Source organism: Acinetobacter sp. DMC2 (assembly GCF_056314305.1).
This window is the reverse complement of the sequence record NZ_JBQUYP010000002.1, coordinates 152,430-207,427: the sequence shown is the minus strand read 5'-3', so window position 1 is coordinate 207,427 and position 54,998 is coordinate 152,430. Positions and strand designations below refer to the sequence as shown.

Sequence of the window (54,998 nt, the reverse complement as noted above, 5' to 3'; positions counted from 1 at the left end):
CCATAATGAGTCATAGAAAGCATCATGGCCCTGTTAGGGTGCAAAAAATGCTCTGGCCTGAAAGAACGGGTGTATGTCATGCCATTATTGTTCATCCTCCAGCCGGCATTGCAGGAGGAGATCATCTTACTTTTGAAATTGAAACCAAAGATCAAGCTCATGCGGTAGTAACTACTCCGGGCGCGGGAAAATGGTACAAAACCAATGGTAAGCAAGCTTTTCAGCATATTCATTTGCATGTGAAAGATCAGTCCATTTTAGAGTGGGTTCCACAAGAAACGATGCTGTTTGATGGGGCTTTAGCACATTCAGAAACTCATATTCATCTTGATAATGCTGCGAGTTTTATTGGTTGGGATATATTGGTACTTGGGCGGCAGGCACGTGCAGAGCGCTTTGTGCAGGGAAGCTACCACAACCAATTTAAGTTGTGGCGAGAGCAAAAATTATTGGTCGCAGACACACTGTTTTTTGAAGGCGAAGATCGCTGGCTTCGTTCATGTTTAGGTATGAATAATCAAGCCGTGATGGGAAGCTTTTGGGCTGTGCCACCAGAGAAATATCGGTCTTCATTTTATTTAGAACAACAGCTAGAGCTCATTCGTGAATTAATGATGCGTATGCAAGCGCCTGTAACTTTAACACTATTAGATGATGTGGTTTCGGCTCGTTTTTTAGGAAATGATGTCCGACATTGTCATGATTCTTTTGCGGCTATACGAGCAAAATTAAGACGTTATTGGTTTGATTTAGATGAAGAATTTCCAAGAATTTGGAAGACTTAAGTTACGTTAAATTGCGTATTTAAAAAACAGTTAAAACAAGTATGCTACTTTTGAGCACGTATTTTGCTTAAACAATATAAATGCCATTTAGGAAAGAGAAATGGAACTCAATCCAACAGAAAAAGATAAGTTACTCATTTTTACTGCAGGTTTAGTGGCTGAGCGTCGTAAAGCGCGTGGATTGAAACTGAATTATCCAGAAGCTATTGCTTTTATTTCAGCAGCTTTACTTGAAGGTGCACGAGACGGTATGACGGTCAGTGACTTGATGCATTACGGTACTACTTTATTAAAGCGCGAAGATGTGATGGAGGGTGTACCAGAAATGATTGCTGAGGTTCAGGTCGAGGCAACTTTTCCAGATGGCTCGAAATTAGTCACAGTCCATCAGCCAATCATATAAAAGGAACGCTTATGATCCCCGGTGAAATCATTACTCCAGATGCTGATATTGAACTGAATGTTGGGCGACAAACTTTAAAAGTTGTAGTTGCCAACATTGGTGATCGACCTATTCAGGTGGGTTCTCATTTTCATTTTTATGAAGCAAATGATGCATTACAGTTTGATCGCGAAATGGCGAAAGGCTTTCGATTAAATATCGCAGCAGGCACAGCAATACGTTTTGAACCGGGACAAAGTCGGGAAGTAGAACTTGTTGCTTTAGCGGGTAAGCGAGAAGTATATGGTTTTGCTGGCCGAGTCATGGGCAAGCTGGACTACACATAACAACGATAATGAAAGAGATGAGTAATAAGTTATGAAAATGTCACGTCGTGCATATGCTGAAATATTTGGTCCAACGGTTGGTGATCGTATTCGCTTGGCTGATACAGAGCTTTTTATTGAGGTTGAGCAAGATTTAACGACCTATGGTGAAGAAGTTAAATTTGGCGGTGGCAAAGTCATTCGTGATGGAATGGGGCAATCTCAACTTTTAGCTGATGAAGTTGCTGACACAGTCATTACTAATGCCTTGATTGTGGATTGGTGGGGAATTGTTAAAGCTGACGTGGGCTTAAAAAATGGCCGAATCTGGAAAATAGGAAAAGCTGGAAATCCAGATATTCAACCAGACATTACGATTCCTTTAGGGGCTGCAACAGAAGTGATTGCGGGTGAAGGACAAATTTTAACTGCAGGTGGTATTGATACTCACATTCACTGGATTTGCCCGCAGCAAGTTGAAACTGCGTTAATGTCAGGGACAACAACCATGGTCGGTGGCGGTACAGGGCCAGCAGCCGGAACTTCGGCAACGACAGTGACTCCGGGGCCTTGGCATATTGCGACCATGTTACAGGCAATTGATGATTTGCCTATGAATATTGGTCTATTAGGCAAAGGAAATTTGAGTTTACCTGACCCCATTCGAGAGCAAATTAAAGCTGGAGTAATTGGCTTAAAGCTGCATGAAGACTGGGGTTCAACACCTGCTGCTATTGATAACTGCTTGAGTGTGGCAGACGAGTTTGATGTGCAGGTAGCGATTCATACAGATACTTTAAATGAAAGTGGTTTTTTAGAAGAAACTTTAGCTGCATTTAAAAATCGTACGATTCATACATACCATACCGAAGGTGCAGGCGGTGGGCATGCACCTGACATTTTAAAAGCGATTGGGCAAAGTAACGTATTGCCATCTTCAACTAATCCAACGCGACCTTATACGATTAATACCATTGATGAGCATTTAGATATGCTCATGGTTTGCCATCATTTAGACCCAGCAATTGCTGAAGATATCGCTTTTGCAGAAAGTCGTATTCGCCGTGAAACTATTGCCGCTGAAGATATCCTGCAAGATTTAGGCGCGATTGCCATGATGTCTTCGGACTCTCAGGCGATGGGGCGTGTAGGTGAAGTGATTTTACGTACTTGGCAAACTGCCCATAAAATGAAAATTCAACGTGGTCCTTTAGAGGGTGACAACGAGTTCCATGATAATAATCGCGTTAAACGCTACATTGCCAAATATACAATTAACCCAGCAATTACACATGGTTTAAGTCATGAAATTGGTTCAATTGAAGTAGGGAAGCTTGCTGACTTAGTGTTATGGAAGCCCGCCTTTTTTGGTGTGAAACCATCCATGATTATTAAAGGCGGCATGATTGCAGCAGCACCGATGGGCGACATTAATGCCTCAATTCCGACACCTCAACCAGTGCATTACCGTCCAATGTTTGGTGCTTATCCACGTGGTGTACACAACACATGCATTACCTTTTTATCTCAAGCAGCGATTGATGCAAATGTTGCTGAAAAACTAAACCTTAAAAAGTTAATTAGTCCATGTAAAAACACCCGCGCCATTAGCAAAGCTGATATGAAACACAATACATATTGTCCTGTCATGCAGGTTCATCCTGAGACTTATGAGGTGAGGGCAGATGGTGAGTTATTAACCTGTGAACCTGCTGAAGTATTGCCAATGGGACAGCGTTATTTTTTGTTTTGATGATTTTATAGAGATGATTTGCCTCATTGCTGTATTTGTAGATATGAAATAAATAAGGAGAGAGAAGCTAAATGAAAATCTATACACAACGTCTTGAAGATATTTCTCCTGATCAGACATTTGAAACGGTTGAGCTGACTTTTGATACCCGCCAGAAATCACGATTTCGGGCAACTTTATCTAGCGGTATAGATATTGGTGCTGATTTGCCGCGTACCGGAATTTTGCGTAGTGGTTCATACATTGCAACGCAACAGGGCGATGTACTACGTGTCGATGCTAAGCCTGAGCGATTAATGCAAGTTATTGCTCAAACCGACTTTGATTTGCTTAAAGCAGCTTATCACCTTGGTAACCGACATGTGCCATTAATGTTGACGCCTACAGCTTTATATTTTGAACCTGATCATGTGCTTGCAGAAATGGTAGAAGGGTTGGGGCTTACAGTCTCAGAAACTGATCATCCGTTTGAACCTGAAAGTGGTGCCTATGCACAGCATAGTCATGACCACCGTTTAAGCCCAATCAAAGCTTTGCATCATGTCCATTCATAGTGCCGCGCAATTACTTCAATTACTGACACTGTCTTCTACGGCATTGCCAGTTGGAGCATATTGTTATTCACAAGGTGTGGAAACAGCCATTGATATTGGCTTAATACACGATGAAACCTCGGCAATTGCTTATTTCGAAGAAGTGCTGGAAATGCTGTTAGTACGGTTTGAGCTACCAGTATTAAAACGTCTTATGCAATATCATGATGACCAAGATCAGTTTCTGGTTTGGGCAAATTTATATAAGGCGAGTCGAGAAACTAAAGAGCTTTTAGCTGAGTCTCAACAGCTGGCATTTTCTTTAAATGCGTGGATTAGAGATGTTTTAAAAAAACCTGTTGAAGTTAAAAAGCAGTTTGGTTTTGTGCCTGTTTATGCACAACTCTGTGGGCGACTTGGGCTTGCCGACATTGACGTGCTCACAGCTTATACCTTTACCGTTTTAGAAAATCAGGTTCTGGCTGCGGTAAAAACTGTTCCTTTAGGGCAAATGGCCGGACAAAGAATTTTATGGCACTTACATGGTTTAGTGCCCCAAGCTGTGGAAAAAGCCTTGCAACTTGTTGATGAGCAATTGAGTAGCGCTTTACCTCGTTATGCAATGCTGAGTATGAAACATGAAACACAATATTCACGGTTATTCAGATCTTAAGTTTAGGAAAGAAGGATAAAAATCATGACAGAACGTAGTCCATTACGAGTTGGAATTGGCGGACCAGTAGGTTCGGGTAAAACTGCGCTTACACTTAATTTATGTTTAGCCTTGCGTAATAAATACAATATGGCTGTGGTGACAAATGATATTTACACCAAAGAAGATTCAAACTTCTTAACCCGTAATGAGGCGATGTCACCAGATCGTATTGTGGGGGTAGAAACTGGTGGTTGCCCGCATACAGCTATTCGTGAAGATGCTTCAATTAACTTGGCTGCAATTGATGATTTGTGTGAAAAATTCGAAGGATTAGAGCTCATTATCATTGAAAGTGGTGGTGATAATTTGGCAGCGACATTTAGCCCTGAACTTTCTGATTTAACTCTATATGTGATTGACGTGGCTGGTGGTGAAAAAATTCCTCGTAAAGGTGGGCCGGGTATTACCAAGTCAGATTTACTCATTATTAATAAAACTGACCTTGCGCCAATGGTAGGTGCAAATCTTGATGTGATGGATCAAGATGCAAAACGCATGCGCGGAGAAAAGCCATTCTTATTTTCAAACATGAAAACACAAGATGGTCTTGAAGAAATTATCCAATTTATTGAGAAACAAGGGCTATTTAAAGCCTAAGGAGAGATTATGGACTTCATTAAAAAATGGGGCATAGGGCTCCTTGCATTATTGCCAGCACTTACAATGGCACACCCAGGACATGACCATGAACATTCAGGATTCATGGCAGGCTTTATTCATCCCTTTACTGGGTTAGACCATTTAGTCATGGCTTTGGCTTTTGGTGTTCTACTCTGGTCGGCAGCTAAGCAATGGAAAATTGCAGGTGTCATGACTTTGAGTGTTACCCTTATTATTGGCTTTTTAATCGGTGCTCAAGGCTTAGTGCCTGTAAATGTTGCTGAATATGGAATTGTTGTTTCTTTAGTCGTTACAGCAATTGCCTTGTGGACAAAATCAAATCGGATTTTACCTATCGCTGCAGCATTACTTACAAGCTTTCATGGCATAGCGCATGGTGTTGAATTAGCACACTCAGGTCATGTGGTTGCATTAGTAATGGGTATGGTTTCAGCTATGGCTTTAATTTATTGTGGTGGATTAGCATTGGGTGCTGCGCTTACACGATATGTGCCATATGGCAAAAAAATTGTTGGCGCCTGTGCAGCAGTTGTTGCAGTAATTGGTTTAAGTTAATTAAAACCTTGCAAAAAAAGATAGCTTTAGGCTACCTTTTTGGATTTGCAAAATAAAATGTGTGTGCATAAGAATATTTATACTATTTTTACAGCTCTGATTATCTTTTATAGTGGATATGTTCAGGCCTATGATTTTTTTCAATCAGAAAGTGATTCTACTTTACTAAATACAGACCAGTTGTTGGATCAATCAGATTTAAACTTGGAACAAAGGCGGTTAGCCATTGAGCATGATGATGAAGTTAATAACTATAATGTGCTCAAAAATGAGTTTTATTCAAATGAGCGTTGGGTGATTTATAATTATACAGCCTATGATACAGGGCAACTTCAGAATAAAAACATTAATGGCTTAACGAATCATATTAATATTCAAGATTTATCCATTTCAGTTGGGTATGGATTTAATTATAGTGTTAATCCAAGACTGAAAATTGGTTATGAATATATTTCGAGTTTTCCTTATGATCGAGGTCAACTCATACGATTTTTTACGATCTATTTATTCTGAAAATACAAAATTAAAATAATCTAATTCAAATAAATAGATCAGGTAAATTAATTTTTGATAAAAAAACTACATGATTATATCTTCTGATAAAGCCCTGCGTGAACAGTTCCAGCTTTCGTTGTTTTAACTTGTTGCCATGTTGAAGGGAGGAGAAGTTGAGATAAATCTCGATCAGCTTCAACATAAATATACCCATTCTTTTTAATATGGGGTTCTGCCAAGTTCGAAAGTTCTTGCCATAAGTCTAGACTATAAGGTGGATCTAAAAACACAACATCAAACTGTTCTTTTAAACGGGGTAAAGCTTGCTGAGCAGTCGCATTGATTAAATGACAGTTTTTGGCTTTTAATAGCTTAACATTATCTTTTAAGAAACGTGCCTGAGTTTTGTCTGGTTCAATCATATAAACTGACGCAGCACCACGTGACAACGCTTCAAAACCTAATGCGCCAGAGCCTGTGCAAACATCGAGGACATGCGCATTTTGAATATCCCACATGAGCCAGTTAAATAGAGTTTCACGCACTCTGTCTGGCGTTGGGCGTAAGCCCTCAATGCTAGCGAAGGGAAGTACTCGTCTTTTCCATTCGCCACCAATAATGCGTAATTGATTCTTCATTATTCATCGACCTCATTGGTTGCAGGGCGAGCTGGTGTAACCTGTGGTGTTGAGGCTGCGGGTGCAGTTGAAGTAGCGGATGCTGGAGTAGAGCTCGCAACTTCGCCGCCGCTTGATAACTCACCTGGCTTAATTCCAGCGGTCATTAGTCCACCATTGACTTGATGGTTTGCTGGTCGAATTGGGTTTTTCTTACGAGTTAATAACCAGTAATCAAAAATAGGTCTTGCAAGTTGAGCAGCAGAACCACCATGACGACCATTTTCCCAAATTACGGCAATTGCAATTTCTGGCTTATCAGCAGGTGCGAATCCAACGAATAAACCATGGTCAAGTTGGCGTTCGCTCAGGGCTGCTTCATTGTAGCGTTTACCCTGTGCAATACTTTTAACCTGCGCAGTTCCTGTCTTTCCTGCAATTTGATAGAGAGGTGTACGAATGCCTCGACCAGTACCTGATTGAATTACATCAATCATGGCATCGCGCATTTGAATCCAGTCTTCATCTGTTCCGTTGAAGTTGATTTTGCCATCAGGTGCATTACGTACAGTAAATGGTTTTGCACCATGAGTTGCACGTAAAACATGAGGGGTGACATGAGAACCATGATTGGCTGTAATTGCAGTTGCCATAGCAAGTTGTAAAGGTGTAGCTGTAAATGCACCTTGACCAATACTCACAGAAATTGTTTCACCTTTCATCCACTTGGCTTTGCGAGTACGCATTTTCCATTCAGGATTTGGGTAAAGACCTTCACTTTCGCTTGGTAGGTCGACACCTGTTTTTTGACCGAACCCAAATTGACGCATCCATTGGTTCATTTGATCAATACCCATTTGATGGGCAAGAATATAAAAATAGGTGTCACATGACATAATGATGGCTTTATGCATGTTTACGATACCATGACCGGTTTTTTTCCAGTCGCGGAACTTATGTGAATCACCAGGTAAGTGGAAATAGCCTGGGTCAGAAATTGCTGTTGACCAGTTTACAATGCCGTAGTGTAAACCACCCATCGCTTCCATTGGTTTAATGGTAGAACCTGGAGGGTATGCACCTTGTACCGCACGGTTATAAAGCGGTTGATCTAAATTATCCCGTAAAGAACTATAATCTTTATGGTTAATACCCGTCACAAATAAATTAGGGTTGAAGCTGGGGCTAGATACTAAAGCCAGAATTTCACCCGTACGAGGGTCGATAGCAACAATGGCACCACGACGGCCTGCGAGCTGTTGAGATGCAACAACCTGTAAACCATAATCTAAAGATAAATAGAGGTCATTGCCACGAGTAGGATCTTTACGACCTAAATGGCGCAATATGTTACTGTGAGCATCTGCTTCAACAGATTCATAACCTGGTGTTCCGTGCAGCAAATCTTCATAGCTTTTCTCAACGCCAATCTTTCCAATTAAATTGGTCCCAGCATATAAATCTTTATCAATACTTTTTAATTCTTTATCGTTAATACGCCCTACATAACCAATCACATGAGCAAATAACTCACCGTGTGGATAGTAACGAGTCATTTGTGTTTCGATTCTTACGCCGGGAAATTTATATTTAGCTTCACTGAACTTGGCAATATTGGCTTCAGTTAGATTAAGTTTGATTGCGACACGTTCAGTTTTTCGAGCAGTTTTTATACGACTTTTGAAACGGTCAATATCTTCTTGTGTTAGATCTAAAATAGGTTGTAGCTGCTCAACAACACCATCCACATCTTCTACATCTGTTTTACTTAAAGTTGCTGTAAAAACAGGATAATTATCTGCTAATAATACGCCATTTCGATCATAGATATAACCACGAGCAGGTGGAAGTGGTTGCAAGCGAATTCGGTTTTTATCAGATGCTGTAGAAAATTCGTCATAGTGAAAAATTTGCAGATAAGCGTATCGGCTAATCAGCACTAATAAGCAAACGATAACAAGACCTACGGCAAAAAAGATTCGTCCTCGATAAATGCGCTTTTCTTGCTGGATATCTTTTAAAGGAAAGTGCTGCTTCATAAGGATCGACTTAGTGACATAGGGTAGAAAAATAGCTGCTTATTCTAACGCAAGAGCGCTTAAAATATTGCATAATTTTCAAAGTTTCCGTGCATTTCGATAAGATACGTTTTGACTTTGTAGACAACAAAATTGTAGATACTTGTATATAAGAAGCAAAATAATTCTGTTAAAGTCTCTCATTCAATAGAATAGGGTTGTTCTCACCATACGATTAGGGAAAATGGAGAAAATAATGAGAAAAATTTATCCCTTACTTGCAGTTCTGACGGTAAGTAGTTGGGCTCATGCTCAAGACTATTCGTTCCTTCCAGAAGCAAAATTAGCAGGACATACTGCATCTACGTGGAATGTGGGTGCTGGTTTTACACAAAAACTATTACATTTAAACGGCGAATGGGTAAACCCTTATGGTATTGCCTATGCCAAAGTTGGCGCATTTTTGAATGGTGACAAAACTGCTGGTGGCCAAGTCGGGTTTCGATATCCTTACTATCTTACCGGCACAGATAAAAATGGTTACTATATTGGTTTTTATGCTGGGCATCTCGATAGTAAAGAGGTCGATGGTGATTATAAATCCCGTTTAGGCGCTGGTGTCGATTTGGCCTATGTATTGTTGAATTCAGAAAGAATTAGTACTTTTAGCGTGGGTATTGGCGCGGCGGAAAAACTAACTGACCAGAATGGGGCAGTTGCTGCGGATACTAAACCACAAATTCAATTTTCTTATTCTCTAAGTTTTGGTTTATAAAACAAAGCAGTTTATCTTTAACTCGCCATAAGCAGAGCACAAATAAATACGAGAGTCTTACATGTTAGAGTACGTCAGCGGATTGTGGCAGACCTTTTTACACAGACCTGATTTTTGGGCCGTTTTGAGTATCATTCCAGTCACTGCCTTTGTTACATGGGCACACGTGTGGATGGCTTTAAAAATGGTGTTTTACCCAATTAAATTTTGGGGATTCCATTTAGGTCCATTACCCGTAGGTTGGCAAGGTATTGTGCCACGTAAAGCTGGACGTATCTCGGGTATTATTACCGACAATACATTATCTAAGTTAGGTTCATTGCGTGAATTTTTAGAGGCAATGGATCCTGAAGATATGGCACGTATTATTGGTGAGCAGGTTGGATTTGAACTTGAACATCTGATTGATGAAGTCATGATCGATCGTAATGCCGTACTTTGGGAAAATTTACCTTATTCAATTAAACGTCGTATTTATGCTCAGGCGCATAAACAATTACCAGGTGTATTAAGAGAATTAGTGACTGAGCTGACCATGAACGTCGAGTCACTGGTTAATATGCGTGAAATGGTGGTTAGCCAAATGGAAGGTGACCGCCGTTTAATGGTACGTATGTTCTTAAAAGTGGGGCAAAAAGAAATCAACTTTATTTGGCATATTAGTGCTTTAATTGGAATGTTCTTTGGTATTTTCCAAATGATTGTTTGGTTTGTCGTACCTTGGCACTGGACTGTACCGTTTTGGGCTTCAATTTGGGGCTTTTTAACGAACTGGATTGCGATCTGGATGGTATTTAATCCGATTGAACCACATTATATTCGTTACCCACAGATTTTTAGATTAACAAAAGATCGTAAGTTCCCTTGGATTGTACCCGTTCTTCGAATTGGGACTTATAATTTCCAAGGTGCTTTCATGAAGCGTCAAGAGGAAGTCTCTGACGTGTTTTCAAGCGTAGTAACAGAAGATTTAATTACGTTAAAATCGATTATGACCGAAATGATGTATGGGCCGCGTAAAGATAAGACCCGCCGCATTGTGAAGCGTCATATTAACGAAATTATGGAAACACCGTTAGTTCGTACATCTTTACAGCTTTCTTTAGGGCCAAGAGAGTACGCAAGATTAAAGACGGACTTGATTGATCGTTCAATTGAAATTACGATGGGACCCGTATGTGACCCAGCGCTGAACGCAAGCCGGGCACAGAAGATTTTTCAAATGTTTAAAGAGCGTATTCGCGAACTGACACCAAAAGAGTTTCAGAATTTATTGCGTCCTGCATTTCAGGAGGATGAGTGGATTCTTATTGTACTAGGTGGGGTAACCGGATTTATTGCTGGTACAATACATTTGTTTGTGGCTTTCTTATAATTCGACGTCGGGCAGGATCTATTGAAGATTAACGAGACTTTTTCTGCCGGACTTCATATTCATTGTTTTAAATGAGGATGTTTTTTATGCGCATTATTTTACTCGGACCACCTGGGGCAGGCAAAGGGACTCAGGCTCAGTTGATCTGTAAGCGCTACAATGTCCCACAAATTTCAACCGGTGATATGCTCCGTGCTGCAATTCGTGAAGGTACTGAATTAGGTCTAAAAGCTAAAAGTGTAATGGAATCTGGTGGTTTGGTTTCAGATGAACTTATTATCGGTTTAGTAAAAGAACGTATTGCTCAGCCTGACTGTGTAAATGGCTGTATTTTCGATGGTTTCCCACGTACTATTCCACAAGCTGAAGCTTTGGAAAAAGAAGGGATTAGCATTGATCACGTGATTGAAATTGATGTTCCTGACGAAGAAATCGTACAACGTCTTTCTGGTCGTCGTCAGCATCCAGCTTCTGGCCGTGTTTATCATACAGTTTACAATCCACCTAAAGTGGAAGGTAAAGATGATGAAACTGGTGAAGATCTTGTTCAACGTCCAGATGACCAAGAAGAAACAATCCGTAAACGTTTAGCTTCTTATCATACAGAAACTGAGCAATTGGTTGGATTCTATCAAAGCCGTGCCGCATCTGGTGAGAATGCACCGACTTATGACAAGCTTGATGGCTTGCGTACAATTGAAGATGTACAAAAAGATTTGTTCAACATCTTAGACAAATAATTTAATATTGTTTGTGATAATGAGCCCTCTTTGTGAGGGCTCTTTTCTTTCATTTAGTGCAGGAGAACAATATGAAAATCATATTGATTTTGGTGGTATTGCTAAGTCTGGCACTCGTCATATTTTTAAGTTATCAGAGCTATAAAATGCTTAGGCAGGTACAAAAACAAGCAAAAGAAGAGCGTAATGAGAAAAAACGTCTAAAGTAAGATTGACTGGGTATATTACCTATACCCAACCATATTTTTAAGCTTCAATATTTTTAATAGTAATTTGCTTTTGTGCACCAAATTCAAAGCGATCAGGCCAGTTGCAAACATCTGCAACTACACATTCAGCGCATTTAGGTTTACGGGCAATACAACAATAACGACCGTGCAATATAAGCCAGTGATGGGAATCCAAAATAAATTCTTTAGGAATGACCTTAATTAAGCGATGCTCAACTTCAAGTACATTTTTACCTACGGCTAAACCAGTTCGATTTCCCACTCGGAAAATATGGGTATCAACAGCCATAGTCGGTTGTCCAAAAGCTGTATTTAAAACAACATTTGCGGTTTTACGCCCGACACCAGGTAAAGCTTCCAAGTCTTTTCTGTTGCTTGGAACTTCGCCGTTAAATTGTTCCATTAAAATCTTACAGGTTTTAATGACATTTTCGGCTTTAGCGTTGTAAAGGCCAATTGTTTTAATATATTCCTTTAATCCATCTACGCCTAAGTTATAGATTTTTTCGGCGGTATTCGCCACAGGGTAGAGCTTATCTGTTGCTTTATTCACACTCACGTCGGTAGCTTGAGCTGACAACATAACTGCAATAAGTAGCTCAAATGGAGAGGAATATTTTAATTCGGTTTGAGGTGAAGGTCGTTGTTCGCGAAGACGTTCAAAGAAAATTTGAATCTGCTTTTTCGTCATATTCTTGACGGCCATTCAGACCTCCTGTAGTTGCATGAGTTGCTGTTGTAGTTCTTCGAGTTGAAGACGTTTTTTAGCATCTTCACGTACACTTAACTGTTTTTCCAGTTTCTTAATTTGTGTACGAATTTTAGCTAACTCAATTGTAGTTTTAGCATCAGTTGGCACAGTCTCTTTAGATTTCTCAATGAGTTCAATTGAAGGTAATTCATCAAGTGCCTGAGAAAACTGCGCAAACAGTTGAGTATCTATTTCAGCACGTACCACAGGCCCTTTACGGTGACTGCGACGCTTTTCTTCACGCTGAATATGAGCGTAATAACGTTGTCTTAAATCATTTTGCTCTGCAGTACGTTGTTGTTCATTTGGTAAAGCTTGCGTGTCTTCAACCAAATCAATGCAATCTACGGGACATGGTGAAATGCATAACTCACAACCTGTACATAAGTCAGTCAAGATGGTGTGCATGAGCTTACCACTGCCAATAATAGCATCTACAGGGCAAGCACTAATACATTTGGTGCAGCCAATGCATTCATCTTCACGAATAATTGCTTTCATTCGCTGTGGACGACCATCTGTTTGTACAGGCCATACGCTTCTTTCAGCAGTTAATGGAGAGCGATTTAATAGATTTGCGAGTGCATCAGCAACAGGTTGTCCACCTGGAACACATTTATTTGCTTCTTCACCTTCAGCAATCGACTTTGCGTAGGGTAGACATCCATCACGATGTCCACATAGACCACATTGTGTTTGTGGTAATAACGCATCAATCTCGCGTATGAGAGAAATAGATGAATTCATAGTGGGCAAATAGCTTGGTTAAAACGATGCGATAATGAAGAAAAACCTAAGTAAGGTCAATGGATTTTAACGAATTTATCGGGTTTTTAATTGACCTAAAATGTCGCTAATTCTGCACAATAATAGATCAATAAAAGTGAAAAGTTAAATGACTATTTCTGATCTTTGCGTCGTTTTTCTAAAAATAAGTTTTTGATAATTAAGGGTAATAAAATAATTTAAAATAACTATTGTTAAAATTGATGGAAAGGGATTTAATATTTTGCTGCTAAATGATGCATTTAATAATGTATTGCACCAATTTAATTCATTACTATGCTGAGGACCGTGCATTGAAATATAACAACCTGAATGAATTCCTGAATTACGTGCAAGCGCGTGATCCGCATCAACCTGAGTTCTTACAAGCTGTCGAAGAAGTAATGACGAGTTTGTGGCCATTTATTGAAAAAAATCCGGAATATGCAGAGCAGGGTTTGTTAGAACGCTTAGTTGAACCTGAGCGTGTGATTCAATTTCGTGTTTCATGGATGGATGATCAAGGTCAGACTCAAGTTAACCGAGCTTTCCGTGTTCAATACAATTCAGCAATTGGTCCATTCAAGGGTGGAATGCGTTTCCATCCATCGGTCAATCTATCAATTTTAAAATTTTTAGGTTTTGAGCAGACTTTTAAAAACTCCCTTACCACCTTACCAATGGGTGGGGGAAAAGGTGGTTCAGATTTCGATCCTAAAGGCAAATCTGATGCTGAAATTATGCGATTCTGTCAGGCATTAATCATTGAGCTTTATCGCCATTTAGGACCAAATACTGATATTCCTGCGGGAGATATTGGTGTGGGTGCGCGTGAAGTCGGTTATATGGCAGGCATGATGAAAAAGCTGAGTAATGACACCGCTTGTGTCTTTACCGGTAAGGGAATTTCATTTGGTGGTAGCTTAATGCGTCCTGAAGCAACTGGCTATGGTACGGTTTATTTTGCAGAGGAAATGCTCAAAGCACGTGGACAATCTTTTGCTGGTAAAACAGTATCTGTTTCTGGCTCTGGTAACGTTGCACAATATGCAGCAGAGAAGGCCATGTTCTTAGGGGCGAAAGTTGTTACTTTATCTGACTCTAACGGCACGGTTTATGTAAAAAACGGTTTTACAGATGAGCTGCTTGTTGAAGTCATGGAGCTGAAAAACGTTAAACGTGGTCGAATTTCTGAGTTTGCTTCTAAACATGGTTTTGAATATTTTGAAGGAAAAACGCCGTGGCATATTCCTGTCGATATTGCTTTACCATGTGCTACGCAAAATGAATTAACAGGTGAAGATGCTAAAACGCTTATTGCAAATGGCGTAATTTGTGTGGCTGAAGGCGCTAATATGCCATCTACACTTGAAGCAGTTGAACACTTCATCGAAGCTAAAATTTTGTATGCGCCAGGAAAAGCATCTAATGCGGGTGGGGTAGCAACATCTGGTTTAGAAATGTCTCAAAATGCAATTCGTTTAAGCTGGACACATGCTGAAGTCGATGAGCGTCTACATGCAATTATGAAAGACATTCATGCCAATTGTGTAAGATACGGTACTAAAGAAGATGGTACTGTGAACTATGTTGATGGTGCCAATATTGCAGGTTTTGTAAAAGTGGCTGATGCAATGCTTGCTCAAGGTATTTTCTAAAAATAGAAATAAAAAATCCGATGCAAAAGCATCGGATTTTTTTAGTTTAAAAACTTATTTTTTAGGTTTTTTAACTAATTCTTGCTCAACAACCATATCTAATACATCAGCTTGACTAGATTGGTCTGCTGCTGGATTTTTAACTTCAAAACGTTTCACACGTAAAATTACGCGTTGGTCTGGATTGTGTTCAAAACCTTCAATTTGGCCATAATATAATGACCAGTTTTTGTCAGCGTAAGTTTTAACGCCTTTGTCATCATATTTAATTTCACGAACTTGCATACAAGTTTGTGGTGCGACACCAGTACATGATTTAGTTTGTGGAGCAACTTCTAGGAAAACAGTTTTTCCTTCAGATTGATATTTTGCTTCAGGTGTCATTTTACCAGTAAAGGTATATTTTTGACCTTGAGCATCAGATACCGTTAGTGTTGGTTGATCAACGTTTGTGGTATTGAGTTCAAATGGAATCGCACGTTTTTGGAAAAGGCTGCTAGAAAATTGTTCCTGTTTCATTAAAGCAGGTTCACACGCCATCATTGTTGACATTACATCAGCAGTTACGATGGTGTTGTTTTCAACTTTCCAAGTTGTTCCTTGGCGGTTACAGCCTGTTGCGATTGATAAACGGTCGTTGGTGAAGTTAAGAACGATAGGTTTTTTTGTATTTTCAGGTTGATAAGACCAAGAGTAGTCTGTTAAAGCTTGAGTATTCACTGCTTTTTGACCTTGGAAAATATGCTTTTGACCAGTTTTGTCTGTCACGCTTAAAATCACCTGACCATTATTGTTACTAATTTCGATTGGTAATTTTGCGTCACTAAAGATGCTATTCGACAATTGTTCTTGTTTCATTAAATCATCTTGGCAAGCCATCATTGTTGAAACAAGGTTAGATGTAACAAGTTGGTTACCTTCAACTTTCCAAGTACCGCCTTGGCCATTACAACCTGTATTGATTGCTAATTTGCCATCTGCATTAAAGTTAAGGATAAGTGGTTTAGAAGCTTTTACATTTTGATAAGTCCAAGCATATTCACCTAAAGTGGCTGCAAGGTTTTGTTGTTGCTCAGATACAATTGGAGCAGGAGTATTAGTAACTGTTTGACACGCCATCAAAGAAAAAGGTAATAACGCAAGAATTAAATATTTAATTTTCATTTAAAAACTTCAAGTAAAAAAACAACAGCAATAAGCTTAAAACATTCTTAAAAAAAGAAAATGTAAACATTTGATTGTTTCGGTTTTTAAAATGTATAAGTTTGTAAGTTATTCTAATTTTCAACAAAAATAATGATATACCCCGCGAAACGGGGTATTTGCTAATAATTAATCAAAACGATAGATGTCCATGCCTAGTGAGCCCATTGTGAAGCTGCTGTGAACAATCGTAAAACGATTACCTGTGCCCATAGCAAAAAACAACGGGGCAAAATGTTCTAGGGTAGGATGATTGCGTTTTACATACGGCAACGATTGCCAGTCCAGTACGCCATCATAATCTTGGTGGGTAAGTTTATTCACAACAGCATTTCTAAAAGTTGAGGCCCATTCTGGAACTTTAGAGTTGTCTCCTTGCCAAGATAGCTCTGCAAGATTATGAGTAATACTGCCTGAACCAATGAGTAAAATCTGCTTATCACGTAAAGGCGCGAGCGTTTGTCCTACACGATAAATTTCTTGTGCGCTTAAATTAGTTGGCAAAGAAATCTCGACGACAGGAATGTCAGCATCAGGATACATGTGCAATAGAGGCATCCATACACCATGGTCACGAGGGCGCGTACTATTCGCATGTGCAACTAAATGAGCATCTGCCAGTAATTTTAAGATTTCTTCAGCAAGTTCTGGTTGCCCAGGCGCGCTGTAGCGAATTTCATATAACTCTTTAGGAAAGCCGCGGAAGTCATGCCATGTTTCAGGGCGAGTCGAAATACTCACTTCAAGTGCTTTACTTTCCCAATGCGCAGACATCACAATGATTGCCTTAGGTGCTGGAAGATTAGCACCTAAGCGGTGTAGAGCAGGGCCTACTTGTTCTGGATCAAGTGCAAGCATGGGTGAACCATGTGAAATAAACAGTCCGGGAAGGGTTTGTAGTTCCATTGCATTACACCTGAGTTAAAAAGCAGAATAATAGTTATTATGCCAAAATCAGGACATGTTAAAAGTATCCTGATTTCAACGGATTGTTCCTAAAATGAAACGGTTGTTGTTTTTATGCACGGTGATAGGGATGATTATGATTAATAGTCATTGCCCGATATAGTTGCTCAATTAATAAAACACGTACTAAAGGATGGGGCATTGTGAGTTTTGAGAGTGACCAATGCCATGCGGCAGTTTTACGTACTTGATCTGATAAACCATCTGGTCCACCAATAGCAAGTGCTACATCATTGCCTTCAAGCATCCACTGTTTCATGGTGTCAGCCAGTTTCTCTGTGCTGAGTTCTCGGCCACCGACCTCTAGAGCAATTAAAGTTTCATTCGGTTTTAAAGCATTTAAAATACTTTCACCTTCAATTTGACAATATTTTAAAATATCCGCTTCTGAATCATTCTTACCACGTTTTGCCATAGGAAGTTCAATGACTTGAGTTTGCACAAAGGGTTGAATACGTTTGAAGTAATCTTCAAAACCAGTGAGAACCCAAGCAGGCATTTTTTGACCAATGGTCAGAATACGAATTTTCATATTATCTATTCATTTAAAACAGCTGGCGCATTATACCTGAGGAAGAGATGAATTCGCGGTAGTAAAATAGGCATAAAAAACGCAGTCCAAAAAACGGTGTTGGACTGCGATCAAATGATCATCTGTCTGGAGTTCAGATGATCATAGAGAATAAAACAAGGTTATCTATAAAATAATAGATAACGAAGAATACTTAATTTAATTAAATACTCTTAATACCTATTATGAGGATGGTTGGATATTTTTCAATCAAATTGTGTAACAAAAAAAAGAGAGCCGAAGCTCTCTTTTTTCGCATTTTAATTAGTGACGTGCTGCTTTTGAACCTTCCACCGGTTTTACAATCGGTGTTTTAGGTAAAGGCTTTGGCATCGAAACTAATGCTAAAGGCAAGATGTCATCAATACTTTTCACAGCTTTGATTTCTAAACCTTCTTTAACATTGGCTGGAATTTCTGCCAAATCACGAACGTTATCTTGTGGAATAAATACAAGTTTAATACCACCACGGTGTGCTGCAAGAAGTTTTTCTTTTAAGCCACCGATACGCATTGCACGACCACCTAAGCTTGTTTCACCAGTCATTGCAATATCGGGACGAATCGCAATACCTGTAAATGCTGATACAAGCGCAGTTGTTAATGCTAAACCAGCAGATGGCCCATCTTTTGGTGTTGCGCCTTCTGGTAAGTGAACATGTACATCAGTTTCTTCAAAACGAGAAGCTTCAATACCTAGCTCATCGGCACGTGTGCGTACTAAAGTCATTGCTGTGGTAATAGACTCTTTCATTACATCACCGAGTGAACCGGTTGTAATGAATTTACCTTTACCTTTGACAGCTGCAACTTCAATGGTAAGTAACTCACCACCTACAGATGTCCAAGCTAGACCATTTACGCGGCCTACTTGCGCTTCATCTTCTGCAATACCAAAGTCAAACTTGTGTGGACCTAAGTATTCTGGAAGATTGGCAGAAGTCACATCAAGTTGTAAGTTTTTAGACTTTTTACTTACTGCTTCTTTTACCACTTTACGCGCAATTTTAGACACTTCACGTTCTAAACTACGTACACCCGCTTCACGTGTATAGCGCTGAACAATGTCACGAATCGCTTCTTCATGAATTGTTAACTCTTTTGCACGCAGACCATTGTTCTTAATCGCTTTTGGAACAAGGTAACGTTCAGCAATGTTAACTTTTTCATCTTCGGTATAACCCGGTAGACGAATAACTTCCATACGGTCAAGCAATGCCTCAGGAATATTCATGCTGTTTGCAGTACAGATGAACATCACTTCAGATAGGTCAAGATCAAGATCTAAATAGTGATCGTTGAACTTACTGTTTTGTGATGGATCTAATACTTCAAGCAATGCAGAAGCAGGATCACCACGGTAGTCTTGTGCCATCTTATCAATTTCGTCGAGTAAGAACAGTGGGTTCTTCACGCCAACTTTTGTTAAAGACTGCACGATTTTACCTGGCATCGCACCAATATAAGTACGACGGTGACCACGAATTTCAGCTTCGTCACGTACGCCACCGAGTGCCATACGAACAAACTCACGACCTGTTGCTTTCGCAACTGATTCACCAAGCGAAGTTTTACCTACACCAGGAGGGCCTACTAAACATAGGATAGGACCTTTGAGTTTTTTAACACGAGACTGAACAGCTAAGTATTCAACAATACGATCTTTAACGTCATCTAAGCCGTAGTGATCAGTATCAAGAATCTCTTGAGCTTTCGCAAGGTTAATGCTGACTTTGCTCGCTTTATTCCACGGCGTATCTAAAATTACTTCTAGATAGTTACGTACAACAGCCGCTTCACTAGATGCAGGTTGCATTGCTTTAAGCTTACGGAACTCAGCTTCAGCTTTTTTACGTACGTGTTCAGGTAAATCAGCTTCAGTTAGACGTTTTTCTATTTCAGCAACGTCATCTTCAGCGCCACCATTCATGTCAGAAAGTTCACGTTGAATGACTTTCATTTTTTCATTTAGAAAGTATTCACGTTGGTTTTTTTCCATTTGGCGTTTTACGCTGTCATGCAAAGTTTGTTCAATTTGCTGTTCGGCAGATTGATTAACCAAGTAGCTCATAAGCTCTTGCAAATGTGCTTCAAATTCATCGTGCTCTAAAAACTTCTGTTTAATTTCAATATTTAGAGGTACACGTGTAGCCACGAAGAACATAAGCTGTAGCAAGTCTTCAATTTTATTAGCAGCTGCAACGAGTTCACGTGCATTACGTAATTTTGCTTCAGCATATTGAGCAAATAAATTACGCAACTCTTGTAAACGAGTTTCTTGAGTAGCTTTATCTACGTTAATTGTCATTGGACTTAAGCTATGCTCAGCAGTCAAATGGCTATCTTCATCGATAATTTTTTCAAGCTTAGAGCGCTGTAACCCTTCAATCAGTACTTTGATACAGTTTTCATCATTCTCATGATTTACAACCTGAACAATCTTAGCGACAGTTCCGTACTGATAAAGGTTATCGTGATCAATATCTTCTGTAAGCGAATCTTTTTGCGCAACTACAAATACTAAATTGTCACTGTTACGAGCCACATCAACTGCATTGATCGATTTTTCACGACCCACGAATAACGCAATTTGCATGTGTGGATAGACCACTACATCACGTAACGCTAAAAGTGGTAATACACTTGGAACCTGAGGCTCTAAGTCAGTTTTTTCATTCATAATAAGTTCAGACATGGGCACTCCTAATGAGTGACAACGAGGTTGCCATGTTTTTTATAGTGATGTGTATTTCAAAAATTACAAGGGCCTCTCTATAGAAAATGTGGAAAAAATGACTAATTTAGTCAACTTTTTTATTAAAATATTATGAATCAATGGATTAATTCTTAAGAAGAATATAATTTTGTAGAAAGGATAGGTAATTTAGCTTAATAATTATGAAATATTCATATAGTAGAAAAGACGTTTGGATGAAAAATAACCATTTTCTTATGTCATTTATCGGCATTGTATAATTAACAATAATGCAAAACTTATTTAATGTTGAACATTAAATAGCCGTGTTACTATAAATTGGTAAATCGGTCTGTCACGTAGAAGTAACCATCCTTAGGGTGGTTACTTTTATGATTTTAGGGGCATTAAAAACTTAAGACTAATTTTAATTTTCATATAAATATTATCTTTTAAAATAATAAATATGTTGAGGGGTGAGTAAAGCATCTAAAGGTTGATCCCAACTTTGACGTTTTAAAGTATGTTCAATAAATTGAAATTGATGAGCCATTCCCAAACGATAAGGTTTATGTTTTGCACTAGCCAATGTACGGTCATAATAGCCGCCTCCCATACCAATACGCGTACCGTAGTGATCACAAGCTAAAAGTGGCATTAACAGTAAATCAAGTTTTGATACATGTTTTCCTCTTGTTGCCATGGGTTCTTTCATACCCAATGGATGATGAGAAAAACGTCGATTTAAATATTGGTTTCTAGATATTTTTACCCAAACTAAACGTTGATTCATAGAACAAATCATAGGTAAATAAACTTGTTTATTTTTTTTAAAACATAATTTTATGATCAGATCTGTATGAACTTCTCCGAAGGCATGCAGATATAAACCAATTTTTTTTGATGAATGAAAAATAGCAAGACTGTTTAAATGATGCAGAACATTAAGCTGAGCTTTTTTTTGCTCCAATGAGGACAAAGAGCGTCTTTTAGATCTTAAATTTTTTCTAATAAAACTAAGTTCATTCATGTGTAAATCTAACAAAGATTTGAGATCAGTCGAGCAAAATTATACCTATTTTTCTTAAGATTTATGGAAATAGAGGACTAATTAAGAAATAACTTAAAATTTACTTGATGAGAGGTATTTTCTTTAGCGATAAAAAATTCTATTTCTTTACGTATTACCAGTATTTATTTACATTTAATCAGATAAGAATATTTAAAAGGATGAATGTGAAATTGTTAAGCCTATGAAGTTAAAAATTTTAACCACTACAATAAGCGCCGTATTGATGCTAAGCGGGTGTACAAAACAAACAGAACCTGAAGCTGCTGAAGTGGACTATAAAGCTCAATTCGAAGAGTCTGACCGTAAAATTGGAGAGTTTTTAGATCAACTGGATAATCCGAATACGCCACAAGAAGTTAAAGTCAAAATCTTGTGCCATGACTATCCTGAGGTTTATAAGACCCAATATATGCCTGCATTAATTAGAATTTCACCTAAACCTTATACCGAAGAAAAATTATTGTCAGATTTGAAGAGTGCAACTGATTACTACAAAGATGCCTTTGCAATTAGGTGTAACCAATAATTAATTGATGTGTTAAATCTCAAAAAATCAGATAAGTGTGAATTGATTGGCATTATTAAGTTGTGGTAAATTTCATTTTGTCTTTATAGTTGCTAATTTAGGGGGTTCTAGATATGGAAATCTTGAAATTCTTACAGAGTTTTAATACCGTCGGTACATACTTAACGATTGCTTCAACTGTTTTAGCTGGGCTTATTATTTATTTTTACGTGATTAATCCAGCGTAATCTTTTAAAAAGAAATAGTAAGAAATCTTCTATTTCTTTTTTTTATAATTAAATTTTGTTATAAATTTCAAACTATAAAAATAAGGTAGGATCATGAAGTATAAATTATTTTTTCTTAGTTTTTTTGCTTTAGGATGTCATGCCGACGACAATGTAAGTGATCCTGATATTTGTAATGTGGTAAAAAAAGTGGCTCATACTGTCATGGAAGCACGTCAACAAAAAGTTCCATCTCAAGACTTGCAACAGATAGCGAATGGTCTTGAAGACCCAAAAGCCAAACAACTTTACCAAGATTTAATTAACTCGGCTTACTCTGCCAAAGTATTTAGAACCAGTTTCTTTAAAAGAAAGGCAATAGAAGACTTTCAAACAGGCTGGTATGAAGAGTGTCTGAGTAGAAATAAAAAATAATATTAGAGAACGCGGAGTAGATTAATTAGCTAAGCTGCAATTTAATGTTTAAAAAAGAAAATTTTAGACTAAAAGGTCTGTATGCAAAGCTAAATTAAAATAAATATTTTGAATTTTTCTTAAAGTTAAAACTAAATGCTCCGAAGATGCCGCTGCATGTGTCGTTACCCTGAACCCGATGAGTTCTCGGGTAAAAGTGATTTTATAGCACTACGAAACGATATTAGAACATATATAAGCACATGAAAATTATTTTCAAGTATTTGTATTTTAATCAAAATACCTGAAACAATATTAAAGCTCATGTCATGATACGACAGTATACGTTATTTGCCTACTATCTGCCTATTTATTCAAATTTGCCTATTTTTAATGGTTTTTAGCCTATTGTTTGCCTATTAAATTTTTACAAAAAAAGGCGGTTAAACCGCCATTTGTGATGTTGATTGGATGCGCTGCCGTTCAATATAAGCTAAAACATCAGCTTTTTTATAAATAATTTTTCGATAGTGAACTTTAGCAAAAGGAATGCCGCCACCTTCACAGCGCTTTTTCTGCAACCATGAGGTTGAAACATCAAGTATTGCCGCAAGTGATTCTGGTGAAAATTCTTCATCATCATTGGCGGCATTGAATTTATCAATCTCAGCTTGTTTATTAATACATTTCATTTAGATTACCTCACCAAAACACTGCTATTAAAAAAGCTAAAAACCAAAAAGTATTTGTTCCGTAGAGCACTTCTTTCATCCATCAACTCCTAATAGATATTCAGGTTCAGCCTTTTCAGGTATTGCGGTCTTAGAGGTTTCAAGTTCAAAACGGCGTTTCTTAACTGCACCCATTAATTTGGGTTGAATGAATTCGTCACGTTTTGAAACTTCAATTACTAAAGCATCTAAACTTTCAAGGTCTGGAGCTGCTTGGATTTTTTCTAATAAATAGGGTGGTTCATTTTCTTGTTTCTTGCCTTGATCTAACTCAGCAAGTTTTTTATGCATCTCAAGCACTAGTACATTTCGTTGCTCTTCAGTCCACTTACCTGTGTAGTTCATTACTGCATTTACTGCTTCAGGTTTGGTTGCGTCACAAATACTTTGTTTTAAAGATTTAAAGTTAGCAGGCATTTCAATTGGAATAGCTGCATCAATTTCTTGGGCGTCCAGCTCAGTTAGGCGGTTTTGTTTAGCCTCATTAATCGATTTGATTTGTTCAGGTGAAAAACCTTCTTTTTCCAGATTTGCGCAAGTTGAATCAAGTTCTTTCTCTGAATTACAAATACGAATCGCATCGAGCAAAATTTCAAATTGAGTATTTGAATCCGGTTTTACATCTGGCTCAGTGGCAGGCTGAACTAAAAAGTCTTCTGAAGACGAAACATAGGATTGTTCGGTAATAACAATTGCACTATCTAAAGCAGTAGCTAAATTTTCTGGAAGATCTTCAGCTTGAGTTACCACAATCTGTTTTTGAGTTGTAGACTTAGAAGATTTTTTCTTAGGCGCTTTTTGCTTATCAGCATCACCAATAGGAACAGTTCGAGCTTCGCTAGTATCTACATCACGCCCAACCGCAGCGCAAAATGCTTTTAACTGGAGACGAGCATTTTCTACATCTGCTTGAGCAAATCCATTGGCAATTGCAGTTTTAAGTGCTGGAATCTCATTGTATTTGTACCAATAAATACTACCGGTTGGCTCTACAAGGTATATGTCTTGATCAAGTCTTACATCTTCAAGTGTAAGAGGTTTAGCAAATTCGATACCTGCAATATTCATTAGCTCTACTTTGATACAATATTCATAACCCTGTTTCCCAAAAATAGAAGCAGGGAACTGATCCAAGTCAGCAAAGTCCAACATATCGCCCTCAGGACGACAAAGAATTGTTTTACCCTTTTGAAGAGCTGCGAATGCTTCAGAAGCTGTTAGTAAATTATTCATGCTGTCATTCCTGTTTTAGCCAATGTTTCAATTTCTTGTTTAACCGCTTGTAGTTTTGCCGCTTCAATTTGAGTTAGGGCATCAATACCGAAATGCTCACAAACTGTTTTCACATCGAGACCGCGCTCACCAATGAAACCCTGTAATTCATCACGCTGTTCATTTGAAATGCCTTTAAACTCAGGTGGGTTTTTCCACTTTTTTTGCTCTTGGTCAAATGTGCATTTCATTTCGCGTGCACGTAACTGAACTGCATGCCACATAGGTAGGGCATATTTATGTTCTCTGTCGAGAGATTCAGTAAGCTGGTTTAAATCACCAGCATGATTAGCTTCAATACACGACTGTTTGAAGTTGCTGAGATCGGCTTGGGCTTTAATCTCAGCGGCTTGTATTGGAGTTAAAGTATTAATGTGATCTTTTGCTTGTTTAAGTAGATCCGCTAAAAAAGTAGGTGAGCTACTCAATTCTGGAACAGGTACTTGGCCGGTACAAATTTCAGCTCCACTCGAAGTAGTCATTACCGTTCCTAATCGACCTGAGTTTTTAGCATGATGAGTAGGCGTAGGATTGAAAAGAATCGTACGATTGGTATCTCCATTCTCATCTGTAGAAGAGTGTAAATAGCCCATTACATCTGCCATGCGGTAAAGTAAATTTCGGTTTTTGCCAGCGAGATCTGGTCTATATACTTTGAGCTTCTCTTTGCCCGCTTCCTCTTCAACTGCATGGGCAATAAATACAACATCTTTACCAAGGCCCTGCCATTTACGGACCATAGTCATAAACTTATTACCAGCCAAACCTTGAGCTTTAAGGGTTAGGGTTTGGTCACGTTGTCTATTGTCGGGGTTCTTTAAAAGTTGATCCTTAATAGCGTCTAACATAGCCCCAACGGTATCAGCCACAATTGTTAGATAGTTGTCATAAAAACTATCTTTTAAATTCTCAAGGTCTAACCATGAATCAATACGTACAATGGTGCCTCGGCGAAGCTCAGGTGCTACGCGATGCTGACCTTTGTCAAAGTCAAAAATTACAGGCTTGTTAGCTGTATGAGCGATGGAACTTTTACCAAGACCAGGGTCTGTATATAGGTAACAAATTACGCTTTGAACCAATAACGTTTGTTCGGGTGTAAAAACTTCAATAGCCATAATATTTTTGCTCCTATCGACTACCAGTAAAGCCGCGTTGTTGCTTATACGTTTTGCGGTCCTGAGAAGAGATATTTGTTTCAAGTAGCTTTATAGCGAGCTGCTTTCTACGTTGAAAATCTATTTCTTGGGTGAGTACATCCCAAACTTTCGGATATTCAGTTTTGAACTTCTCAACATTTAAAGGGGTTTTAACGCCATCCTTGTTGATTTTGTACAGCACTTCGCCATTAGCGTTTGAAGCAAATACTTGCCAGCCTATGCGAACTGAGTAGAGACCTTTTTCATCACGACCTAAATATGACTTGTAGCCGTCAGGGTGTTTTTTGAAATTAGTCATGATTAAGCCTCCTCGATCCAATGGTTACGATCGATGTAGCCAACCAATAAAGTATTTATATTTCGATGGTCATCACGATTAGTAAAATCATTAAAGGGTTTGCCGCTTAAATCTGTTACTGACTCAATAGCTAGGTTTGTAATTTCAGCAGCTGTAAAGTCAGATCCGGCAACACCGTAGCTATCTTTTACACCATGAAAATCAAAGCCAACTTTTAGCTTAAATCCATCAATACGTATTACTGCCTCACCTGAGTTTTCACCCGTTTTGGTTGCTGCTAATAACTGATATTCAGATGCGACTACTTGTTCACTTTCGTAGTTGTAATTAGAAGGGACGCTAGAATTAGCGGTTTTGTATTCACAAGAACCTAAAGCAACTAGTACAGCAATTGCTGTAATGCCAGTTACCTTATGCTTGTGTGGAATTGCTTTTGCATTCATAATTGATCTCGCAGTATGCAAAGCACATCGGAAGGTCAGAGAGTCGGTGTGCTTTTTTGTTGTCTGTGAGATAAATATTAGGCAAACCTAATTATTAAGTCAATAGGTATTCCTAATTAAATTAGATATTCCTAATTTTTTAATTTTTTTTAGATAAAAGAAAACCCACCAAAAGGTGGGCTTCTATAAACATGAATTAGTTTTTCTCGAATCTTTCTTTTAAGGTTTTTATTGAATTTTCAGAACTCTCTAAAATTACTTTTTGAAATTCAGTATTTGAAAAAAAGCCATTTAGAGCATCTTGCAATCCAAAGACTACATTCATAGGCATAACAACAGTTGCGTTATGTATTACTTCATTATTCACTCTGTAGCCAAGAACTAGTTTTAAACCATTGGTTTCCATCGCTACTTGTAAAACATGATCTGCATAGGTAGGTTGCAAATTAGGATTAATTCTAGTTAATAAATCGTTCTTTTCATCAACGATTTTGATTTTATCTTTACTCATGATATGCAACCTTCATGTTGTGATTCAAATAAGTGATATTGATAGATTTATTATCTAATGTCATTTGCTGCGCAACAGAAATAGAACTTGGATGATGATTTTTATCTAGTTGCGATATACTTAGATATAGATCTTTTTCTTTACCGGCTAATACCGACTCCACAACTTGTTCGCCAGATTCGATTTGAAAAACTACATTCAAAGCTTCAATATTTCTACTTTTTAACAAGGGAGTAGGAATAGCTTTTTCACGATCAATTTGCCATGGCTGCTTAGGTTTTTCATAATTTTTATTATGAAAAACTACCTCAAAATCATATCCAAGTTTTTGAGTAATTGTTGTAATTGTTTTGATAGTAAGATTTACATCACCAGATAAAACTTTTGTAACACGCCCTTTCGACCAACCAAGTTTTTGGGCCAATTCTGAGCGTGAAATTTTGTTATGGCGAAGCAAGCCTATTAGGTGAGATGCAACCTGTTCCATCTTAATAATGGACATATCAACATCATATTCTTCACCAATTAATGATACCTTGCTCATAATAACCTCACCAAAAAATCATGTGATTCAATAGGGTATTGAAAAATTGCTTTAACTCGCTCATCAATAATCATTTTCTCTGAGTCATCAATTTTATCCCTTCTTTTAGGTGCTAATCTAAAAAGGATCATTACATCACCAATACATACTAAATATAAGCGGATACTCGCCTTTCTAATTCGGTAAACCGATATATCTTTCCCATCTATTTTAGTCGTATGGGCACGATGTAACTCTTTAGAATCATAGAAATCAAAAATTTCATTTATGATCAAACATTGTTCTAACTTCGAAACTAATTGAGTGAATAGGCGAATCACATCCGCATCATCACGCGCACTACTTAGGGCAAATTCAGCTCTATCTCGATAAAGAAATACATCGTTTTTCTTACACGATGAAGAAAGCATATAAACCTTTATATTTTCGGGTAGGACTATACTATGTAGGTTTTTTGGAAAACCTATTTGCTCCAATCTGAAAAAGTAAGGGTCTATCATGAGCGAAAGTTACCTTATAAGTGAACTAATTTCAATTGCCGATTAATAAAAATTTTATATCTAGTTTGTATTGATTTTACTCATTCAATTAGCTTTAGGGTGTTCTTGTCTATGTTGACTGGGTGGAACAATATCAGTAATTGCTGTAATGCTCTCAACTTCATCCATATTAAATGTGAGTCTTTCTCCACCATTAACTGCGATAAGGCTTAGAACATCGTTTTGAATACCTATAAATTCTTTAATCGTGCAACGTCCGTCTTTTAAACAAACTTGAACAAATTCCATTGGTACAGGTTCTGCATCTGGATCGCATACTACATACCAACCATTGCGTATTGCAGGAAACATAGAATCGCCAGTACCTTTTACAGCATAGGCCTTTGCTCCAGCGGTATGAGTTGGGATATATCCATCTCCACCATTTCCTTCAAATCCCATATCCACGAAGTAGCCGTCCATTCCCATTTTTGAATAGGCTTTTACAGGCACCCATCGTTTTGAAGAGGGTACAAAAGGTTTCTCAACAATAGTTGAAAAAAGGACTGCTTCATCACTTTCAGAAATGTTGTATTTCTTTTTAAATGCTTCAATATCAATAATTTTAAATTGAGAGTCACTTTCAACTATTGCAGTATCTTTATTAAGTTCTTCTGTTGGTTCACCAACACCTGTTGCTAGCCAAGCAGCACTTACTTTCAAGAACTTAGCAGCTTTTAAAAGGTTTTCACCTTCCATTTTTTTTGATTTACCTGAAAGCCAATCACTTACGGAAGGAGGTTTTACACCCACAGCTCTAGCAAGGTCTACACCTTTAATCTTCTTTTTTGGTAAGACTTCCATAGCATATCTGAGACGTTCAGCAAGAGTGTTCATAAAACTATCCTTACAATATTAGGGAATCCTAACATAAATAAAATTAGGTATTCCTATTGATTTAATATAAGGAATACCTAATAATTGGTGAGAAATTAGGAGCACGTTATGAATGACGCACAACTTATTGATGTATTGGGTGGTGTCACAGCGGTAGCAAGACTTCTGGGTATTGCTCCTTCATCCGTAAGTGGATGGAAAGCTATACCCCTAGATAGAAAAATTAGACTTGCAGTAATTGCCGAAGATCTTGGGTTGACCACCAGAAAAGAACTTTTCCCAGATAGTTATCAAGATATCTGGATAGAACTACGCCCTCAAATGGGTTTAAACAAAAACCTTGGAACATTAACCGCTTAGGAATAACCATGAGCAAATTATCAGTTGAACTATCTGCAAGTGCCAGAAATGACGTTTCTCGCATATTGCATGGTCTTGATATGGGCAATCAAAAAGAGATTGCTGAGCAACTAGGTGTAGATCCAAGCACTATTACTCGGCTTAAAACTGACAAGAAAAACAATGGCTTGAATGAAATTGAAATGTTTTGCGAGCTATTGAGTTTACTTGGATTGAAGGTTGTACCTAAGGATTATCAAAGTATTGATAAAGAAAGAGTTGCTGCACTTTTAGTCATGTCCAAAAGTTGGATGAATCGTATTGAAACCGTAGATGACTTATTTCATGACGAAATCAGTGGGCAAAAAGAAAAGCTCGGATATTAAAAAACCACTACCTGCGCGAACAGGAGTGGTTATGGATTCATTAATTTTGAGGTCAATGAATATGCAAACTAATTTACCAAATCAAACGTCTGAAGGCAACTCACCAGAATTCTTAGTTGGTGATGTGGTTGTGCTTACTGAAGACTGCCGTAATTTCAAATCAAATGATTTGTTTGAGGTTAAAAATAAAACATTGACTAGGTTGTGGACTATCAAATCAGAGAATCATTTGATTTTGGTTTCGTCAAAAGAAATCCGCACCGCAACAGTCGCAGAACTCAACGCTAAACGTCGTTTAACGAATGCTGAGCAAGCTTTAGCGGAGGTTTCATGACTATTTCAGAACAACAAAGCCAAAAAAATATCCAATCTTGGCATGAACCAGCTTTAAGGACTTTATCTGGTTTGCTTGAAATCCGTAAGAAAAATCTAGCACGCCAAAATCGTGACGAAAAAAATGCTGCGGTAACCCGTGAAGAATTTATGCAAGCACTGATAGATCAACACGGCAAACATGGTCTTTATCTTGGTCATGCTGGTCAAATAATCTCAAGTTTATATCGAGCAAAGCGCATTCGCTATTTAGGTAGCACTTTCATTCAAATGAATGAAAAGGGGGATCTATGAGCTTAGATGCAACTGTGTGGGCTTGGAAAACCCGTCAAAAACAAAAGGTGGGCGGGGCATTAAAACCACTTAAAAAACTGGTTCTTCTTTCGCTGGCTGATAGGGCTGGTGAAACTCATGAATGCTATCCAAGTATTGCCCGTTTGGTAGAAGACACTGAAATGGATCGTAAGACCGTTTTAAAAATTATTGATGAGCTAATTGAGGATGGATTTATTATCGATACTGGTAAACGTGAAGGTAGAACTAAGCAGGTAAAAGTATATCTTTTGATCGGAGTTAAAGGCCGTGAAACAGTGCCTACAACGGTACTCTTTGACACGGAAAATGATGATTTAAACAGTACCAACAATGGAACAGTTCCAACAACGGAACAGTTCCAACAATTCCATGAAAGAGTCCCAACAATCCCGTTAAACAGTCCCAACGTTGGGACACGGAATCTTTCAATGAATCTACCAATAGAATCTAAAAATAAAAAAACATGGTTGAGTTTAAAAAAACTTGGTGAAGAAATTCTTTTGGCAACTGATCAGGAAACTTACGAGCAGATCAAAAACGCGACTTGGTTCGATCGTGAATTACGTGCATTTGAACTCTACAACGCAGAGAAGAATCTTTGTGATGAACTCATGAATTACCACTTTGCAGATTGGTTAATCAACGCATGTGGAAAATACAAATCTCGTGAGCAAGCTAAAAACAATGGAACGCAGGTTCGAGTCCCACAGGGGGAATCAAACACACTTAGTTCAAAACAAATTTACTCATTCGCTCAAAAACTTTCTGTGCTTCCTGAATTTGCTAGCAAGTATGCGGAAGGAAACGAAACTTATGAGCAATTGGCTGCACGTATCGCCGTAAAACTTTCAGATCCTGAGCAACAGCAAAAATTGATGCCTTACCTCAAGCAAGTTGGTTTTCAACAAAAAGGAGCAGTAGCATGAATAAAATCTTATTTGGTGATTGCCGTGCTCTGATGACACAAATGATTGAAGAGGGTTTAAAGGCTCAAACTTGTGTTACTTCACCACCATACTTTGGGTTGCGTGATTACGGTGTTGATGGTCAATTAGGCTTGGAAAGTACCGTTGATGAATATGTTCAAAACATGGTTGAAGTTTTTCGCTTAGTGCGAGAGTTGTTACATGATGATGGAACTCTTTGGCTAAATCTTGGGGATAGTTATGCTGGTTCAGGCCGAGGCATGACTCGTACAGGACTTAACGATGGTAAGAACCCAAAAACAAAAGGATTAGTTTTACCAAAGCAAAATGCAGCTCAATCAAATTTAAAGCCAAAAGATTTAATTGGTATTCCATGGAAAGTGGCTTTTGCACTTCAAGCTGATGGCTGGTATTTACGCCAAGATATTATTTGGCATAAACCGAATCCAATGCCCGAGAGCATTACTGATCGTTGCACCAAAGCACATGAATATATTTTCTTATTCAGTAAGTCTCGAAGATATTACTTTGACCATGTAGCAATTAAAGAACCGGTTGCTGAAAGTTCAATTAAAAGACTGTCTCAAAATCTCGATCAACAAAATGGCAGTACTCGCGCTGTGATGAAGCATAACGGGCCAATGAAAGCTGTTTACTCGAGATCCTCACGCGATAGTTTTAAAAGAGCTAATAGCAAGAGAGCTGCTGTTATTCCAAATCAAGCATATGGCACACATAGATCAGAAAGATCAGAAAGCGAGTATGACTTACTTACTCGTAATAAGCGTAGTGTTTGGCAAGTTTCTACAAAGCCATATAAGGGTGCTCATTTTGCAACTTTCCCAATGGATTTAATTGAGCCATGTGTATTAGCGGGATCTCGAGTCAATGATGTTGTCTTTGATCCATTCATGGGATCCGGAACAACAGCAGCTGTAGCACTAATGCATGATCGTCAGTATTTAGGTTGTGAACTAAATTCAGACTATTACGAACTTCAGCAAGAGCGTTTATGCAAAATCATGGAGAAATCTGCATGAATAAATTCGAAATTTTAGCGTGGGCAATGCTCATATCAATCGTAACTGGAGTCATCTGTGGCGTTGTAGTGCTTTGGTGGCATACGCGTAAGGAGGCAATTCAGGAGTGAGTTCAATGAGCCTTGCTGAATACCGTGAATTATTTCCTGTTCAGAAAACTAAAAAGCGCCGTTCAGCAAAGCAAACCCAAGAACCAAGTGTGGGGGAGGTTTTATTAGCAACTCATCTAAAAGCCTGCAAGATTGATTTCGAGCAGGAATATAAATTCAACCCAAAACGAAAATGGAGAGCTGATTTTCTGATTACCGGCACAAAGATTTTGGTCGAGGTCGAAGGCGGTATCTGGAGCGGTGGGCGTCATACAAGGGGTAAGGGTTACATCGGGGATATGGAGAAATACAACGAAGCGGCAATGATGGGTTTTACAGTGTTACGGTTTAGTACGGAGCAGGTTAAAGCAGGCGTGGCGATTAAACAAATTGAGCAATTGGTGGGATGAATATGAATATGCCAGTACAACACATTTTACAAGCAGTCGATTGGTCTAAATACAGTTTTGAAGAATGGTGCCGCCAGCTAGGGGCTTGGCTTAACGGCGATACTGAAACAATGGTCAAAATAGTTAAGACGATGCCTACTAAACGTATCACTCAACAGCAACGCGAAAAGTTAATGGCTATGTACATGGGGGATGAGAGTTTTAAAGATCGCTTGTGTATTCGCCGTAAGGGAACCTGCTGTCAATTAAACGATAATGAAGCTCGTGCTATTCATAAAATTATTAACGATCTTCAATCTATAGATGATGAGGTTCTTCAGGAATGGATTGGGGCAATCTGGTGGCACTATGTAATGGGCGAATCGATTCGTGATATCGCAAAGAGTAATGATACATATGGTTCGCAAATTCAACAGGACATTAAATGCGGCTTAGCTTATATCAAATCTCGTTATTCGCATTTTCAATTTGATAAGTTTATAAAAACAGTAGTAGTGGAAAATCAATCTTCTTGACTGTAAATACAGGGTATGGCATATTCGTGTTATAGTGTTCGAAGTATATCTAGTTCACTGATATTAAAGCTCATCTGATGATGGGCTTTTTTATTAGTTATTAATCAAATATTCAAAAGATATTTAAATTTTTACATAAAATTACAAAAATAGAAAAGCAATTAATAGCTGTATTTAATCTGCTTCTTATATTTTTTTTGTGAATAAAATGAATTAAATCAATATTAATTTCATGATTTTGCTATGATGAATCTTATAAATTCGCTATAGTAAACAATAGCTTACACTTGTTTTTTGTTGGTAATTCTTCTTAAGATATTTACATCGTAAATAATTAGTAGAGAAAGCCATGCAATTTAGAAAGAATAATTTGCAATTTTTATTAGTAACATTCGTAATAATATTAACTCTAATTATATTGGGTTTAATTACTTACTTAAAATTTGAAAAATATATAGAGTCGACTGACTTTGTGACATTAGTTACAGTTGTCTTTATGTTAATGCTTATATGTTTATTTTATGGGAAAATATCCAAAATATCAGGATTAGGTGCTTCACTTGAACTTAAAAAAATCAATGAAGAATCAGAAAAATTATTGAAAAAGTTACGAATTGAAAATTATATTGCTAGGTTAGAACTTATTGGCAAAAGTGAAAGCACTTTTTGTAGTGGCAATAATGTTCAATTAAATTATAAAAAAGATCTGTTTGCCATAATTAAAGATTTAAAAAATGACAAACTATTATCTCATAAAGTAATAAAAGAAAAGTTCCTTCCAGTTTTGGATAGACATATACAACTTCAACTGAAAACTATTCAAAATTTTGGAGATGTTTTAGATCTAAATCCTTTTATTGGTTTGAGCGAGCCCAAGGATTTAAAATTAGCAATTACGGATCAAGTTATTGATTTAAATGGTTTTAATGGACTCGAAGATAATGTTGCAAAAGTAGATTTCTTTAATGAAAACTTAAAAATTTATAAAGATTTATTAAAGGCTAATTCTTGGTTTTTAAACAAACATTAAAAAACTACTGTAGTTTTTATTTGTGTTATAGTCCAGTCTAATTTAAACTGGTATGTAAAATGAATATCTGTGTAGGTGGTGAGCTGGATGGGCAAAAGATAGAAAAAGAAGGCAGATTGCTTAATGCTTCTGATTTAGATACATCCTTTAAAACTGAGTACTATAAACAGATTTTTAACCGCGACAATATTGTTTACCACTTCTGGTTGCCCGTAGGATCTGATCTTCATGAAATGTCTAAATTAGTATTGGATATCTTAAGAGCACCTAAAAATTAAGTATAAGGCATATTGTAAATACATGTATTGAAGTGTATGATTCATATCAAATACTGCGCTGAAAGTTTTTTGTTTTTATGACCCGTTTCTATTTAGAAGCGGGTTTTTTAATATTTATTTTTAAATTTGCCGAGCGTATTGCGGCACAAACTGGCCCCGCTAAATATCGATTATTGGCGGGGCTTTTTCTTTTAAATTTTTTAATTATATTGATTTGAATATTTAAAAAATTATAATAAATAAAAAAGATAGGACTGACATTTTGGGTATTAGTAACAATGATTTAGAAGCAAATAAAATTGCAGCAAACATACAGAAATGGACAATTATTAAAGATATACTTTTCTTACTTATTAAGATGGGCGCTGTAGTTTGGTGTATTTATCTAATTATGACCAATTTGGTAGCTCTGTCTGACAGAAATGCTGAATCGATAAGTTCAATAGCGAAAGTTGTTGAAAGTTTAAGCTTAAGTGATATTGTTCTTTATATAGTTACCGCTTCAGGGGTGACTTATGGTTATTTAGAACGTAGAGGTAAGAAAAGAGCTATTGCAAAAATGGCACAGTATCAATACCAATTAGAGCAAGATGATCCTTTTAGGGGGACAAGTAACCTTACTAGTCAAGGTGATTCCCCTAAACCAACTAAAAAGAGGGTAAAAAAATGATAGGAGTAGTTTTAACCGCTTTTAATATTTTATTGCTTTTATTTGTTTGGCAGGTTTTCTTAAAAAAGACTATTCTTGATACACATAGAGATCAGTTATTTGATTTACGATGCCAACTTCGTAAGATATTTAGTGAACATCAAGCTCTTGATAGTCGAGCATATGTTGAAACTCGTAAACTTTTAAATGCCCAAATTGCTTTAACTGAAAATCTTTCAATTTTACAGTATGTGCTCTGGAAAAAATTTACTAATAGTGAAGTTATAAAGCAGCAACTTGCTCAACAAGGTTCTAGCTATAGAATTGACAATCATGAATTGCAACAGGCTGTAAGAAAAATTCGTTCTGACGCATCTTATGTTTGTAGCAGTTATATGATCCTATCTTCATTAACCTTAACAATCACTGTATTTTTAACTGCTTTTGTTATGGGTGTGTGTTGGATATTTAAGAACGTATTTCGCAATTTTGGATCAGTTGTTAAAGTCGCTTTTAATGAAAGTGCTTATGCAAAATTGTGGGAAGGAGCTGTTTCTAAAACCCATATCGATCAGGATATGGTAGAAGATGCATCCCTAATCTTGATGAAAAAAGCATAAAACTCCATAGTTATAAAAGAGCACTTTAGGTGCTCTTTTTTATTGGGTGAAATATGGATGATAAAGAATACTTTTGGTTGACAAGAAAAAAAGAACCTAAATCAAAATCTAAAAGCAGACCACTGCCAAAGGCTACTCAAAAGTATCTAGAAGCTGAGGAAGACTTTACTCAAGCTTTAGATGTTCTGGAAATTAAATACGAAAAGAAGTTTCAAATTAAATCAACAAAACACTGGCGATTTGATTTTCATTTAATTGAGCATCGTATTTTAGTTGAAATTGCTGGAGGCCCTTGGTCAGGTGGCCGAAAGGGTAAGCTTAAGAATAAAGCTTGGAGTCTTGATCGTTACGACGTAGCTGAGGAGATGGGCTATACAGTAGTTCGTATAGAGACAGCTTCAAGATGTAGGATCGATGATACTGGACCAGTACAGTTAAGAAGTGAATACGCTAGTGAGTGGCTCAAAAACTTGAAGAGGCAAATATTTAATGGATCAGATCAGACCATTCCCGCAACCAGACTTTATTGATCAAGCTGAAGAAGAGGAAGCAATCCGTTTAATACCGGCACCAGATTTAAAGAAATGGGTTATTGCTAATTTTCTTACGCTCGGTGGTCCACTACATAACCCGGACCATGATCATATCGCTGAGCTGCTTCATGATAATGAAGAGTTTTTAGAATTTGCATGGGCTTCTTCTGCATATACGAGAGCTAAGCGTATGGTGTTGGGCCAATGTGAAAAGGTTATGTTTCAACAAGGCGGATGGAAGAAAGCTCGCCAAGAGCAGCAGATGCGTGATTGGTTTGGATTTGTGCCGACTTACTTAATCACTATCGATGCTACATTTTGCGATAAAGCCAATGATAGTGAGTTTTGTGCTTTGCTAGAACATGAGCTTTATCACATTGGTGTAGATCGAGATTCGGACGGTGAGATTATTTACAGTGATCATACTGGCTTACCAAAGCACTATTTAGCTGGTCACGATGTGGAAGAGTTTATCGGTGTTGTTAAGCGTTGGGGAGCAAATGAAAACGTTAAGCGCTTAATTGAAGTTGCTAAAAACCCGCCGTTTGTTTCTGATTTAGATATATCAAAATGCTGTGGAAACTGCGTTATCACATGATGAGCCTTAGGGCTCTTTTTTTTGGCTATTTAGGTTGACGTAGGTTGACAGGATTGAGGATATGGCGGCTCTAAAAAAAGAGGTAAAACTCTTTATAGTTCGTTCACTTGCCGTATTTAATACACCCACAGAAACTGCTGAGCTCGTCAACCAAGAATACGGGATAAAAGTTACTAAGCAGCAATGTGAAAAATACGACCCAACTAAACGGGCGGGTGAAAACCTAAGTGAAGAGTTAAGAATAGATTTTGAAAAGACCCGCGAAAAGTTTTTAGGTCAGCCTGAGGCCATACCTATTTCTAATTTAGCGGTACGCATGCAGCGTTATGAAAATCTATTTCTGAAATACAGTAAAAACCGTGTAGCAGCTACGAGCATTCTAAGACAAGCGGCTGAGGACATTGGCGGGAAATATACCAACAAAACAGAGCTAACCGGCGCTGGTGGTGGGCCACTCCAAAGCGAGAACGTAACCCAAGTTATTGCAACGCCTGAACAGATACGGCAGGTGTTAGATGAACTCAAAGGTAAATACTAAGCTGCTAGAAATGCAGTTAGAGCGTGAGCTCTGTGAGAAAGAACATTTATTCTTTACACGGCGTTTTTTCTTACCTCGCATGGGCTTTAAGTTTTCGGTTAATTGGCATCATGAATATATTGCTGACAAGATTGACGAGGTTATTGCTGGGAAGGTTAAGAACTTAGTAATTAACGTTCCACCGGGTAGCGGTAAAACTGAATTACTCACGAATCTAATTGCTCGTGGCATAGCACGTAATGCTCGTTCCCGTTTTTTGTATTTATCTTTCTCACAGTCACTTGTAGAAGATGTATCTGCAACGGCTCGAAACATTGTTAAGTCAGAAGACTTTCAAAGTCTTTGGCCCATTAAGATATCGACAAGTACCGATGCTAAATCGAGCTGGAAAACTACAGTCGATGGCTATGATGCTGGTCATGTTTATTCTGCATCAATGGGTGGGCAAGTCACTGGTCGCCGTGCCGGTACATTAGCGGATGAAGGCTTTACTGGTGCAATTATTCTTGATGACCCTTTAAAGCCTGAGGATGCATTTAGCCAGACCGCGAGACGTAAAGCTAACCGAAAGATACTAAACACGGTCAACTCGCGTAAAGCTAAATCGGACACGCCAATTATTCTGATCATGCAGCGTTTGCACGTTGAAGATCCGACTAACTTTGTAATGACTGGTAATGTGCCTGGTGAGTGGGAACAAATCAGTATTCCCGCACTTATTGATGAAGAGTACATCAGTAAGTTGCCTGAAAAAATACAAAGCAAAATTCCTCGTGATGTTGAACGAGATGCGAAAGGACGTCAAAGCTATTGGCCGTTAAAAGAATCATTACTTTCATTACTTCAGTTAGAGAAAGGCGGCGAGGATAAGGACGGCGCTACGGTATCTCGCTATACATTTGCAAGCCAATACATGCAAAGCCCTAAAAAACTGGGTGGTGATCTTGTTAAGGCTGAATGGTTCCCTCGTTATCTTGAATTACCTGTTCTTAAATGGCGGGCTGTATGGGCCGATACTGCACAGAAGATCAAAAAGCATAATGACTTCTCGGTGTTCTTATGTGCTGGTCTTGGCTATGACAATAACCTTTACATCATTGACGTGAAGCGCGGCAAATGGGAAGCACCTGAGCTATTGAAGGAGGCTAAAGCCTTTATCAATAAGCATAAGGACAGCAACACCAAAATTGGCAAGCTGCGTTACATGGCTGTAGAAGACAAGGCGAGTGGTACCGGATTGATTCAATCTATTTCTAGGGAAACCACATTACCTATTCGGGCAATTCAGCGTGATGAGGACAAGCTGTCACGGACAATGGACGTCATTCTTTACGTTGAGGATCAGCGCGTTTGGTTACCTGCAAGTGCACCATGGTTATTGAACTACATTGAAGAAATCGAAGGGCTCACCGCGGATTGGTCACATGATCATGATGACCAGTGGGATCCGACCATTGATGCGATTAATGATTCATTAGCTAAAAAGCCAACTGTATTTGATTAAACGAGGAAATTATGGCTAAAGAAAAAAATGCAGACGGCAAGCTTAAAACTATGGTCGCTGATGCTGTTAAAAAAGCAATCAATGCGATTGGTGATGCTGGCGCATATACAAACTTGGTATCGAATATTGGTACCGAGCGTGACAAAGCTACTGGTGGTAAGTTCGTCCGTAAAGACATTGATGACGAACAACTCGAAGCGGTGTACCAGAACTGGCTAGCACGGCGTATTGTCAATCGTCCTGCATCGGATATGCTTCGTGCTGGATGGTTCTATGAGGGGGTTCAGGGCGATGATTTAAAACGCCTTGAGGAAGCGTGTAAGGCGTTTCACTTAGAGCGTGTGCTTTTATCAGGCTTAATCCTTTCTCGCCTCTATGGAGTTGTATACATCCTTCTTGGAACGGCTGACGGTGAGGCATTAGACAAACCTTTAGATATTTCTAAACTTGGTCAAGGTCGTTTGGAATTCTTTACAGTCGTTAAGAAGAAATACATTACGGCGGATAAAAACAGTTATTTGCCGCCGTCGGCATGTTGTGGACTGCTTAAACAGCCTGAATTTTACGACATGAAAATGGGGAATGAGGCTAAGAAGCGTATTCATCATACTCGTTTGATACGTATCGCTTATGCTGATGTGGTGAATGAAGAGCCTCAAAGTATTCTGCAGGAAGTCTATGAGGATCTGCTTGACCATTCCAGTGTGAAAAAAGGCTCAGCCAGCCTGATTCATGAGTCGAAGATTGACGTTATTCAAACGCCTAACTTGGTCGATAAGATTAAAGAGGATATGAAAGGTGTCATGGAGCGCTTCATGTCCGTTGGTTTTATGAAGAGCATTAACGGCATGATCGTGTTGGATGCTGAGGAGAAGTACGATTCAAAAACGTATAACTTCGCTGGCTTGCCTGACATGATGCGTGAATTCTCGGTTCAGACAGCTGGCGCGGCAGATATCCCTTTTACGATTCTTTTTGGACAATCTCCAGCAGGTATGAACGCCACTGGTGAGCATGACACACGTAATTATTACGACTCAATTGCCACTAAGCAGGAATGGGACCTCAAGCCGATCTTGATGAAGTTCCTCGCGGTGATCTGTCAGTCAACGTTTGGACGTCAGATCCCCACCTTAGATGTTGTATTCAATCCACTTTGGCAATTAGATGCCAAGGTCCGTTCTGAGGTTGAGAAAGCTAATGCAGAACGGGATGACAAATATCTTCAAATGGGTGTCATTACAGAGCCACAAATAGCAAAGCAGCTTGTTATTGACGGTGTTTATTCAGTGATTGATGAAAAGCATATCAAAGAGCTTGAAACAATGGTGAAGCCAGATGACGACGATAATTCAGATACTGAAACCACACCTCCAGCAAGCGAAGAAACGTAAGAAAGGGCGTAAAGCTTCTAAGCCTAGAGCCGTGCACGTAAATCGCCGTGTAGAGCTTTATTACACTCGGCAATTGCTTGCTATTTCAAAATACTGTCAGGAACAAACCAAGGATCTTGTTATTCCAACGGTTGGCCAGAACATCGGTGATGCTTGGTTTTCTGACATGATGACGTCGTTTAGGGAAAAGCTCACAAAGTATGTAGTTGAGATTTCCCGACCATTAGCCACAAAAGTTGTGACTGATACCCAAAAGGAAGTGGACAAGCAAATTGCAGAGCACACCAAAACAATTATTGGTGTGGATCTCACACCGTTTTACCGAGCTGCTGACATTCAAGATGAAGTAGACCTAAATATCACTGCCAATGTCAGCTTGATTAAGTCTATTCCTCAGCAATATGCCGATAAGCTTGAAGTGCTAATCACAAATGCTTTGCAGACTGGTCAAGCTAATGAACAACTTGCAAAAGCAATTAAAGATTTAGGGTTGTCTACTGATTATCGAGCACGACTTATCGCTAGTGATCAGATGGGTAAGATTAACGGTCAAATCAACCAAGCCAGACAGCTTTCAATGGGTGTTGAGACATACACATGGCAAACGGCGAAAGATGAGCGGGTACGGCCAGATCACCAACATAAGCAGGGTAAAACCTTTAGATGGGATTCACCGCCAGATGGTGGGCATCCCGGACAGCCTATCCGTTGTCGTTGCACGGCATTACCTAATTATGAGGATATCTTAATTGACTGATTCTAAATCATGCGAGAAATGCTGGAAGTGCGGGAAAGTACACGGCTCTAATGATGGCAGTGGTTACCAGCCTTGCCGCAGTCCTAGACCAAAGCCTACACCTCCGCCACCAACTGTTTCGACCCCTCCAATAAAATGGGATAAAAGTGTAAACTCAAGCTTTGAAACACCTGAGCATATGAACCAGCTCCGAGAGCTAACTTTGAAAAAAGTCTTCTTGTCAGTTCTTTTAATCTCAATTCCTATTCTGATTTGGAAATTAGATTCAATCATCATGGCTTTTAAAGCCTAATTCTAGCGGAAGGATTTAAAGATATGAGACGTAAAAAGTATTCAAAAGAACGGTTCTATCGCCGTTTGAATGCTAAACAGCAAGTTTCTTATGAGCCAAATTGTTTTGAAAGTTTTATGATTGATTTCGCTAAAGGGCTTGATAAAACTGTTCACGCATTTAAGGACATGGTGAAAGGTACATTTCTAGCTTTAAGTGAAATGTCTAATCAGCAACTAAAAGACCTTGAGCATAAGTTGAAAACTGAAAGAAAGTAAAGATAGGGCAAATAGACTAAATATTTAAACTTCAAGCAAACCACCTTCGGGTGGTATTTTATTGAGCGCAATTTATGAAAAACATTTACCTCTTCAAAGTTGATGATTTTACTTTGAGGATATTTTGATTGACTGATATCAATGCTTTAGATTACATTTAAAACAAATAATATATCTAATATATCCATTATGAAATCTAAAACAAAGAATTCCATTTTTACACCCAAAAGAGTCATCAATGTTGTTGACTCTAGTTAGCTATCAACTTAGTGAGGTGTAAACATGGCTACACAAATTATTTTAAAAAATGTTCAATCTTCGTTAGGAATCATTACGATTAAAGCTGCCATTAAAACAGTTGATGATCTTTTTGATTTGGTAAAAGAGTGTCATCTAAACTACGGGGTAAGTTTACGATTTCTTAAAGAATTTGTATTCTCATATTTCCCGCAGTTAGTGCAACGCTTTTTAAGTCATTTTTTTGATGAGCTTAAAAACACTCTGATAGGTTGGTTGGGAAATTTGTTAAAGCATTTCAAATAACAATCTAAATAAAAAACCCACTTCGGTGGGTTTTTTATTATCAGAAATTTAAGGAGCCTGAATGGCTCTTTTTTATTGAGCACAATTTATGAAAACCATTTACCAACTCAAAATTGGTGACTTTGCGCCAAGCGAATCGACACGCTCATTTACCAAAGAAGGGTATCTGAAATGCGTCAATGTTCGCTTAGCTAAAGCGCCTCAGGTCCGTCAGTACTATGCCTATGAGTTCCCGTCTTTAGAGGGTTATTCAGCAGACCAGATTATTAACATCTATACGCCTGCAGAAGAACTCTTTAAGCCTGAAACGATTGCAAGTTTCAATGGTGTAGATGCTACTGACTATCACCCACCTAAAAATGAAATTAATGCCTCTAACTGGAAGGATTATCACATTGGTTATTGTGAGAACGTCCGGCAGGAAGGCGATTATTTAGTGGGTGATCTACTCATTAAGGACAAGATCAGTATTGACCTTATTCAAAGTAACGAGCGCATTGAGATGTCGCTTGGCTACGGGGCCATGTTAGTTGTTGAGCAAGGTACAGCGCCAGACGGTACGCCGTACCAAGCTAAATTTATCAATTTTAATGGTGATCACATAGCTCTCGTTAAATACGGGCGTTGTGGTGGTGATTGCCGCATCGGTGACGAAAAGCAAACTCCAAAGGGGAAAACAATGGAAGTAAGTGTAAACGGTATTCGTTTTGACATTGGCGATAATAAGCCCTTGGCGGATGCATTAAAGCAGCAACAAGATCAGCTTGAAAACTTGAAGGCTGCAAAACTTAAAGTCGGTGATAAGCAATTTTCTATCGGAGATGAACTAAATGCAGTTCAAGCGGTAGTAGATCAGTTGCATACCGATAAAACTACTCTTGAACAAAAAGTGGGTGATCTGGAAAAGAACCAGATGACGCCTGAAAAGCTTGAACAAGCTGCTGCTGAACGTACCGCTGTGATTGCCGATGCTAAAGCATTGGTGCCAACAGTTAAAACTGAAGGCTGCACATGTGAGCAAATCAAGCGCGATGTAATTGCAGCCAAAGCTGGTGATGCGTTAGTAACAGCTTTAATGGGTAGCGTTGCTGTAGGTGATGCAAAGCCTGAGCAGATCGATACAACTTTCCGCGCATTGTCGGCTGTAAAAGGAACTCATCCATCGAACCCGGTGGCCGATGCTCTGAACCACCAACAAAATATTAATGCTGGTGATGGTAAACCTTCTGGCGGTGGGGAAGAAAAGATCTACAGCAAAGAAGACGCATACAAAACAATCTAAGGGGATGTAAATCATGGTTAAGCAATACGATGCTGCACCCGGCATGAAGTTTCACCTCATTGGACCAGAGGATATTTTATCCCTGCCTGTAGCTGGTGCCAGCTTGGTGAATGATGGTGATGTGGTTGTGCGAAGTACTGACGGAAAGACAGTTTCAGCGGTAATCGGTGCAACTAATACCAAGTTTGGAATTATCGTACGTCACGGCGTAGGTAAATCAGGCAAAACGGCAGATGGAAAAGAAGCCTACAAAGCTACTGATGTAGCACCAGTTATGACCATCGGTTCGATTTACGTGAAGGTCACAGCACCAGTCACTGACATTAATGCAAAGGTTTATGTCAAAACAGCTAACGGTACGACAGCAGCGCCGTTAGGATCTTTATCCCCAACAGCAACAGACGGTATAGAGTTGCCAAACGCTTCTTGGGAAACAATTTCAAATGAACAGGGTTTAGCAGCTGTTCGATTACGTGGGGCATAATAATTATGAGTAAATTGGCAGCAATGAAGCTACGTTTAACACCAGTAGCTCAAATGGTTCAAGCAAATATTGGTGATGCATTTAACCTTGATGCTTTAGCCCAATTATTCGTTAAATTGGAAGAATTTAACGAAATGGATCCTCAGCTTCAGCAAGTGATGGATTACGCTAAATACATTCCTGTTAAACCTGTCAGTGCCGTATATGGTGGAGGAGAAATCCTAAGCCGTAAGAAGGGTGTGGGTTTGGGTAAAGATCATTCAGGAACTGGTAATGATATTCCTTTGGCGGAAGTTGAATATGATACTGTTCAATTGCCAGTGAAGGTCGGCACTATTGGTTATATGTATTCAGTGCTGGAGTTAGAAGCAGCTCAAAAATTAAATTTAGCACTTGAAGCAGATAAAGTAGAGGCAGCTCGTCTTGCTGCAGAAAAACATTTAAGCAACATTGCATGGTATGGCAATGCACTTACAGGGGTTAAGGGTTTCTTAAATCAGACTGGTGTAACCATTGTTACAGCACAACATAACTGGGCTACTGCAACAATTGAAGAAGTTTTAAGTGACTTCAACGCAAGCTTGGCAGATGCTGAAGAGCTTATCGATGGGGATGCATCTGTACAGCCGGATACTTATTTAATGGCATCAAACCAGTATTTACACCTTTCTACCCGTGTAGTTGCTGATTCTGGCGGTAAGACATTCTTAAAATTCATTGAAGAAAACAACATCTTCGCATCACAAGGTAAGCCATTAACGCTTCGTGGTTTAGGTCGATCAAACGGTAAGGGTACAGCTGGAGCTGACCGTTCTATTATTTACCGCCGTGATCCGTCATGCATTCAAATGAAATGTAATGACGTTACTTTCTTGGCTGCTCAACCAGTTGGTGTAGATATCAAAGTGCCTGGTCACTATAAATATCAAGGCGTATGGTTGAAGCGTGTTGATTCTCTCCGTTACTTGGACCACGTATAAGGATTAAAACAGTATGAAATATTCATATATCTATAGCGGCTTACAGGCCGCTTTTGTTTTTTCTGGTATTGCTGTTTTGCCTACTGGTACCCCAACGCTTGTGGATGAAGAATCACACAAGAAGCTTTCTAAAAATAAGTTTGCTAAACATCTTATTGATATCGGTGAGCTCGAAGTTCAGGAAATCCCAGATGATGAGCCTAAAGGTAAGACTGGTGGACGTGGTGGCAAAGGTGGTAAATCAAACGATGCAGCTAGTGAGGCATCTAAGGCAGCAGATGAAGCTGCTTTAGCCGCCGTGAAAGCTGAACTAGCAGCGCTTGAAGTAACGTTCAGTGATGATGAAACACTTGAGCAGCTTCAAGCTAAGTTAGCTCAGGCTAAGGAATAAGGTAGACATATGGACGTACAAACGTTTCGCCAGAAATTCTCTACCGATACGACTTTAGTCAGTTTGCCTGATGCACGGATTCAGGATGCATTAGAAGAAGCAGATCTGGTCGTATCTCAAATTGAGTTTGGCGCATTAAAGGAGCGTGCTGTAGGTCTATATGCAGCGCATATTCTTAAAGTCGGTGCCGCTAGCAGCAATGGTGCCGCTTTTAGTAACGCCTCGAGCATGACAATCGCGGGCCAAAGCGTGAGTTATTCCCGATCATCGAAAGAAGCTTTCTATGATCTCAGCATGTATGGTCAGCGCTACCTTGCCTTAAAAAATTCAATTCCAATTGATGATGAAGGCACAAACCCTAACCGTTTAGGCGTTAGTGCTTTTGTTGTATAGGAGATATCCATGCGTTTTAAATATCAGGCACCCCAAGGTTACAAGCCAACAAAAATTGTTAATGCTGGTCAGAACCTTGAAATCAAAAACGGCGTTTTAGAATCTGATAATGACATTATCCATATTTTAAAGCCCTTAGGTTTTGAACGTTTTGTCGAAGTGGTTGAGCCAAAGAAATCGACGGCCTCTGCTAAAGAGTAATTAAGCTATGAGCGATTATCGTGTTGATAGCCAAGTCAACTTTGATGAGATGAATAATCGCGTTAGGTTTGAAATAAGACGCACGATTAACGCTCTTACTTTGCGCTTACAGCGGATTGTTCAGGAAGATATGTTGAGTGGCCAACGGCTGAACGTACAGTCTGGCCGCTTGCGTGGATCTGTTTCATCTAAAGTGGATGAGGATAAGGATTCGATTGAGGGAACGGTGGGAGCTGGTGGTGCATTGGTACCTTATGCACCTGCACATGAGTTTGGTTTAAATGGTTCTTTGGGAGTTAAAGCACACCTAAGAACAATTAAGCAGGCTTTCGGCCGACCTATATCACCGGTTCAAGTCAATATTAAAGCTCATTCAAGGAATGTACGTTTTAGAGAATTGCGCTTTATGCGTGATTCACTGGACATCGTGGCCAAGATTGTGCCGAAAAATATTGATGCAGCAATTGAGCGGGGTTTAGCAAGTGGATAGCGAAGCAATCTATCAAGCTTTATTTGATCGGTTAAATACAAAGGTGGCAGGACTTATTACAGTCAGTCGCCGTTTACGTCACTTTAACCATGTAACACCAGAACAACGCCCAGCCATGTTTATAACACAGGGCAATCAGCAAGAAGTGCCGGTTCATGGTTTAGATTCAAAAGTTGAACTAAGTGCCGAGGTTTATCTCTATATCCATGAATCGGATACTGCAAAGCCTCCATCATCACAAATGAATATCTTTATTGATCGTGTACGTGAAGCTATCAAGCCAGAACATCCAGAATTTAGCGAATATCAGACCTTAGGTGGTTTGGTAGAGCATTGCTGGATCGAGGGCACAGTAGAAGTATATGAAGCAGTAGAAAACATGCTGGATGATCAGGCGATTGCCATTATCCCTATCCGGATCCTCACAACAAACTAGTAAAACATTCATTTTATGACCGCCTTCTATGGCGGTTTTGTCATTTTAGAGAGGTCAAAATAAATGGCTCAATATTTATTTGGTGCCGGCAAGATCTTTGCTACACCGATCCAAGATGTTTATGGGCAACCGATTGGTAATCCCACTCCAGTTGAGGTGGGTGTACTACAGTCGGTTGGTGTCGATATTAGTTATGACTTAAAAGAGCTTTTCGGTCGTGGACAGTTCGCAGTTGATGCGGCACGTGGTAAAGGTGCCATTAAATGTAAAGCTTCTTTTGGGCGAATTAACGGCACCTTATTAAATTCCATTTTCTTTGGTGGTGTTGTTGCTGAAGGAGGAATCGAGACAGTATCACAAACAATTAATGGTGAAGTTATTCCGGCTGGTGGTTCAGTTACACCAGTTGTTCCTAACAGCGGCACATTCGTAAAGGATCTAGGCGTAACAGATGCAAAGGCAATCCCACTTAAACGTGTAGCTTCAGCGCCAGCAACAGGTCAATACAGTATAGATGCCGCAACTGGTGCTTATACATTTGCTACTGCAGATGCAGGTAAAACGGTATTTATAAGCTTCCGTTATTCAGCAATGGTAGCGGGTGCTAAGACAATCACTGTATCTAACCTAGATATGGGCTATACGCCAGAGTTCGCCGTTGACCTTCAACGTGACTACAAAGGTAAGTTCATGCACATGAATTTCTTCCGTTGTACCAGTAACAAGCTTGGGTTTAGTTCAAAGCAGGACGATTACGACATTCCAGAATTTGAATTCCAGCCGATGGCTGATGATCTCAACCGTGTTTTCAAAATCGATTTATCGGAGTAAGAACAAATGCAATTTAAGCAAGTTGAAAACCCTCGTGGCTCTACAGTTATTGTTGATGGTCAGCCATTTGTTTTTGCTCCATTGTCTCTTGGTGCAGTTGAGAAACTATTGCCGGCACTTCAATCATTCAAGCCCGATGATGTCGGCACAGTAATTGATGTGGCACACAAATCTTTGAAGCGAAATTACCCCGACATTACTCGTGATGATGTTGCAGAGATGCTATTTATGGACCAGCTCACAGAAGTGATGGAAGCTGTAATGTCTGTGTCTGGTCTTAAAGGGAATGATGACAGCGCAGCAGGTGGCTCGGGGGAATAGACTGGGAGGAGCTGTACACGCATTTAGTGCTGACGATGGGTAAAGATTACGACTATGTACGTAATGAAATGGATCTGCCGCGATTAAGAGCATTAAGTGCGTATCAGTATAAGATTCCTCCCGCAAATGTCGGAATTCAAAGGCTCTGCCGTATTATTGAAACTCTCTTTGAAATGGAAGAAAAGCCGTCAGAAGTCACCGTCTCAGATGATGATGAAGACGATATGCTTGAGGTTTTAGAAAGTTTCCCGCAGGGTGGTTAAGGCCGCCCTATTTGCATTATTTGTAAGCGTTGGTTAAAGTTTGTTAATTATGACTTTATAAGGATAAATCTGTGGCTTTAACTAATTGCAAAGAGTGTGGGGCACAAGTTAGCACTCAAGCTAAAAACTGTCCAAGTTGTGGGGCGAAAGTTAAAAAGCGTTCAGTTTTAAAATGGATCTTTTTAGGGTTTGTCATTCTTTTTATTATTGGCATTATTGCTGGTGGGGGTGAAGGATCTTCTTCATCAAATAGCACTAGAGAATTGTCACCTAAAGAAGATGCACTTAAAAATACTGTCTTAGATTATGATTGGGCAAAAGGTGGTTTTGATAGTGTCATGTTAGTTGATTTTAAAATTAAAAATAATAGTAAATATGACATTAAAGATATCACTGTAGAGTGTGAACACTATTCCAATAGTAAAACTAAGATCGACAGCAATAGCCGAGTAATTTATGAGATTGTTAAAGCTGGTGAAACTAAAACAGTCAAACAATTTAATATGGGCTTTATACATTCTCAAGCTGCATCGTCAGGTTGTGGAATAACTGACCTAGTTGTTATTCAGTAAGTATTATGCGTAAAAATTAACCCCGTTCTAACGGGGTTTTTTATTTTAATTTACCTTGCATCGGCAAGGTTTTTTTATGCCTAAGAGGTAGGTATGGCAAATAATAACCGTGTTGAAGTACATGTCGGTGCAAAAACTTCTGAGCTCAAGGAAGGGATGCAAGATGCTGAAAAAATAGTTTCAGATGCTTCCAAGAAAATTGAAAACACTGGAAATAATATCGACTTTAAACTTGATCTATCAAATATGAGATCAGAGTTAAATGGTTTTGCATCTGGCCTTTCAGAGAGATTTAAAACTGTAGGGAACGATATTAAAAGCTCCCTTACCAGTGGTTTATCTCTAGTTAAAGGCGGATTTTTTCTTGGCATTGGGCAGGAAATTGCTAGAAGTGTAGCCGAAGGGGTGGCTGCAATTCCGGATCTAGTTTCCGCCGTAGGTAAGGCGTCTAAGGAGCTAGAAATTCAATCCCGCTTGGCTAATGCGAATACTAACGAATTCCAAGAATGGGCCTTCGCTGCAAAAAAAGTAAATGTCGAGCAGGATAAGCTTTCGGACATCATGAAAGATGTTAACGATAAGTTCGGTGACTTCATGCAAACGGGCGGCGGAGAAATGGCCGACTTCTTTGAAAAGATTGCCCCTAAAGTTGGTGTTACTGCAAAACAGTTTCAAGGATTATCTGGTCCACAGATCCTTGAGAAGTACTACCAGACATTACAAAAGGCAAATGTCTCACAGGCTGAAATGACTTTCTACATGGAAGCCATTGCGAATGATGCGACTTTATTAGCGCCATTATTGGATAACAACGGACAAAAATTAAAAGAGTATGCAAGACAAGCGCATGATTTAGGCGTAATCATGAGTGAGGATGCAATTGCTGCCACTAAAGAATTTAATACAGCATTAGAGACCATCCAAACGACCTTACAAGGCGTTTTAACACGTTTAGCTGCTCAAGCCGCACCAGCATTAACGGATTTAGCAAATCAATTTTTGACATTTGCAGTAGATTCCAAAGATGCCATTGATGATTCCATTAAATCAATTATTGGTATTTTTGAAAGTCTCTTTTCTATTCTGAGTGAACAGTTCACTACCATTGCAGGAATATGGAATGATTTAACGGGAAACATTGGTGACGATGCAAATACACAGATAGGTTTTATGGATGCTATTTCTGTAGCGTTGCGTGCACTGGGTGTTGTAGTTACTGGATTTCAAGTTGGGGTTCAATCGGCTTTTGCAATTATTCGCGCCGTAGTGGTGACAGTTTGTCAGGCCTTAATCATTGCCTTTAATGGTCTTATGGCTGGGTTTGACATGGTTCGCAATACCATTCAATTCGGTTTAGATGTCCTTCAAGTTAAGTTTCAAACTTTTGGTAGTGTCGTTAATAATATTCTTCACTTCAATTTCTCAGGTGCGAAAGCAGCGTGGGAGGGTGGATTATCACAATTAGGTGGGATTACTGAACGATACACGAACCAAATGAAAGGTCGTATGGCTGATCTTAAAAACTCTTGGAATAATGGCGCTTCAACCGCAGCTAATTCGCTTGTCACAGCAGGTAAGAGAATTCTTGATGTAACAACTGCTGGTAATCAAAAGATTACTAATTATGTTTTTAAGGATCCAACCACTCCACTTGGGCCACCCAAGCCACCAAAACTTGCACTTGGCTCTGCACCACCAAGTATTAATAAGGGTATTGGTACAGGTGTAAAAGATGACAAGGGCGGTTCTAAATCGTCTGCAAAATCTAAAGCAGAACAAGAGGCTAAAGAGCGTCAACGACAAGCTGAACAGGCAGCTAAAGCACTTGCTGATATTCGGTATAAATATGCATCTGAAGAAAAGAAAGTTGCTTTAGATCTTCAAAAAGCTCTAGATGAAATTGAAAAATCTAAGATGACTGCTGATGAAAAAGCCGCTGCAAAAGTCAAAGCCGAAAAGGATGCCTCAGACAAGATCATTGCTATCCGTTTAAAAGAGTTTGAGGAATACAAAAAAGCTCGTGAAGAACAGATCGACAATTATCAACAGCAAGCACAGCGCCTTTATGAAATTGAGGCTGCGCGAATCCAAGCCGAATATGATGCCAAGAAAATTTCAAATCTTCGCAAAGTTCAATTAGAGAAGCAGCTAGAAGATCAATTACGTGAAATTAAACGGCAAGGTCTTTTAGAGCGTCTGGCACTTGAGAATGAGCAAACTGGCATTACTGGCAAACAGGGCAATCAAAACCAAATCACAAACAATATTTCTGATTTAGAGTCAGATCAGAAAGTTTCTGACACTAAGTCTATGGGCTTAATTAGTGATGCGGAAATGAAAGACTTTGAGGCTAAGTTCGGCGGATTCACCTCTCGACTTGCAAACCTTTGGGATCAGGGCATTCAATCACTTATGAATGGCACCTTGACTTGGAGTAATGCAACTAAAGCGGTGCTAGCTGATATGGGCGCATTTGCATTGCAATCGGCTACTAAAGAGCTCCAAGGCTGGCTGAGAATCCAAGCTATTAAGTTAGCTCGAAAGCTTGGTTTTGTTGGTGCTGAAACGGCGGCCGAGGCTTCGGGGCAAGCTGCACAAACAGGTGCAACGATTGCGGGTGAAGCAACACGTACCAGTGTTACCGCTGCTGGTGGTTTAGCTCGATTGGGCTTAAAGGCTGCTGAAGCGATCAAAGGCATCATGATGTCTGCATGGGAAGCCATGGCAGGTGCTTTTAAAGCAATGGTTGCCATTCCATACATTGGACCAATCCTCGCCGTAGGTGCCGGTGCTGCTGCATTCGGTTTAGTTGCTGGTTTAGCCGGCAAGATTAAATCTGCTCGAGGCGGTTATGACATTCCATCCGGTGTGAATCCAGTCACACAGCTACATGAAGACGAAATGGTTTTACCTTCACAACATGCAAATACCATTCGTGAAATGGGTAAAGCTATGCGTAGTGGTGCAAGTTTTGGCGCAGCAGCTGCATCTGAAGGCGGAAGTGCTGGAGCGACTATTAATATTAGTGCAATTGATGCGAAGAGTATTCAACGTCTTTTAAAAAATAATGGTCGTGCGGTCGCAAGTGGTTTGCAAAGCTATGCACGTGGATTTGGTAAGAATGGTAAATAAGGAGGTGTAAGTGTCAAACGTATTATTTCCAGAATTACCCGGTCTTGAGTGGGATCTTTCTAAGACTCCTATGTTTAATACCAAAATCATGACATCAATTAATGGCCGTGAACTCAGGGCTAGTTTTCAAGCTATGCCAAAATATGAAATTTCGCTCTCTTACGCTTTCTTAAGAGAAGGTAAGGGGCGAAATGAACTTAAGCAATTGGAAGGCTTTTTCTTGGCTAGAAGAGGGGCCTTTGATTCATTCTTATTTAAGATGCCTCAAGATAATGAGTTTACTTGTAAATATTTAAGCGATGGTTCTACAACCGCTGTCCAGCTTTACAAGCAATTTTATGATACTCCAATGCCGCTTGGTAACACGCAAGCAGTATCTTCGGTCATAGTAAATTTAAATATGTGGAATCAGATCACTACTAAGAATATGTGGAGTGCAACTACATCAAAAAATATGTGGAGTTCTACAACTGCACAAATCACTTCGGATGGTAAGCATATCCTTACGCAACCTGTAGAGGCGGGTATTGAATATCAAGTGAGTGGTATTTTTTATTATCGTTGCCGATTCAAGGGTGATGATCAGGAATATGTGAATTTTATGAACAACCTATGGAAAGCACAAAAAGTTGAGTTCATTGGTTCATTGGGAAATAAGATATGAGACAAGCCTCACCAAAACTAATTGCTTTGCTGGATGCTGAACAGTTCATTATGGCTGATTTGTACACCATTACTACGATTCAAGGCATTGAGTACCGCTATACCAGCTATGACGTCAATTTGACCGTTAGTGGTAAAGAGTTTCGTTCTGATGGACCAAATATAAGCCGTGATGGTGTCAGCCTTTCGCTAGGTATCGAAGTCGATAATTTATCCATCACAATTGAAACTTCTGAGAATTCCAAATTTGGGGATATACCTGTTGTTCAGGCTTTCCATAATGGCGTTTTAGATGGAGCCCGATTTAAATTAGAACGTATATTCATGGATGAGAATACGCCGACTGATACCAGTGCGGGGACAATTGTATTGTTTGAAGGCCGGATTATTGAGCCTGAGTTTGATCGCTATGTAATTAATGCAAGTGTAGTTTCTGATGTTGACAATCTAAAACTTCAAATGCCTAGAAATCTTTATCAGCCGAGTTGTTTGAATACGCTGTTTGATGGTGCTTGCGGGTTATCACGAGATAATTTTTCAGTAACTACTTCAGTGCAAGCAGGTAGTACTACTAATCGTATTTTGTGCAATTTAAGTCAGCCTCAAGGTTGGTTTACCCAAGGCGTTGTGGAGTTCGTCAATACAGGAATTAAGCGAACAGTCAGGTTACATGAGTCTGGTGCGTTGTTATTGACGTTACCGCTTCTGGAAGTGCCGAGTGTAGGGCAAACAATTAAAGTTTATTCTGGTTGCGATAAGCGTCTAGAAACTTGTGTGAACCGTTTTAATAATCGTGCCAGATTTCGCGGTTCACCTTTCGTTCCAATTCCTGAAACATCCGTCTAATACATTAATATTTAACTAAAGCCCTGCCTAAAAACAGGGTTTTTTTTTGGGAAAAAATTATGGCTATTCCTAACAAAGATTTCTTTATTGGCCCTAGTGTTACCGAAGCTTTATTTAAAACCAATCTTGGATTATTGATTGATTTCTTAAAATCGATTGAAGCACAGAGCCCTTCTTTTTCTTCAACTTCATTATTAAGGGGCTCTCGACCCGTTGAAAATACTAGCTATGCTAAGGCCTTGGATACTGGGAAAGTTTGGCGTTGGGAAAAGCCTGTAGGCTCAGCAGACGGTGATTATTGGACCGTTACCAATATAAGTGATTTAGATCGAGCGATTGCTTATGCAGATCAAAAAGCTATTGAGGTTGATGATAACCTTGAAGCTATTTTGGTTAATGAAATGCTTCCTTATATTGATAATGCAGATGACATTGTTAAATCGGAAGCTATCACTGCCGCTGCAATTGATGCGTCAACGAAAGCAGATACAGCTGAAGAAAATGCTAAAAATTATGCGGACAGTGTTGCATCGAATCAAAAAGCTAACGTAAATGCTTTCATTAACTCAAATGTTGATAGAGCTGGTGATGCGATAACCTTATTCAGTAGTGAGCTTTATGGTGAAGTACTCAATAGTACTTTTATACCTTCTGTAAATGTTATTTTGACGACAGTTCCAAATATTGGAAAAGTCATTAAATTTAAGAATATAGAAACATATATTGCTCCTCGCGCTGCACCCGCTGTTTATAGTCAGCACAAATATCAAGCAAAGTTTTCTTTACTTCGGACAATAAACTCTACCGATCCATTAAATGATGCTATTCAATTTGGTATTGAATACTTAAATCATAATAAGGAATCAATTTCCCATACTGTTTTAGAAACATCATCTATCAAAGTTTCAAATGGCGTGGTTACTAAAGCATTTGAATTAGTCCCAGTAAATAATGCTGTTTATATGCGTCCATGGGTGCGAACCTATGGCACTGACAGTGAAACCGCGATTATTTATCTTGGCGTAGATGATGTAACGGCTGAGGTTGGTGCAAAGGAATATGCATATGGCGAGGTAATGGCTTTAGCTGAAGCAGCAGCTAATGACGCGAGCACTAAAGCGAATGCTGCAAAAACTGAGGCTATTAATACCGCTTCTAATGATGCCAGTACAAAAGCAAATGCTGCTAAGTCTGAAGCTATTAGTACAGCAGCTAATGACGCGAGCACTAAAGCGAATGCTGCAAAAACTGAGGCTATTAATACCGCTTCTAATGATGCCAGTACA

71 protein-coding genes and 1 pseudogene (1 of these 72 only partly in view) are annotated in these 54,998 nt (G+C 38.9%); 54 read left to right on the top strand and 18 right to left on the bottom strand.

Annotated features, from left to right (window positions below):
• The 9 genes from ACT53H_RS05330 to ACT53H_RS05290 form a co-directional block, all read left to right on the top strand.
• Positions 1-785, top strand: partial view of an urease accessory protein UreD gene (locus ACT53H_RS05330; RefSeq protein ID WP_476008810.1) — the 3' portion only. The gene continues 91 nt to the left of window position 1, outside the view; 785 of the gene's 876 nt are visible here — the last part of the coding sequence; its start codon lies beyond the left edge, outside the window; it ends in the stop codon at positions 783-785.
• Positions 786-885: 100 nt separating this feature from the next.
• Positions 886-1,188, top strand: a complete 303-nt coding sequence (gene ureA / locus ACT53H_RS05325) for an urease subunit gamma (protein WP_004793952.1) — start codon at positions 886-888, stop codon at positions 1,186-1,188.
• Positions 1,189-1,199: 11 nt separating this feature from the next.
• Positions 1,200-1,514, top strand: a complete 315-nt coding sequence (locus ACT53H_RS05320) for an urease subunit beta (RefSeq protein ID WP_476008809.1) — start codon at positions 1,200-1,202, stop codon at positions 1,512-1,514.
• Between the two features lie 31 nt (positions 1,515-1,545).
• Complete coding sequence (gene ureC, locus ACT53H_RS05315; protein WP_476008808.1) at positions 1,546-3,246, top strand: urease subunit alpha; 1,701 nt, start codon at positions 1,546-1,548, stop codon at positions 3,244-3,246.
• 71 nt (positions 3,247-3,317) lie between these two features.
• Entirely contained in the window at positions 3,318-3,800 is a 483-nt protein-coding gene (gene ureE / locus ACT53H_RS05310; RefSeq protein ID WP_238611975.1) for an urease accessory protein UreE, read from the top strand.
• On the top strand, positions 3,787-4,452 hold the full coding sequence (locus tag ACT53H_RS05305) for an urease accessory protein UreF (protein WP_476008807.1): 666 nt from the start codon (positions 3,787-3,789) through the stop codon (positions 4,450-4,452). Before ureE ends, ACT53H_RS05305 begins: the two co-directional genes overlap by 14 nt.
• A 24-nt stretch (positions 4,453-4,476) precedes the next feature.
• Entirely contained in the window at positions 4,477-5,091 is a 615-nt protein-coding gene (gene ureG, locus ACT53H_RS05300; RefSeq protein WP_002117800.1) for an urease accessory protein UreG, read from the top strand.
• A 9-nt stretch (positions 5,092-5,100) separates the two neighbouring features.
• Entirely contained in the window at positions 5,101-5,670 is a 570-nt protein-coding gene (locus tag ACT53H_RS05295) for a HupE/UreJ family protein (protein WP_174728296.1), read from the top strand.
• A 57-nt stretch (positions 5,671-5,727) separates the two neighbouring features.
• Positions 5,728-6,183 (top strand): hypothetical protein, encoded by a 456-nt coding sequence (locus tag ACT53H_RS05290; RefSeq protein WP_034596341.1) that lies wholly within the window; start codon positions 5,728-5,730, stop codon positions 6,181-6,183.
• 74 nt (positions 6,184-6,257) lie between these two features.
• Here ACT53H_RS05290 and rsmD read toward each other — a convergent pair whose 3' ends face one another.
• Positions 6,258-6,803 carry a 16S rRNA (guanine(966)-N(2))-methyltransferase RsmD gene (rsmD, locus tag ACT53H_RS05285; RefSeq protein ID WP_476008806.1) on the bottom strand — a complete coding sequence of 182 codons (546 nt, stop codon included), beginning with the start codon at positions 6,801-6,803 and terminating at the stop codon, positions 6,258-6,260.
• Positions 6,803-8,821 (bottom strand): penicillin-binding protein 2, encoded by a 2,019-nt coding sequence (mrdA, locus tag ACT53H_RS05280; RefSeq protein ID WP_476008805.1) that lies wholly within the window; start codon positions 8,819-8,821, stop codon positions 6,803-6,805. Before mrdA ends, rsmD begins: the two co-directional genes overlap by 1 nt.
• Positions 8,822-9,056: 235 nt before the next feature.
• Between mrdA and ACT53H_RS05275 the strand changes: the two genes are divergently transcribed.
• The 4 genes from ACT53H_RS05275 (at position 9,057) to ACT53H_RS05260 (ending at position 11,899) form a co-directional block, all read left to right on the top strand.
• Positions 9,057-9,575, top strand: coding sequence for a hypothetical protein (locus tag ACT53H_RS05275; RefSeq protein ID WP_004793942.1), 519 nt, complete (start codon positions 9,057-9,059; stop codon positions 9,573-9,575).
• A 61-nt stretch (positions 9,576-9,636) separates the two neighbouring features.
• Complete coding sequence (locus ACT53H_RS05270; protein ID WP_004793941.1) at positions 9,637-10,950, top strand: DUF445 domain-containing protein; 1,314 nt, start codon at positions 9,637-9,639, stop codon at positions 10,948-10,950.
• An 86-nt stretch (positions 10,951-11,036) separates the two neighbouring features.
• Entirely contained in the window at positions 11,037-11,690 is a 654-nt protein-coding gene (gene adk, locus ACT53H_RS05265) for an adenylate kinase (RefSeq protein ID WP_004793940.1), read from the top strand.
• A 71-nt stretch (positions 11,691-11,761) separates the two neighbouring features.
• Positions 11,762-11,899 (top strand): hypothetical protein, encoded by a 138-nt coding sequence (locus ACT53H_RS05260; protein WP_004793939.1) that lies wholly within the window; start codon positions 11,762-11,764, stop codon positions 11,897-11,899.
• 37 nt (positions 11,900-11,936) lie between these two features.
• On the opposite strand, the gene nth is transcribed toward ACT53H_RS05260, so the two are convergent.
• Entirely contained in the window at positions 11,937-12,626 is a 690-nt protein-coding gene (gene nth / locus ACT53H_RS05255; RefSeq protein WP_476008804.1) for an endonuclease III, read from the bottom strand.
• Complete coding sequence (locus ACT53H_RS05250; protein ID WP_443271658.1) at positions 12,627-13,418, bottom strand: RnfABCDGE type electron transport complex subunit B; 792 nt, start codon at positions 13,416-13,418, stop codon at positions 12,627-12,629.
• A gap of 272 nt (positions 13,419-13,690) precedes the next feature.
• On the opposite strand from ACT53H_RS05250, the gene gdhA reads away from it, so the two are divergent.
• Positions 13,691-15,094 (top strand): NADP-specific glutamate dehydrogenase, encoded by a 1,404-nt coding sequence (gene gdhA / locus ACT53H_RS05245; protein WP_174728305.1) that lies wholly within the window; start codon positions 13,691-13,693, stop codon positions 15,092-15,094.
• 54 nt (positions 15,095-15,148) lie between these two features.
• On the opposite strand, the gene ACT53H_RS05240 is transcribed toward gdhA, so the two are convergent.
• The 5 genes from ACT53H_RS05240 to ACT53H_RS05220 all read right to left on the bottom strand — a co-directional run bounded on the left by ACT53H_RS05240 (position 15,149) and on the right by ACT53H_RS05220 (position 21,558).
• The gene (locus ACT53H_RS05240; RefSeq protein ID WP_004793936.1) at positions 15,149-16,258 is read right to left on the bottom strand and encodes an META and DUF4377 domain-containing protein; all 1,110 of its coding nucleotides are present in this window, start codon (positions 16,256-16,258) and stop codon (positions 15,149-15,151) included.
• A gap of 168 nt (positions 16,259-16,426) precedes the next feature.
• Complete coding sequence (locus tag ACT53H_RS05235) at positions 16,427-17,203, bottom strand: DODA-type extradiol aromatic ring-opening family dioxygenase (protein WP_476008803.1); 777 nt, start codon at positions 17,201-17,203, stop codon at positions 16,427-16,429.
• Between the two features lie 112 nt (positions 17,204-17,315).
• Positions 17,316-17,795 (bottom strand): 23S rRNA (pseudouridine(1915)-N(3))-methyltransferase RlmH, encoded by a 480-nt coding sequence (gene rlmH, locus ACT53H_RS05230; RefSeq protein ID WP_476008802.1) that lies wholly within the window; start codon positions 17,793-17,795, stop codon positions 17,316-17,318.
• Between the two features lie 303 nt (positions 17,796-18,098).
• Positions 18,099-20,528, bottom strand: a complete 2,430-nt coding sequence (gene lon, locus ACT53H_RS05225) for an endopeptidase La (protein WP_005303397.1) — start codon at positions 20,526-20,528, stop codon at positions 18,099-18,101.
• A 445-nt stretch (positions 20,529-20,973) separates the two neighbouring features.
• Positions 20,974-21,558, bottom strand: a complete 585-nt coding sequence (locus tag ACT53H_RS05220) for a 5-formyltetrahydrofolate cyclo-ligase (protein ID WP_476008801.1) — start codon at positions 21,556-21,558, stop codon at positions 20,974-20,976.
• A 223-nt stretch (positions 21,559-21,781) separates the two neighbouring features.
• Between ACT53H_RS05220 and ACT53H_RS05215 the strand changes: the two genes are divergently transcribed.
• The 3 genes from ACT53H_RS05215 to ACT53H_RS05205 all read left to right on the top strand — a co-directional run bounded on the left by ACT53H_RS05215 (position 21,782) and on the right by ACT53H_RS05205 (position 22,767).
• Positions 21,782-22,126, top strand: coding sequence for a hypothetical protein (locus tag ACT53H_RS05215; protein WP_476008800.1), 345 nt, complete (start codon positions 21,782-21,784; stop codon positions 22,124-22,126).
• A gap of 113 nt (positions 22,127-22,239) precedes the next feature.
• Positions 22,240-22,353, top strand: a complete 114-nt coding sequence (locus ACT53H_RS05210; protein ID WP_004793930.1) for a hypothetical protein — start codon at positions 22,240-22,242, stop codon at positions 22,351-22,353.
• A 93-nt stretch (positions 22,354-22,446) separates the two neighbouring features.
• The gene (locus ACT53H_RS05205; RefSeq protein ID WP_476008799.1) at positions 22,447-22,767 is read left to right on the top strand and encodes a hypothetical protein; all 321 of its coding nucleotides are present in this window, start codon (positions 22,447-22,449) and stop codon (positions 22,765-22,767) included.
• Between the two features lie 422 nt (positions 22,768-23,189).
• On the opposite strand, the gene ACT53H_RS05200 is transcribed toward ACT53H_RS05205, so the two are convergent.
• The 9 genes from ACT53H_RS05200 to ACT53H_RS05160 all read right to left on the bottom strand — a co-directional run bounded on the left by ACT53H_RS05200 (position 23,190) and on the right by ACT53H_RS05160 (position 29,081).
• Positions 23,190-23,438, bottom strand: coding sequence for a helix-turn-helix domain-containing protein (locus tag ACT53H_RS05200; protein WP_476008798.1), 249 nt, complete (start codon positions 23,436-23,438; stop codon positions 23,190-23,192).
• Between the two features lie 75 nt (positions 23,439-23,513).
• On the bottom strand, positions 23,514-24,710 hold the full coding sequence (locus tag ACT53H_RS05195; protein ID WP_476008797.1) for a hypothetical protein: 1,197 nt from the start codon (positions 24,708-24,710) through the stop codon (positions 23,514-23,516).
• Positions 24,707-25,867 carry an ATP-binding protein gene (locus ACT53H_RS05190; protein WP_476008796.1) on the bottom strand — a complete coding sequence of 387 codons (1,161 nt, stop codon included), beginning with the start codon at positions 25,865-25,867 and terminating at the stop codon, positions 24,707-24,709. Before ACT53H_RS05190 ends, ACT53H_RS05195 begins: the two co-directional genes overlap by 4 nt.
• Before the next feature lie 13 nt (positions 25,868-25,880).
• Complete coding sequence (locus ACT53H_RS05185; protein ID WP_476008795.1) at positions 25,881-26,207, bottom strand: hypothetical protein; 327 nt, start codon at positions 26,205-26,207, stop codon at positions 25,881-25,883.
• A gap of 2 nt (positions 26,208-26,209) precedes the next feature.
• On the bottom strand, positions 26,210-26,650 hold the full coding sequence (locus ACT53H_RS05180; protein ID WP_476008794.1) for a hypothetical protein: 441 nt from the start codon (positions 26,648-26,650) through the stop codon (positions 26,210-26,212).
• A 196-nt stretch (positions 26,651-26,846) separates the two neighbouring features.
• Positions 26,847-27,161, bottom strand: coding sequence for a hypothetical protein (locus tag ACT53H_RS05175; protein WP_476008793.1), 315 nt, complete (start codon positions 27,159-27,161; stop codon positions 26,847-26,849).
• A complete protein-coding gene (locus ACT53H_RS05170; RefSeq protein ID WP_476008792.1) occupies positions 27,154-27,705 on the bottom strand; it encodes a helix-turn-helix domain-containing protein in 552 nt (183 codons plus the stop codon). The genes ACT53H_RS05175 and ACT53H_RS05170 overlap by 8 nt, the downstream gene beginning before the upstream one ends.
• The gene (locus ACT53H_RS05165; protein WP_476008791.1) at positions 27,702-28,205 is read right to left on the bottom strand and encodes a hypothetical protein; all 504 of its coding nucleotides are present in this window, start codon (positions 28,203-28,205) and stop codon (positions 27,702-27,704) included. Before ACT53H_RS05165 ends, ACT53H_RS05170 begins: the two co-directional genes overlap by 4 nt.
• Positions 28,206-28,289: 84 nt before the next feature.
• Positions 28,290-29,081 carry a LexA family transcriptional regulator gene (locus ACT53H_RS05160; RefSeq protein ID WP_476008790.1) on the bottom strand — a complete coding sequence of 264 codons (792 nt, stop codon included), beginning with the start codon at positions 29,079-29,081 and terminating at the stop codon, positions 28,290-28,292.
• A gap of 108 nt (positions 29,082-29,189) precedes the next feature.
• On the opposite strand from ACT53H_RS05160, the gene ACT53H_RS05155 reads away from it, so the two are divergent.
• The 37 genes and pseudogenes from ACT53H_RS05155 to ACT53H_RS04975 form a co-directional block, all read left to right on the top strand.
• The gene (locus tag ACT53H_RS05155; RefSeq protein WP_133974779.1) at positions 29,190-29,441 is read left to right on the top strand and encodes a Cro/CI family transcriptional regulator; all 252 of its coding nucleotides are present in this window, start codon (positions 29,190-29,192) and stop codon (positions 29,439-29,441) included.
• A gap of 8 nt (positions 29,442-29,449) precedes the next feature.
• The gene (locus ACT53H_RS05150; protein ID WP_133974777.1) at positions 29,450-29,806 is read left to right on the top strand and encodes a helix-turn-helix domain-containing protein; all 357 of its coding nucleotides are present in this window, start codon (positions 29,450-29,452) and stop codon (positions 29,804-29,806) included.
• Positions 29,807-29,837: 31 nt separating this feature from the next.
• The gene (locus ACT53H_RS05145; protein ID WP_476008789.1) at positions 29,838-30,140 is read left to right on the top strand and encodes a hypothetical protein; all 303 of its coding nucleotides are present in this window, start codon (positions 29,838-29,840) and stop codon (positions 30,138-30,140) included.
• Positions 30,137-30,433 (top strand): hypothetical protein, encoded by a 297-nt coding sequence (locus tag ACT53H_RS05140; protein ID WP_476008788.1) that lies wholly within the window; start codon positions 30,137-30,139, stop codon positions 30,431-30,433. The genes ACT53H_RS05145 and ACT53H_RS05140 overlap by 4 nt, the downstream gene beginning before the upstream one ends.
• Positions 30,430-31,380, top strand: a complete 951-nt coding sequence (locus ACT53H_RS05135; RefSeq protein ID WP_476008787.1) for a helix-turn-helix domain-containing protein — start codon at positions 30,430-30,432, stop codon at positions 31,378-31,380. The genes ACT53H_RS05140 and ACT53H_RS05135 overlap by 4 nt, the downstream gene beginning before the upstream one ends.
• Positions 31,377-32,420, top strand: a complete 1,044-nt coding sequence (locus ACT53H_RS05130) for a DNA-methyltransferase (protein WP_476008786.1) — start codon at positions 31,377-31,379, stop codon at positions 32,418-32,420. Before ACT53H_RS05135 ends, ACT53H_RS05130 begins: the two co-directional genes overlap by 4 nt.
• A complete protein-coding gene (locus ACT53H_RS05125; RefSeq protein WP_004791056.1) occupies positions 32,417-32,530 on the top strand; it encodes a putative phage replication protein in 114 nt (37 codons plus the stop codon). The genes ACT53H_RS05130 and ACT53H_RS05125 overlap by 4 nt, the downstream gene beginning before the upstream one ends.
• Positions 32,527-32,919: a DUF559 domain-containing protein gene (locus tag ACT53H_RS05120; RefSeq protein WP_476008785.1), complete on the top strand. Its 393-nt coding sequence runs from the start codon at positions 32,527-32,529 to the stop codon at positions 32,917-32,919. The genes ACT53H_RS05125 and ACT53H_RS05120 overlap by 4 nt, the downstream gene beginning before the upstream one ends.
• Before the next feature lie 2 nt (positions 32,920-32,921).
• The gene (locus ACT53H_RS05115; RefSeq protein ID WP_476008784.1) at positions 32,922-33,434 is read left to right on the top strand and encodes an antiterminator Q family protein; all 513 of its coding nucleotides are present in this window, start codon (positions 32,922-32,924) and stop codon (positions 33,432-33,434) included.
• A gap of 349 nt (positions 33,435-33,783) precedes the next feature.
• Entirely contained in the window at positions 33,784-34,464 is a 681-nt protein-coding gene (locus ACT53H_RS05110; protein ID WP_476008783.1) for a hypothetical protein, read from the top strand.
• A gap of 59 nt (positions 34,465-34,523) precedes the next feature.
• Entirely contained in the window at positions 34,524-34,742 is a 219-nt protein-coding gene (locus tag ACT53H_RS05105; protein WP_410242385.1) for a hypothetical protein, read from the top strand.
• Between the two features lie 262 nt (positions 34,743-35,004).
• Complete coding sequence (locus tag ACT53H_RS05100; protein WP_476008782.1) at positions 35,005-35,412, top strand: hypothetical protein; 408 nt, start codon at positions 35,005-35,007, stop codon at positions 35,410-35,412.
• On the top strand, positions 35,409-36,011 hold the full coding sequence (locus ACT53H_RS05095) for a hypothetical protein (RefSeq protein WP_476008781.1): 603 nt from the start codon (positions 35,409-35,411) through the stop codon (positions 36,009-36,011). The genes ACT53H_RS05100 and ACT53H_RS05095 overlap by 4 nt, the downstream gene beginning before the upstream one ends.
• 53 nt (positions 36,012-36,064) lie before the next feature.
• Positions 36,065-36,541, top strand: a complete 477-nt coding sequence (locus ACT53H_RS05090) for a hypothetical protein (RefSeq protein WP_476008780.1) — start codon at positions 36,065-36,067, stop codon at positions 36,539-36,541.
• Positions 36,501-37,142: a putative metallopeptidase gene (locus tag ACT53H_RS05085; protein ID WP_476008779.1), complete on the top strand. Its 642-nt coding sequence runs from the start codon at positions 36,501-36,503 to the stop codon at positions 37,140-37,142. Before ACT53H_RS05090 ends, ACT53H_RS05085 begins: the two co-directional genes overlap by 41 nt.
• A 61-nt stretch (positions 37,143-37,203) precedes the next feature.
• Entirely contained in the window at positions 37,204-37,680 is a 477-nt protein-coding gene (locus ACT53H_RS05080; protein WP_476008778.1) for a DUF2280 domain-containing protein, read from the top strand.
• Positions 37,658-39,184 (top strand): phage terminase large subunit, encoded by a 1,527-nt coding sequence (gene terL / locus ACT53H_RS05075; RefSeq protein WP_159137734.1) that lies wholly within the window; start codon positions 37,658-37,660, stop codon positions 39,182-39,184. The genes ACT53H_RS05080 and terL overlap by 23 nt, the downstream gene beginning before the upstream one ends.
• Positions 39,185-39,234: 50 nt before the next feature.
• Complete coding sequence (locus tag ACT53H_RS05070) at positions 39,235-40,578, top strand: DUF1073 domain-containing protein (RefSeq protein ID WP_476008903.1); 1,344 nt, start codon at positions 39,235-39,237, stop codon at positions 40,576-40,578.
• Positions 40,523-41,335, top strand: a complete 813-nt coding sequence (locus ACT53H_RS05065; RefSeq protein ID WP_476008777.1) for a phage head morphogenesis protein — start codon at positions 40,523-40,525, stop codon at positions 41,333-41,335. The genes ACT53H_RS05070 and ACT53H_RS05065 overlap by 56 nt, the downstream gene beginning before the upstream one ends.
• A gap of 315 nt (positions 41,336-41,650) precedes the next feature.
• A complete protein-coding gene (locus tag ACT53H_RS05060) occupies positions 41,651-41,884 on the top strand; it encodes a hypothetical protein (protein ID WP_159137731.1) in 234 nt (77 codons plus the stop codon).
• A 282-nt stretch (positions 41,885-42,166) separates the two neighbouring features.
• The gene (locus tag ACT53H_RS05055; RefSeq protein WP_159137730.1) at positions 42,167-42,427 is read left to right on the top strand and encodes a hypothetical protein; all 261 of its coding nucleotides are present in this window, start codon (positions 42,167-42,169) and stop codon (positions 42,425-42,427) included.
• Positions 42,428-42,515: 88 nt separating this feature from the next.
• Positions 42,516-43,709 (top strand): DUF2213 domain-containing protein, encoded by a 1,194-nt coding sequence (locus tag ACT53H_RS05050; RefSeq protein ID WP_476008776.1) that lies wholly within the window; start codon positions 42,516-42,518, stop codon positions 43,707-43,709.
• Positions 43,710-43,722: 13 nt separating this feature from the next.
• Complete coding sequence (locus ACT53H_RS05045; RefSeq protein WP_476008775.1) at positions 43,723-44,193, top strand: structural cement protein Gp24; 471 nt, start codon at positions 43,723-43,725, stop codon at positions 44,191-44,193.
• 5 nt (positions 44,194-44,198) lie between these two features.
• Entirely contained in the window at positions 44,199-45,173 is a 975-nt protein-coding gene (locus ACT53H_RS05040) for a DUF2184 domain-containing protein (protein ID WP_476008774.1), read from the top strand.
• Between the two features lie 13 nt (positions 45,174-45,186).
• Positions 45,187-45,564 (top strand): hypothetical protein, encoded by a 378-nt coding sequence (locus ACT53H_RS05035; protein WP_476008773.1) that lies wholly within the window; start codon positions 45,187-45,189, stop codon positions 45,562-45,564.
• A gap of 9 nt (positions 45,565-45,573) precedes the next feature.
• Complete coding sequence (locus ACT53H_RS05030) at positions 45,574-45,957, top strand: DUF4054 domain-containing protein (protein WP_476008772.1); 384 nt, start codon at positions 45,574-45,576, stop codon at positions 45,955-45,957.
• A 9-nt stretch (positions 45,958-45,966) separates the two neighbouring features.
• Positions 45,967-46,158 carry a hypothetical protein gene (locus tag ACT53H_RS05025; RefSeq protein WP_476008771.1) on the top strand — a complete coding sequence of 64 codons (192 nt, stop codon included), beginning with the start codon at positions 45,967-45,969 and terminating at the stop codon, positions 46,156-46,158.
• 7 nt (positions 46,159-46,165) lie between these two features.
• The gene (locus tag ACT53H_RS05020; RefSeq protein ID WP_476008770.1) at positions 46,166-46,648 is read left to right on the top strand and encodes a hypothetical protein; all 483 of its coding nucleotides are present in this window, start codon (positions 46,166-46,168) and stop codon (positions 46,646-46,648) included.
• The gene (locus ACT53H_RS05015) at positions 46,641-47,084 is read left to right on the top strand and encodes a hypothetical protein (protein WP_159137722.1); all 444 of its coding nucleotides are present in this window, start codon (positions 46,641-46,643) and stop codon (positions 47,082-47,084) included. Before ACT53H_RS05020 ends, ACT53H_RS05015 begins: the two co-directional genes overlap by 8 nt.
• A 63-nt stretch (positions 47,085-47,147) precedes the next feature.
• Positions 47,148-47,915 (top strand): hypothetical protein, encoded by a 768-nt coding sequence (locus tag ACT53H_RS05010; RefSeq protein WP_159137721.1) that lies wholly within the window; start codon positions 47,148-47,150, stop codon positions 47,913-47,915.
• 6 nt (positions 47,916-47,921) lie between these two features.
• Positions 47,922-48,236, top strand: coding sequence for a hypothetical protein (locus tag ACT53H_RS05005; protein ID WP_246891351.1), 315 nt, complete (start codon positions 47,922-47,924; stop codon positions 48,234-48,236).
• Between the two features lie 35 nt (positions 48,237-48,271).
• The gene (locus ACT53H_RS05000) at positions 48,272-48,499 is read left to right on the top strand and encodes a hypothetical protein (protein WP_476008769.1); all 228 of its coding nucleotides are present in this window, start codon (positions 48,272-48,274) and stop codon (positions 48,497-48,499) included.
• Positions 48,500-48,570: 71 nt separating this feature from the next.
• A complete protein-coding gene (locus ACT53H_RS04995) occupies positions 48,571-49,071 on the top strand; it encodes a zinc ribbon domain-containing protein (RefSeq protein WP_476008768.1) in 501 nt (166 codons plus the stop codon).
• 93 nt (positions 49,072-49,164) lie between these two features.
• Positions 49,165-52,203 carry a phage tail protein gene (locus ACT53H_RS04990; protein ID WP_476008767.1) on the top strand — a complete coding sequence of 1,013 codons (3,039 nt, stop codon included), beginning with the start codon at positions 49,165-49,167 and terminating at the stop codon, positions 52,201-52,203.
• A gap of 10 nt (positions 52,204-52,213) precedes the next feature.
• Positions 52,214-52,867, top strand: coding sequence for a DUF2460 domain-containing protein (locus tag ACT53H_RS04985; RefSeq protein ID WP_476008766.1), 654 nt, complete (start codon positions 52,214-52,216; stop codon positions 52,865-52,867).
• Positions 52,864-53,712, top strand: coding sequence for a DUF2163 domain-containing protein (locus ACT53H_RS04980; RefSeq protein ID WP_476008765.1), 849 nt, complete (start codon positions 52,864-52,866; stop codon positions 53,710-53,712). Before ACT53H_RS04985 ends, ACT53H_RS04980 begins: the two co-directional genes overlap by 4 nt.
• 59 nt (positions 53,713-53,771) lie before the next feature.
• A pseudogene (locus ACT53H_RS04975) lies at positions 53,772-54,998 on the top strand (hypothetical protein); the annotation flags it as partial.

Excerpts from the sequence above, each read along its gene's own strand:
- ureA (WP_004793952.1), top strand. The coding sequence starts at position 886 with ATGGAACTCAATCCAACAGAAAAAGATAAGTTACTCATTTTTACTGCA.
- ACT53H_RS05320 (WP_476008809.1), top strand. The coding sequence starts at position 1,200 with ATGATCCCCGGTGAAATCATTACTCCAGATGCTGATATTGAACTGAAT.
- ureC (WP_476008808.1), top strand. The coding sequence starts at position 1,546 with ATGAAAATGTCACGTCGTGCATATGCTGAAATATTTGGTCCAACGGTT.
- ureE (WP_238611975.1), top strand. The coding sequence starts at position 3,318 with ATGAAAATCTATACACAACGTCTTGAAGATATTTCTCCTGATCAGACA.
- ACT53H_RS05305 (WP_476008807.1), top strand. The coding sequence starts at position 3,787 with ATGTCCATTCATAGTGCCGCGCAATTACTTCAATTACTGACACTGTCT.
- ureG (WP_002117800.1), top strand. The coding sequence starts at position 4,477 with ATGACAGAACGTAGTCCATTACGAGTTGGAATTGGCGGACCAGTAGGT.
- ACT53H_RS05295 (WP_174728296.1), top strand. The coding sequence starts at position 5,101 with ATGGACTTCATTAAAAAATGGGGCATAGGGCTCCTTGCATTATTGCCA.
- ACT53H_RS05290 (WP_034596341.1), top strand. The coding sequence starts at position 5,728 with ATGTGTGTGCATAAGAATATTTATACTATTTTTACAGCTCTGATTATC.
- rsmD (WP_476008806.1), bottom strand. The coding sequence starts at position 6,803 with ATGAAGAATCAATTACGCATTATTGGTGGCGAATGGAAAAGACGAGTA.
- mrdA (WP_476008805.1), bottom strand. The coding sequence starts at position 8,821 with ATGAAGCAGCACTTTCCTTTAAAAGATATCCAGCAAGAAAAGCGCATT.
- ACT53H_RS05275 (WP_004793942.1), top strand. The coding sequence starts at position 9,057 with ATGAGAAAAATTTATCCCTTACTTGCAGTTCTGACGGTAAGTAGTTGG.
- ACT53H_RS05270 (WP_004793941.1), top strand. The coding sequence starts at position 9,637 with ATGTTAGAGTACGTCAGCGGATTGTGGCAGACCTTTTTACACAGACCT.
- adk (WP_004793940.1), top strand. The coding sequence starts at position 11,037 with ATGCGCATTATTTTACTCGGACCACCTGGGGCAGGCAAAGGGACTCAG.
- ACT53H_RS05260 (WP_004793939.1), top strand. The coding sequence starts at position 11,762 with ATGAAAATCATATTGATTTTGGTGGTATTGCTAAGTCTGGCACTCGTC.
- nth (WP_476008804.1), bottom strand. The coding sequence starts at position 12,626 with ATGGCCGTCAAGAATATGACGAAAAAGCAGATTCAAATTTTCTTTGAA.
- ACT53H_RS05250 (WP_443271658.1), bottom strand. The coding sequence starts at position 13,418 with ATGAATTCATCTATTTCTCTCATACGCGAGATTGATGCGTTATTACCA.
- gdhA (WP_174728305.1), top strand. The coding sequence starts at position 13,691 with ATGATGCATTTAATAATGTATTGCACCAATTTAATTCATTACTATGCT.
- ACT53H_RS05240 (WP_004793936.1), bottom strand. The coding sequence starts at position 16,258 with ATGAAAATTAAATATTTAATTCTTGCGTTATTACCTTTTTCTTTGATG.
- ACT53H_RS05235 (WP_476008803.1), bottom strand. The coding sequence starts at position 17,203 with ATGGAACTACAAACCCTTCCCGGACTGTTTATTTCACATGGTTCACCC.
- rlmH (WP_476008802.1), bottom strand. The coding sequence starts at position 17,795 with ATGAAAATTCGTATTCTGACCATTGGTCAAAAAATGCCTGCTTGGGTT.
- lon (WP_005303397.1), bottom strand. The coding sequence starts at position 20,528 with ATGTCTGAACTTATTATGAATGAAAAAACTGACTTAGAGCCTCAGGTT.
- ACT53H_RS05220 (WP_476008801.1), bottom strand. The coding sequence starts at position 21,558 with ATGAATGAACTTAGTTTTATTAGAAAAAATTTAAGATCTAAAAGACGC.
- ACT53H_RS05215 (WP_476008800.1), top strand. The coding sequence starts at position 21,782 with ATGAAGTTAAAAATTTTAACCACTACAATAAGCGCCGTATTGATGCTA.
- ACT53H_RS05210 (WP_004793930.1), top strand. The coding sequence starts at position 22,240 with ATGGAAATCTTGAAATTCTTACAGAGTTTTAATACCGTCGGTACATAC.
- ACT53H_RS05205 (WP_476008799.1), top strand. The coding sequence starts at position 22,447 with ATGAAGTATAAATTATTTTTTCTTAGTTTTTTTGCTTTAGGATGTCAT.
- ACT53H_RS05200 (WP_476008798.1), bottom strand. The coding sequence starts at position 23,438 with ATGAAATGTATTAATAAACAAGCTGAGATTGATAAATTCAATGCCGCC.
- ACT53H_RS05195 (WP_476008797.1), bottom strand. The coding sequence starts at position 24,710 with ATGAATAATTTACTAACAGCTTCTGAAGCATTCGCAGCTCTTCAAAAG.
- ACT53H_RS05190 (WP_476008796.1), bottom strand. The coding sequence starts at position 25,867 with ATGGCTATTGAAGTTTTTACACCCGAACAAACGTTATTGGTTCAAAGC.
- ACT53H_RS05185 (WP_476008795.1), bottom strand. The coding sequence starts at position 26,207 with ATGACTAATTTCAAAAAACACCCTGACGGCTACAAGTCATATTTAGGT.
- ACT53H_RS05180 (WP_476008794.1), bottom strand. The coding sequence starts at position 26,650 with ATGAATGCAAAAGCAATTCCACACAAGCATAAGGTAACTGGCATTACA.
- ACT53H_RS05175 (WP_476008793.1), bottom strand. The coding sequence starts at position 27,161 with ATGAGTAAAGATAAAATCAAAATCGTTGATGAAAAGAACGATTTATTA.
- ACT53H_RS05170 (WP_476008792.1), bottom strand. The coding sequence starts at position 27,705 with ATGAGCAAGGTATCATTAATTGGTGAAGAATATGATGTTGATATGTCC.
- ACT53H_RS05165 (WP_476008791.1), bottom strand. The coding sequence starts at position 28,205 with ATGATAGACCCTTACTTTTTCAGATTGGAGCAAATAGGTTTTCCAAAA.
- ACT53H_RS05160 (WP_476008790.1), bottom strand. The coding sequence starts at position 29,081 with ATGAACACTCTTGCTGAACGTCTCAGATATGCTATGGAAGTCTTACCA.
- ACT53H_RS05155 (WP_133974779.1), top strand. The coding sequence starts at position 29,190 with ATGAATGACGCACAACTTATTGATGTATTGGGTGGTGTCACAGCGGTA.
- ACT53H_RS05150 (WP_133974777.1), top strand. The coding sequence starts at position 29,450 with ATGAGCAAATTATCAGTTGAACTATCTGCAAGTGCCAGAAATGACGTT.
- ACT53H_RS05145 (WP_476008789.1), top strand. The coding sequence starts at position 29,838 with ATGGATTCATTAATTTTGAGGTCAATGAATATGCAAACTAATTTACCA.
- ACT53H_RS05140 (WP_476008788.1), top strand. The coding sequence starts at position 30,137 with ATGACTATTTCAGAACAACAAAGCCAAAAAAATATCCAATCTTGGCAT.
- ACT53H_RS05135 (WP_476008787.1), top strand. The coding sequence starts at position 30,430 with ATGAGCTTAGATGCAACTGTGTGGGCTTGGAAAACCCGTCAAAAACAA.
- ACT53H_RS05130 (WP_476008786.1), top strand. The coding sequence starts at position 31,377 with ATGAATAAAATCTTATTTGGTGATTGCCGTGCTCTGATGACACAAATG.
- ACT53H_RS05125 (WP_004791056.1), top strand. The coding sequence starts at position 32,417 with ATGAATAAATTCGAAATTTTAGCGTGGGCAATGCTCATATCAATCGTA.
- ACT53H_RS05115 (WP_476008784.1), top strand. The coding sequence starts at position 32,922 with ATGAATATGCCAGTACAACACATTTTACAAGCAGTCGATTGGTCTAAA.
- ACT53H_RS05110 (WP_476008783.1), top strand. The coding sequence starts at position 33,784 with ATGCAATTTAGAAAGAATAATTTGCAATTTTTATTAGTAACATTCGTA.
- ACT53H_RS05105 (WP_410242385.1), top strand. The coding sequence starts at position 34,524 with ATGAATATCTGTGTAGGTGGTGAGCTGGATGGGCAAAAGATAGAAAAA.
- ACT53H_RS05095 (WP_476008781.1), top strand. The coding sequence starts at position 35,409 with ATGATAGGAGTAGTTTTAACCGCTTTTAATATTTTATTGCTTTTATTT.
- ACT53H_RS05090 (WP_476008780.1), top strand. The coding sequence starts at position 36,065 with ATGGATGATAAAGAATACTTTTGGTTGACAAGAAAAAAAGAACCTAAA.
- ACT53H_RS05085 (WP_476008779.1), top strand. The coding sequence starts at position 36,501 with ATGGATCAGATCAGACCATTCCCGCAACCAGACTTTATTGATCAAGCT.
- ACT53H_RS05080 (WP_476008778.1), top strand. The coding sequence starts at position 37,204 with ATGGCGGCTCTAAAAAAAGAGGTAAAACTCTTTATAGTTCGTTCACTT.
- terL (WP_159137734.1), top strand. The coding sequence starts at position 37,658 with ATGAACTCAAAGGTAAATACTAAGCTGCTAGAAATGCAGTTAGAGCGT.
- ACT53H_RS05070 (WP_476008903.1), top strand. The coding sequence starts at position 39,235 with ATGGTCGCTGATGCTGTTAAAAAAGCAATCAATGCGATTGGTGATGCT.
- ACT53H_RS05065 (WP_476008777.1), top strand. The coding sequence starts at position 40,523 with ATGACGACGATAATTCAGATACTGAAACCACACCTCCAGCAAGCGAAG.
- ACT53H_RS05060 (WP_159137731.1), top strand. The coding sequence starts at position 41,651 with ATGAGACGTAAAAAGTATTCAAAAGAACGGTTCTATCGCCGTTTGAAT.
- ACT53H_RS05055 (WP_159137730.1), top strand. The coding sequence starts at position 42,167 with ATGGCTACACAAATTATTTTAAAAAATGTTCAATCTTCGTTAGGAATC.
- ACT53H_RS05050 (WP_476008776.1), top strand. The coding sequence starts at position 42,516 with ATGAAAACCATTTACCAACTCAAAATTGGTGACTTTGCGCCAAGCGAA.
- ACT53H_RS05045 (WP_476008775.1), top strand. The coding sequence starts at position 43,723 with ATGGTTAAGCAATACGATGCTGCACCCGGCATGAAGTTTCACCTCATT.
- ACT53H_RS05040 (WP_476008774.1), top strand. The coding sequence starts at position 44,199 with ATGAGTAAATTGGCAGCAATGAAGCTACGTTTAACACCAGTAGCTCAA.
- ACT53H_RS05035 (WP_476008773.1), top strand. The coding sequence starts at position 45,187 with ATGAAATATTCATATATCTATAGCGGCTTACAGGCCGCTTTTGTTTTT.
- ACT53H_RS05030 (WP_476008772.1), top strand. The coding sequence starts at position 45,574 with ATGGACGTACAAACGTTTCGCCAGAAATTCTCTACCGATACGACTTTA.
- ACT53H_RS05025 (WP_476008771.1), top strand. The coding sequence starts at position 45,967 with ATGCGTTTTAAATATCAGGCACCCCAAGGTTACAAGCCAACAAAAATT.
- ACT53H_RS05020 (WP_476008770.1), top strand. The coding sequence starts at position 46,166 with ATGAGCGATTATCGTGTTGATAGCCAAGTCAACTTTGATGAGATGAAT.
- ACT53H_RS05010 (WP_159137721.1), top strand. The coding sequence starts at position 47,148 with ATGGCTCAATATTTATTTGGTGCCGGCAAGATCTTTGCTACACCGATC.
- ACT53H_RS05005 (WP_246891351.1), top strand. The coding sequence starts at position 47,922 with ATGCAATTTAAGCAAGTTGAAAACCCTCGTGGCTCTACAGTTATTGTT.
- ACT53H_RS05000 (WP_476008769.1), top strand. The coding sequence starts at position 48,272 with ATGGGTAAAGATTACGACTATGTACGTAATGAAATGGATCTGCCGCGA.
- ACT53H_RS04990 (WP_476008767.1), top strand. The coding sequence starts at position 49,165 with ATGGCAAATAATAACCGTGTTGAAGTACATGTCGGTGCAAAAACTTCT.
- ACT53H_RS04980 (WP_476008765.1), top strand. The coding sequence starts at position 52,864 with ATGAGACAAGCCTCACCAAAACTAATTGCTTTGCTGGATGCTGAACAG.